At 74.0% G+C, this 55,647-nt stretch carries 55 protein-coding genes and 1 tRNA gene (2 of these 56 running past the window's edge); 36 read left to right on the forward strand and 20 right to left on the reverse strand.

The features are described from left to right. The 19 genes from KMZ30_RS05070 to KMZ30_RS05160 all read left to right on the forward strand — a co-directional run. On the forward strand, positions 1–696 hold the 3' portion of the coding sequence (locus tag KMZ30_RS05070; RefSeq protein ID WP_215512281.1) for a transglycosylase SLT domain-containing protein. Its footprint begins 309 nt before the window's first position; the window shows 696 of its 1,005 coding nt (coding positions 310–1,005); its start codon lies beyond the left edge, outside the window; its stop codon occupies positions 694–696. Continuing rightward, positions 696–2,216: a flagellar hook-length control protein FliK gene (locus tag KMZ30_RS05075; protein WP_215512282.1), complete on the forward strand. Its 1,521-nt coding sequence runs from the start codon at positions 696–698 to the stop codon at positions 2,214–2,216. Before KMZ30_RS05070 ends, KMZ30_RS05075 begins: the two co-directional genes overlap by 1 nt. A gap of 5 nt (positions 2,217–2,221) precedes the next feature. Further along, positions 2,222–2,653: a flagellar hook assembly protein FlgD gene (locus tag KMZ30_RS05080; protein WP_215512283.1), complete on the forward strand. Its 432-nt coding sequence runs from the start codon at positions 2,222–2,224 to the stop codon at positions 2,651–2,653. A gap of 47 nt (positions 2,654–2,700) precedes the next feature. Next, positions 2,701–3,927: a flagellar hook protein FlgE gene (locus tag KMZ30_RS05085; RefSeq protein ID WP_215512284.1), complete on the forward strand. Its 1,227-nt coding sequence runs from the start codon at positions 2,701–2,703 to the stop codon at positions 3,925–3,927. Between the two features lie 14 nt (positions 3,928–3,941). Next, positions 3,942–4,466, forward strand: a complete 525-nt coding sequence (locus KMZ30_RS21475) for a flagellar FlbD family protein (RefSeq protein WP_226902028.1) — start codon at positions 3,942–3,944, stop codon at positions 4,464–4,466. Positions 4,467–4,469: 3 nt separating this feature from the next. Continuing rightward, a complete protein-coding gene (locus KMZ30_RS05095) occupies positions 4,470–5,237 on the forward strand; it encodes a motility protein A (protein WP_215512285.1) in 768 nt (255 codons plus the stop codon). Then, a complete protein-coding gene (locus tag KMZ30_RS22245) occupies positions 5,234–6,118 on the forward strand; it encodes a flagellar motor protein MotB (protein WP_215512286.1) in 885 nt (294 codons plus the stop codon). The genes KMZ30_RS05095 and KMZ30_RS22245 overlap by 4 nt, the downstream gene beginning before the upstream one ends. Beyond that, positions 6,115–6,588: a flagellar basal body-associated FliL family protein gene (locus KMZ30_RS05105; protein ID WP_215512287.1), complete on the forward strand. Its 474-nt coding sequence runs from the start codon at positions 6,115–6,117 to the stop codon at positions 6,586–6,588. Before KMZ30_RS22245 ends, KMZ30_RS05105 begins: the two co-directional genes overlap by 4 nt. Positions 6,589–6,773: 185 nt before the next feature. Next, a complete protein-coding gene (locus KMZ30_RS22250) occupies positions 6,774–7,637 on the forward strand; it encodes a flagellar motor switch protein FliM (protein WP_215519879.1) in 864 nt (287 codons plus the stop codon). Between the two features lie 25 nt (positions 7,638–7,662). After that, entirely contained in the window at positions 7,663–8,064 is a 402-nt protein-coding gene (gene fliN / locus KMZ30_RS05115) for a flagellar motor switch protein FliN (RefSeq protein ID WP_215519880.1), read from the forward strand. Further along, positions 8,064–8,657: a flagellar biosynthetic protein FliO gene (locus KMZ30_RS05120; RefSeq protein ID WP_215512290.1), complete on the forward strand. Its 594-nt coding sequence runs from the start codon at positions 8,064–8,066 to the stop codon at positions 8,655–8,657. Before fliN ends, KMZ30_RS05120 begins: the two co-directional genes overlap by 1 nt. Continuing rightward, a complete protein-coding gene (gene fliP / locus KMZ30_RS05125) occupies positions 8,650–9,444 on the forward strand; it encodes a flagellar type III secretion system pore protein FliP (protein WP_308279643.1) in 795 nt (264 codons plus the stop codon). Before KMZ30_RS05120 ends, fliP begins: the two co-directional genes overlap by 8 nt. Positions 9,445–9,454: 10 nt before the next feature. Next, positions 9,455–9,724, forward strand: a complete 270-nt coding sequence (gene fliQ, locus KMZ30_RS05130) for a flagellar biosynthesis protein FliQ (protein WP_030528550.1) — start codon at positions 9,455–9,457, stop codon at positions 9,722–9,724. Then, complete coding sequence (locus KMZ30_RS05135; protein WP_030528551.1) at positions 9,724–10,503, forward strand: flagellar biosynthetic protein FliR; 780 nt, start codon at positions 9,724–9,726, stop codon at positions 10,501–10,503. The genes fliQ and KMZ30_RS05135 overlap by 1 nt, the downstream gene beginning before the upstream one ends. Positions 10,504–10,507: 4 nt before the next feature. Next, entirely contained in the window at positions 10,508–11,617 is a 1,110-nt protein-coding gene (locus KMZ30_RS05140) for an EscU/YscU/HrcU family type III secretion system export apparatus switch protein (protein WP_215512291.1), read from the forward strand. Between the two features lie 100 nt (positions 11,618–11,717). Next, complete coding sequence (gene flhA, locus KMZ30_RS05145) at positions 11,718–13,790, forward strand: flagellar biosynthesis protein FlhA (RefSeq protein ID WP_215512292.1); 2,073 nt, start codon at positions 11,718–11,720, stop codon at positions 13,788–13,790. A gap of 1 nt (position 13,791) precedes the next feature. Then, positions 13,792–14,139, forward strand: coding sequence for a hypothetical protein (locus tag KMZ30_RS05150; protein ID WP_215512293.1), 348 nt, complete (start codon positions 13,792–13,794; stop codon positions 14,137–14,139). Between the two features lie 158 nt (positions 14,140–14,297). Then, a tRNA-Thr gene (locus KMZ30_RS05155) sits at positions 14,298–14,373 on the forward strand. 391 nt (positions 14,374–14,764) lie between these two features. After that, positions 14,765–15,067, forward strand: coding sequence for a hypothetical protein (locus tag KMZ30_RS05160; protein ID WP_215519881.1), 303 nt, complete (start codon positions 14,765–14,767; stop codon positions 15,065–15,067). Between the two features lie 75 nt (positions 15,068–15,142). On the opposite strand, the gene KMZ30_RS05165 is transcribed toward KMZ30_RS05160, so the two are convergent. After that, on the reverse strand, positions 15,143–15,892 hold the full coding sequence (locus KMZ30_RS05165; protein WP_215512295.1) for a class I SAM-dependent methyltransferase: 750 nt from the start codon (positions 15,890–15,892) through the stop codon (positions 15,143–15,145). An 86-nt stretch (positions 15,893–15,978) separates the two neighbouring features. On the opposite strand from KMZ30_RS05165, the gene KMZ30_RS05170 reads away from it, so the two are divergent. Then, complete coding sequence (locus KMZ30_RS05170; RefSeq protein WP_226905202.1) at positions 15,979–17,241, forward strand: phosphotransferase enzyme family protein; 1,263 nt, start codon at positions 15,979–15,981, stop codon at positions 17,239–17,241. Positions 17,242–17,444: 203 nt separating this feature from the next. Next, positions 17,445–18,071, forward strand: coding sequence for a hypothetical protein (locus KMZ30_RS05175; protein ID WP_215512297.1), 627 nt, complete (start codon positions 17,445–17,447; stop codon positions 18,069–18,071). On the opposite strand, the gene KMZ30_RS05180 is transcribed toward KMZ30_RS05175, so the two are convergent. From KMZ30_RS05180 to KMZ30_RS05200, 5 genes are all read right to left on the reverse strand, one after another. Next, positions 18,059–19,453: a glycosyltransferase gene (locus KMZ30_RS05180; RefSeq protein ID WP_215512298.1), complete on the reverse strand. Its 1,395-nt coding sequence runs from the start codon at positions 19,451–19,453 to the stop codon at positions 18,059–18,061. The two genes, KMZ30_RS05175 and KMZ30_RS05180, sit on opposite strands and share 13 nt — an antisense overlap. Continuing rightward, the gene (locus tag KMZ30_RS05185; protein WP_215512299.1) at positions 19,450–20,490 is read right to left on the reverse strand and encodes a glycosyltransferase family protein; all 1,041 of its coding nucleotides are present in this window, start codon (positions 20,488–20,490) and stop codon (positions 19,450–19,452) included. Before KMZ30_RS05185 ends, KMZ30_RS05180 begins: the two co-directional genes overlap by 4 nt. Further along, the gene (locus tag KMZ30_RS05190; protein WP_308279644.1) at positions 20,487–21,638 is read right to left on the reverse strand and encodes a glycosyltransferase family protein; all 1,152 of its coding nucleotides are present in this window, start codon (positions 21,636–21,638) and stop codon (positions 20,487–20,489) included. The genes KMZ30_RS05185 and KMZ30_RS05190 overlap by 4 nt, the downstream gene beginning before the upstream one ends. 144 nt (positions 21,639–21,782) lie before the next feature. Next, the gene (locus KMZ30_RS05195) at positions 21,783–22,427 is read right to left on the reverse strand and encodes a hypothetical protein (RefSeq protein WP_226902032.1); all 645 of its coding nucleotides are present in this window, start codon (positions 22,425–22,427) and stop codon (positions 21,783–21,785) included. Positions 22,428–22,432: 5 nt separating this feature from the next. Then, the gene (locus tag KMZ30_RS05200; protein WP_215519883.1) at positions 22,433–23,200 is read right to left on the reverse strand and encodes a mechanosensitive ion channel family protein; all 768 of its coding nucleotides are present in this window, start codon (positions 23,198–23,200) and stop codon (positions 22,433–22,435) included. A 180-nt stretch (positions 23,201–23,380) separates the two neighbouring features. Here KMZ30_RS05200 and KMZ30_RS05205 point away from each other — a divergent pair, with 180 nt between their 5' ends. Continuing rightward, complete coding sequence (locus KMZ30_RS05205; protein WP_215512301.1) at positions 23,381–24,109, forward strand: TetR/AcrR family transcriptional regulator; 729 nt, start codon at positions 23,381–23,383, stop codon at positions 24,107–24,109. Positions 24,110–24,689: 580 nt separating this feature from the next. Here KMZ30_RS05205 and KMZ30_RS05210 read toward each other — a convergent pair. Further along, entirely contained in the window at positions 24,690–25,271 is a 582-nt protein-coding gene (locus tag KMZ30_RS05210) for a TetR/AcrR family transcriptional regulator (RefSeq protein WP_215512302.1), read from the reverse strand. A gap of 120 nt (positions 25,272–25,391) precedes the next feature. Next, positions 25,392–26,294 (reverse strand): alpha/beta hydrolase family protein, encoded by a 903-nt coding sequence (locus tag KMZ30_RS05215; RefSeq protein ID WP_308279645.1) that lies wholly within the window; start codon positions 26,292–26,294, stop codon positions 25,392–25,394. A gap of 352 nt (positions 26,295–26,646) precedes the next feature. Between KMZ30_RS05215 and KMZ30_RS05220 the strand changes: the two genes are divergently transcribed. The 5 genes from KMZ30_RS05220 to KMZ30_RS05240 all read left to right on the forward strand — a co-directional run bounded on the left by KMZ30_RS05220 (position 26,647) and on the right by KMZ30_RS05240 (position 33,890). Next, on the forward strand, positions 26,647–28,212 hold the full coding sequence (locus tag KMZ30_RS05220; RefSeq protein ID WP_308279646.1) for a glycosyltransferase: 1,566 nt from the start codon (positions 26,647–26,649) through the stop codon (positions 28,210–28,212). Next, a complete protein-coding gene (locus KMZ30_RS05225; RefSeq protein ID WP_215512303.1) occupies positions 28,212–30,194 on the forward strand; it encodes a glycosyltransferase family protein in 1,983 nt (660 codons plus the stop codon). The genes KMZ30_RS05220 and KMZ30_RS05225 overlap by 1 nt, the downstream gene beginning before the upstream one ends. Before the next feature lie 77 nt (positions 30,195–30,271). Beyond that, positions 30,272–31,249 (forward strand): DUF4397 domain-containing protein, encoded by a 978-nt coding sequence (locus KMZ30_RS05230; RefSeq protein WP_215512304.1) that lies wholly within the window; start codon positions 30,272–30,274, stop codon positions 31,247–31,249. After that, positions 31,249–32,403: a glycosyl hydrolase family 8 gene (locus KMZ30_RS05235; RefSeq protein ID WP_215512305.1), complete on the forward strand. Its 1,155-nt coding sequence runs from the start codon at positions 31,249–31,251 to the stop codon at positions 32,401–32,403. Before KMZ30_RS05230 ends, KMZ30_RS05235 begins: the two co-directional genes overlap by 1 nt. After that, on the forward strand, positions 32,400–33,890 hold the full coding sequence (locus tag KMZ30_RS05240; RefSeq protein WP_215512306.1) for a class F sortase: 1,491 nt from the start codon (positions 32,400–32,402) through the stop codon (positions 33,888–33,890). Before KMZ30_RS05235 ends, KMZ30_RS05240 begins: the two co-directional genes overlap by 4 nt. A gap of 19 nt (positions 33,891–33,909) precedes the next feature. On the opposite strand, the gene KMZ30_RS05245 is transcribed toward KMZ30_RS05240, so the two are convergent. Together KMZ30_RS05245 and KMZ30_RS05250 are read right to left on the reverse strand one after the other, a co-directional pair. Continuing rightward, a complete protein-coding gene (locus tag KMZ30_RS05245; protein WP_215512307.1) occupies positions 33,910–34,539 on the reverse strand; it encodes an alpha-ketoglutarate-dependent dioxygenase AlkB in 630 nt (209 codons plus the stop codon). A gap of 52 nt (positions 34,540–34,591) precedes the next feature. Beyond that, positions 34,592–35,095 carry a MarR family winged helix-turn-helix transcriptional regulator gene (locus tag KMZ30_RS05250; protein ID WP_215512308.1) on the reverse strand — a complete coding sequence of 168 codons (504 nt, stop codon included), beginning with the start codon at positions 35,093–35,095 and terminating at the stop codon, positions 34,592–34,594. 124 nt (positions 35,096–35,219) lie between these two features. Here KMZ30_RS05250 and KMZ30_RS05255 point away from each other — a divergent pair, with 124 nt between their 5' ends. After that, a complete protein-coding gene (locus tag KMZ30_RS05255) occupies positions 35,220–36,011 on the forward strand; it encodes an SDR family NAD(P)-dependent oxidoreductase (protein ID WP_215512309.1) in 792 nt (263 codons plus the stop codon). A 21-nt stretch (positions 36,012–36,032) separates the two neighbouring features. Here KMZ30_RS05255 and KMZ30_RS05260 read toward each other — a convergent pair whose 3' ends face one another. From KMZ30_RS05260 to KMZ30_RS05280, 5 genes are all read right to left on the reverse strand, one after another. Further along, the gene (locus KMZ30_RS05260; RefSeq protein WP_308279647.1) at positions 36,033–36,650 is read right to left on the reverse strand and encodes a TetR/AcrR family transcriptional regulator; all 618 of its coding nucleotides are present in this window, start codon (positions 36,648–36,650) and stop codon (positions 36,033–36,035) included. Positions 36,651–36,711: 61 nt separating this feature from the next. Continuing rightward, positions 36,712–37,653 (reverse strand): SDR family oxidoreductase, encoded by a 942-nt coding sequence (locus KMZ30_RS05265; RefSeq protein WP_215512310.1) that lies wholly within the window; start codon positions 37,651–37,653, stop codon positions 36,712–36,714. Between the two features lie 32 nt (positions 37,654–37,685). Continuing rightward, entirely contained in the window at positions 37,686–38,426 is a 741-nt protein-coding gene (locus KMZ30_RS05270; protein ID WP_215512311.1) for an SDR family oxidoreductase, read from the reverse strand. A 209-nt stretch (positions 38,427–38,635) separates the two neighbouring features. Next, positions 38,636–40,051, reverse strand: coding sequence for a peptide ligase PGM1-related protein (locus KMZ30_RS05275; protein ID WP_215512312.1), 1,416 nt, complete (start codon positions 40,049–40,051; stop codon positions 38,636–38,638). Positions 40,052–40,129: 78 nt separating this feature from the next. Beyond that, positions 40,130–41,296 (reverse strand): M15 family metallopeptidase, encoded by a 1,167-nt coding sequence (locus KMZ30_RS05280; RefSeq protein ID WP_215512313.1) that lies wholly within the window; start codon positions 41,294–41,296, stop codon positions 40,130–40,132. Positions 41,297–41,719: 423 nt separating this feature from the next. Here KMZ30_RS05280 and KMZ30_RS05285 point away from each other — a divergent pair, with 423 nt between their 5' ends. The 4 genes from KMZ30_RS05285 (at position 41,720) to KMZ30_RS05300 (ending at position 45,566) form a co-directional block, all read left to right on the forward strand. Then, on the forward strand, positions 41,720–42,733 hold the full coding sequence (locus KMZ30_RS05285) for a hypothetical protein (protein WP_215519884.1): 1,014 nt from the start codon (positions 41,720–41,722) through the stop codon (positions 42,731–42,733). A gap of 199 nt (positions 42,734–42,932) precedes the next feature. Continuing rightward, positions 42,933–43,628, forward strand: coding sequence for a response regulator (locus KMZ30_RS05290; RefSeq protein WP_215512315.1), 696 nt, complete (start codon positions 42,933–42,935; stop codon positions 43,626–43,628). Between the two features lie 40 nt (positions 43,629–43,668). Then, a complete protein-coding gene (locus KMZ30_RS05295; protein WP_215512316.1) occupies positions 43,669–44,058 on the forward strand; it encodes a response regulator in 390 nt (129 codons plus the stop codon). 104 nt (positions 44,059–44,162) lie between these two features. Further along, positions 44,163–45,566, forward strand: coding sequence for a PAS domain-containing sensor histidine kinase (locus KMZ30_RS05300; RefSeq protein WP_215512317.1), 1,404 nt, complete (start codon positions 44,163–44,165; stop codon positions 45,564–45,566). Positions 45,567–46,873: 1,307 nt separating this feature from the next. Here KMZ30_RS05300 and KMZ30_RS05305 read toward each other — a convergent pair. Together KMZ30_RS05305 and KMZ30_RS05310 are read right to left on the reverse strand one after the other, a co-directional pair. Continuing rightward, a complete protein-coding gene (locus KMZ30_RS05305; protein ID WP_308279648.1) occupies positions 46,874–48,367 on the reverse strand; it encodes an FGGY-family carbohydrate kinase in 1,494 nt (497 codons plus the stop codon). Between the two features lies 1 nt (position 48,368). Beyond that, positions 48,369–49,403, reverse strand: a complete 1,035-nt coding sequence (locus KMZ30_RS05310; RefSeq protein WP_215512318.1) for a LacI family DNA-binding transcriptional regulator — start codon at positions 49,401–49,403, stop codon at positions 48,369–48,371. Between the two features lie 108 nt (positions 49,404–49,511). On the opposite strand from KMZ30_RS05310, the gene KMZ30_RS05315 reads away from it, so the two are divergent. The 4 genes from KMZ30_RS05315 to KMZ30_RS05330 all read left to right on the forward strand — a co-directional run bounded on the left by KMZ30_RS05315 (position 49,512) and on the right by KMZ30_RS05330 (position 53,783). Continuing rightward, the gene (locus KMZ30_RS05315) at positions 49,512–50,606 is read left to right on the forward strand and encodes an ABC transporter substrate-binding protein (protein ID WP_215512319.1); all 1,095 of its coding nucleotides are present in this window, start codon (positions 49,512–49,514) and stop codon (positions 50,604–50,606) included. 65 nt (positions 50,607–50,671) lie between these two features. Continuing rightward, a complete protein-coding gene (locus KMZ30_RS05320) occupies positions 50,672–51,511 on the forward strand; it encodes an ATP-binding cassette domain-containing protein (RefSeq protein ID WP_215512320.1) in 840 nt (279 codons plus the stop codon). After that, complete coding sequence (locus KMZ30_RS05325; protein ID WP_215512321.1) at positions 51,508–52,740, forward strand: sugar ABC transporter permease; 1,233 nt, start codon at positions 51,508–51,510, stop codon at positions 52,738–52,740. The genes KMZ30_RS05320 and KMZ30_RS05325 overlap by 4 nt, the downstream gene beginning before the upstream one ends. Next, positions 52,737–53,783 carry an NAD(P)-dependent alcohol dehydrogenase gene (locus KMZ30_RS05330; protein WP_226902035.1) on the forward strand — a complete coding sequence of 349 codons (1,047 nt, stop codon included), beginning with the start codon at positions 52,737–52,739 and terminating at the stop codon, positions 53,781–53,783. Before KMZ30_RS05325 ends, KMZ30_RS05330 begins: the two co-directional genes overlap by 4 nt. A 68-nt stretch (positions 53,784–53,851) precedes the next feature. Here the strand turns inward: KMZ30_RS05330 and KMZ30_RS05335 are convergent, their stop codons facing one another. The 3 genes in view from KMZ30_RS05335 to KMZ30_RS05345 are tightly spaced (each overlapping or abutting the next) and all read right to left on the reverse strand, a layout consistent with a single transcriptional unit that may run on beyond the window. After that, positions 53,852–54,169 (reverse strand): AtuA-related protein, encoded by a 318-nt coding sequence (locus KMZ30_RS05335; protein ID WP_215512322.1) that lies wholly within the window; start codon positions 54,167–54,169, stop codon positions 53,852–53,854. Further along, positions 54,166–55,506: an acyclic terpene utilization AtuA family protein gene (locus tag KMZ30_RS05340; RefSeq protein WP_308279650.1), complete on the reverse strand. Its 1,341-nt coding sequence runs from the start codon at positions 55,504–55,506 to the stop codon at positions 54,166–54,168. The genes KMZ30_RS05335 and KMZ30_RS05340 overlap by 4 nt, the downstream gene beginning before the upstream one ends. Continuing rightward, a protein-coding gene (locus KMZ30_RS05345; RefSeq protein ID WP_215512323.1) for a CitMHS family transporter crosses the window boundary here: on the reverse strand, positions 55,497–55,647 show its 3' end. It continues 1,298 nt past the right edge of the window; the window shows 151 of its 1,449 coding nt (coding positions 1,299–1,449); its start codon lies off the right edge, out of view — the gene reads right to left on this strand; it ends in the stop codon at positions 55,497–55,499. The genes KMZ30_RS05340 and KMZ30_RS05345 overlap by 10 nt, the downstream gene beginning before the upstream one ends.

Genomic DNA, 55,647 nt, shown 5'->3' on the forward strand with positions numbered 1-55,647 from the left:
CGCGCCTACGGCGACGTCGGCGTGCGCCTCCCGCGCGTCGCCGCCGACCAGGCCCGCGAGGGCACGGCCGTCCCCGACCTCGCCCACGCCCAGCCCGGCGACCTGCTCGCCTTCAACTCCCCGGTCACGCACATCGCCATCTACCTCGGCGACGGCAAGATGATCGCGGCCCCGAAGCGCGGGGACGTCGTGAAGGTCCAGGACGTCTACAAGACCCCGTCGGCCATCCGCCGGATCGGCCCGACGGTCGCCGAGGGCGTCCCCGGTGTCGGCGTCGCCGCCATGACCGGTGGTGTGGGGGCGGTCTCGGGCAGCGGTGCGCCGACCGGTCTGCAGCAGCTGTTCTCGGCCGCCACCGCGCGCTACGGCCTCCCGGCCGGCCTGCTCGACGCGGTCGCCAAGGCCGAGAGCGGGTACAACACCCGGGCGGTCAGCGGCGCGGGCGCGCAAGGCCTCATGCAGCTGATGCCGGCGACCGCGCGCGGCCTCGGGGTCGACCCGTTCGACCCGGCCCAGGCCGTCGACGGCGCGGCCCGGATGCTCAAGCGCGACCTCTCGCGCTTCGGCCGGCTCGACCTCGCGGTCGCGGCCTACAACGCCGGCGCCGGTGCCGTGCAGCGCTACGGCGGCATCCCGCCGTACGCGGAGACCCAGCAGTACGTCCGCCGAGTCCTCGGCACCCTGGGAGTGAGCTGATGTCCCTCGTCGTCACGCCGAGCGTCGCGCCGCAGCCCGGCGCCGCGCGCCCCGGGCGCCCCGCCGCGTCCGAGGACGGCTTCGCGGCCGTCCTCGCGGCCCGGTCGGGCGCCGCCCCCGCGACGGGCGAGCCCTCGCACGCGGGGGAGCGCGTCGATCCGGCCGACCCGCGCGAGCGACGGCCCGTCGAGACCAAGCCGGCCCGCGGCCGGGGCGCCGACCGCGCCGGCGACCTGCCGGCCGCCCGCACGACCCCGGACGACGGGGGAGCCGACCGACCGGTCGCCACCGCCGCCGACACCACGGACACCACCGACACCGCCGCGACCGCTGCGGTCGGCACCACCGCCTCCGAGGCCACGCCGACGGCCGTGCCCGCCCCGGCCACCCCGCCCGCGGTCGTCCTCCCCGTCGTCGCCGGCGCCCCGGTGGCCGTCGCCGCGAACCCCGCACCGGTCGACGCCCCGGCGGTCACCGCCGTCGGCGCGGTCGACGCCGCGACCGTCCCGGCCGGTGCCGCCCCCGCGACGCCGGTCGTTCCCGCCGCCGCCCCGAGCACGGCGCCCACGACGACCACGGTCGCCCCGGACCAGGGCACGACGACCGACGGCACGGCGACCTCCGGCGCGACCGTCCCGGCCACGGACGCCGCGACCACCACGGCCCCGGGGTCCGCCACCACCGCCCCCGACGCGGCGGCCCCGACGAGCGCTCCCGCCACGACGCCCGCGACCCCGGCCCCGGCCGGCGCGCCCGCATCGGCGGGTGCCACCGGCGACGCCGCGCCCGCGCCGACGAGCGCTCCCGCCACGACGCCCGCGACCCCGGCCCCGGCCGGCGCGCCCGCATCGGCGGGTGCCACCGGCGACGCCGCGCCCGCGCCGACGACCGGGGCGACGGCGGCCGACGCGCCCGCCCCGGCCGCGACCGACGTCCCCGCGCCCGTCCACGCCGCGGTGCACGAGGCCCTGACGACGGCCGCCGCGAGCACGCCCGACACCACCCCGACACCGACCGTGGTGGCTCCCGCCCTCGCGGCGCCGTCCCCCGTCACCGGCGCGACGGCCGCGGTGGCCACCCCGGCCGCCGCTCCCGTCCCGCAGCCGGCACACACCCAGGTCCTCACCGCCGTGGGTCCGCTCCTCACGGGCGCCGACGGCAGCCACGAGCTGACCATCCGCCTCGACCCCGACGGCCTCGGCGCCGTGCACGTGCGCCTGTCGGTGAGCGGCGACGAGGTGCGGATGCACCTGACCGCCGCCGAGACCGGCACGCGCGACGCGCTCCGCGACGGCCTCACCGAGCTGAAGGCCCGCCTCGAGGAGTCCGGCCTGCGGGCCACCAGCCTCGACGTCGGCTCCGGCAGCACCCCCGGCCGGAACGGCGCCGACGCGCAGGACCTCCGGCAGCCGCGCACGAGCGGGCACGTGACCGTCCGCCACGGCCCGGCGCCACCGCTCGCGGCTCCGACGCCGGCACCCCTCCAGCACACCGACTCCCGACTCGACCTGAGGATGTGAACCCGATGACCACGATCCCCACCGGCGCCGCCGCCGCGGGGCAGGCGGCCGCCGCCGGCTCGACGGCCGCGACGAACGCCGGCAAGAACTCGATCGACTCCGGCGCCTTCCTCAAGCTGCTCGTCGCCCAGCTGAAGTACCAGGACCCGAGCAAGCCGGTCGACAGCTCGGCCTTCATGGCGCAGACCGCGCAGATGCAGATGGTCGAGAGCATGAACCAGCTCGTGTCCCAGAACGCCGCCATCATCGGCGGCCAGAACAGCCTGAGCGCCCTCGCCCTCGTCGGCAAGGACGTCAGCTGGACCGCCGACGGCGTCACCAAGTCCGGTGTGGTGCAGGCCGTCAAGCTCGACGCCACCGGACCCCTCCTCGTCGTCGGCGACGCCGAGGTACCCCTCTCCGTCGTCTCCCGCGTCAGCCAGTCCGGCACGGCCTGAGCCGCGCCGCCCCGACCTCGCACCACCGACCCCGAAGGACCCCCACCATGCTCCGTTCGCTCTTCTCCGCCGTCACCGGCATGCGCAGCCACCAGACCGCGATGGACGTCATCGGCAACAACATCGCCAACGTCAACACCGCGGGCTTCAAGTCCAGCCAGACCCAGTTCCAGGACACCCTCAGCCAGGCGCTGCGCGCCGGCGGCGGCGGCGTCAACCCGGCGCAGGTCGGCCTCGGCGTCCAGGTCGCGGGTGTCGCGACGAACTTCAGCCAGGGCAGCGCCCAGACGACCAACCGCCCGAGCGACCTGATGATCTCCGGCGACGGGTTCTTCATCGTCCAGCAGGCCGGCTCGCAGGTGTACACGCGCTCCGGCGGCTTCTCGCTCGACGACCAGGGCAACCTCACCTCGCCCAACGGCGGTGTCGTGCAGGGCTGGCTGGCCGTCGACGGCCAGATCAACACCGGCACCTCGATGACCGGCCTGCGCGTGCCGACCGGCCTCATCATGGCGCCGACCCCGACGCAGGCGGTCGACGCGGGCGGCAACCTCTCCGCCGACGCCGCGGTCGGCGCGACCGTCGTCAACGGCATCGACGTCTTCGACCAGACCGGCCGCAGCATCCCGGTCACGCTGACCTACACCAAGACCGGCACGGACACGTGGTCCGCCGTCGCCACGGTGACGAACTCGGCCGGCAGCACCGCGACCGTCGGCTCGGCCAACCTCGCGTGGAACTCCACGACGATGGCCTTCACGCCCGAGACGGTGACGTTGACCAACGGCGCGCTCGCCTCCGCGGGCTTCGTCTTCCCCGGCGACGTCGCGGTCAACCTCGCCGGCGACGGCACGCCGCTCACGCAGTACGCCGGTGCCAGCACGGCGACCCTGCGCGGCCAGGACGGCTCCTCGGCCGGCCAGCTGCAGAGCTGGGGCGTGGGCGCCGACGGCGTCATCACGGGCTCGTTCTCCAACGGGCGCACCCAGTCCCTCGGCATGGTCGCCCTCGCGTACTTCGGCAACCCGGAGGGCCTCGAGAAGGCCGGCGACACCTCGTACCGCGTCTCCGCCGCCTCCGGCCAGCCGGCCATCGGCGTGCCGGGCTCCGGCGGGCGCGGGTCCATCGCGGCCGGCCGGCTCGAGATGAGCAACGTCGACCTCGCGCAGGAGTTCACGAACCTCGTGATGATCCAGCGCGGCTTCCAGGCCAACTCCCGCGTCGTCAGCGCCTCCGACGAGATCCTCCAGGACCTCGTCAACCTCAAGCGCTGAGCCGGAGCCGGTCGATGACCGACGGTCCCACGGCGGGCCCGCCCCCCTCGGGGGCGGGCCCGCTGGCGTGCCCGTCGGCCCGCCCCGCGCACGACCTCCCGCAGGACCTCCCGCACGACCCCTCGCACGACCCAGCGGACGGCCCGGTGGCCCCCGCGATCCCCCTCGTCGGTACCCGCCAGGACCTCAAGTCCTGGGCCCGGCTGCCGATGGGAACCCCGACGCGCCACGGACGGCGCATCCAGCACACCCAGGACGGACCCGGCCCCATGATCATCCTCACCCGCCGCAACGGCACGCGCTTCGGGATCAACCCCGACCTCGTCGAGCGCGTCGACGAGACCCCGGACACCATCGTCCTGCTCGTCACCGGCTCGCGCTACGTCGTGCAGGAGACCCTCGACGAGGTCGTCTCGATCATGCGCGAGTCGCGCGCCTCGGTCCTGCACGCCGCCGAGGAGTCCGGCACCGGCCAGCCCGGGTCCCGTCCCGGCGCCGGCCGTGTGGCCCTTCGTGCCGTCCGCGGCCTGGAGGACTGAGCCATGGAGCTCGCGACCATCGGCGGGATCATCCTCGTCTTCGTGGCGGTCATCGTCTCGCTGATCATGGAGGGCGCCTCGCCCACCTCGATCATCCTCATCCCGCCGATCATCCTCGTCTTCCTCGGCAGCATCGGCGCCGCCGTCGCCGGTGGCTTCCTCTCCGACGTCTCCTCGATCCTCAAGCAGACGGTCAAGGCCTTCACGACCTCCGCCCCGAAGAGCGCCGACGCCGTGACCGAGCTCATCGGCCTCGCCGACATCGCCCGCCGCGAGGGCCTGCTCGCCCTCGAGGAGAAGGCCCGCAGCGCCGAGGACCCGTTCCTGCGCGAGGGCCTGGAGATGACGGTCGACGGCACCGACGCCGACGAGATCTACGACGTCCTCGCCGCGCGCATCAAGACGCGCAAGAAGGCCGACCAGCTCGGCATCAAGTTCTTCGCCGACATGGGCGGCTACGCGCCGACCATCGGCATCATCGGCACCGTCATCGGCCTCATCCACGTCCTGAGCAACCTCGACGCCCCCGAGGAGCTCGGCCACCTCATCGCCGGCGCCTTCGTCGCGACGCTCTGGGGCGTCATGACGGCCAACGTCATGTGGCTGCCGCTCTCGAGCAAGCTCAAGCGGATCAGCGAGGCCGAGGCCCTGCACCTCGAGATGGTGCTCGAGGGCATCATGTCGATCCAGGCCGGCACCAGCCCCCGCGTCGTCGAGAAGCGGCTGCGCGCCGTCATCGCCGGCGACGCCCCGCTGCAGGACGCGGCGTGAGCGGCCCCGGGCCCGGCGGCAAGCGCCGCAAGGGGCACGAGGAGGAGCACGAGGGCGGTCACGAGAACGCCGAGCGCTGGCTCCTCAGCTACGCCGACATGATCACGCTGCTCATGGCCCTGTTCATCGTCCTCTTCGCGATCAGCCAGGTCGACCAGCAGAAGCTCCTCCAGCTCTCCTCGGGCCTCCAGGAGTCGTTCGGCGCCCCGCAGATCACGAACCACACCAACGGCGTCCTCGACGGCACCTCGGTGGACTCGGCCATCCAGGCGATCGCCCCGGTCGCGCCGCAGGTGACGAGTGACATCGCGTCGGCCCCCGGCAAGTCGCAGACCTGCGTGCCGGTGGACGAGAAGGCCAAGCAGGCCTCGCGCGACCAGCTGACCGCGGTCCGGCAGAAGATCACCAAGGCCCTCGCGGCCCAGGGGATGGCCAACGCGGCCCACTTCGAGGTGCGTGACGACGGCCTCGTCGTCGACATCGTCTCCGACCGCGTCCTCTTCGACCCGGGCCAGGCGACGCTGCGCGACGGGGGCCGCAAGGTCCTCACGGCGATGGCCCCGACCCTGCGCCAGCTGTCGAACACGATGACCGTCGAGGGCCACACCGACGACGTGCCGGTCGCGAGCTTCTACCGCTCCAACTGGGAGCTCTCGACCTCCCGCGCGACGACGGTGCTCGAGTACCTCATCGCCTCCGGCGTGCGCAGCAAGCAGCTCTCCGCCGCCGGCTACGCCGACCAGCGCCCGCTCGCGAGCAACACGACCGAGGCCGGCCGCGCCCGCAACCGCCGCGTCGCCGTCGTCGTCCACGCCGCGACGCCGGCCGCCACCTCCTCCACCTCCGCCACCTCCACCGCCACCTCAGGAGGCTCCCGATGAGCACCGCCACCGTCCCCGCCGCCGCGGCCGCCGCGGCCGAGCCGGAGAAGAAGAAGAAGCCGATGATGCTCATCGCCATCGTCGTGGCCCTGCTCATGGGCGGTGGTGGGTACTGGTTCTTCCTCAAGCCGTCGTCGGCCGAGGGCGCCGAGGCGCCGAAGCCCGAGCCGACCCCCGGTGTCGTCGTCGACCTCGACCCGCTGACCCTCAACCTCTCCGACGGCCGCTACCTCAAGATGGGCCTCTCGCTCGAGGTCACCGAGGAGGCCCAGGCCGCCGCCGGCAAGGAGGGCGTCAACGGCGCCAAGGCGCGCGACGCCGCCATCAGCATCCTCGGCCAGCGCACCTACGAGCAGATGCTGCAGCCGAAGACCAAGGAGGCGGCCATCAAGACGCTCGAGAAGGAGATCAAGAAGCGTTACGACGGCGACGTGATGGACGTCTACGTGACGGAGCTGGTCATGCAGTGACCCTGCACTGACCCTCGGCCTTCGGGCCGGCACGGACAGGGAGCCGGCCCGCAGCCCCCCGGTCGGGGGACGCCGCCCACTCGGGCGCTCGTCCCCCACCGGGTCGGCCGAACGGCCCTTGCTGCCCCCGTGCGACACGAAGCGCTCAGGTCCCCCCGGCGGGTGCCGATGGGCAGGCCGTGAGTGTGGAGCCACAGACGTACGACTTCCGGAGCCCGGACCGCCTCTCGCGACAGCGCGAGCAGGCCCTCCAGGTCGTCGTCGAGACCTGGGCGCGGCGCGTCTCCACCGTGCTGTCGACCGCCCTGCACACGATCGTGCCCGCGAAGATGGTCGCGCTCGGCCAGTGCACCTACGGCGAGTACCTCGAGTCGATGGCCCGCCCCAGCGTGCTCGGCGCGCTCGCGGTCGAGAACCTCCCCGGCGGCGGCCACCTCCAGCTCTCGCTCGGCGACGCGATGGGCTTCGTCGACCGCATGCTCGGCGGCTCCGGCACCGGCGGGCAGCCCGAGCGCCCCCTCACCGAGATCGAGTCCGGCGTGGCCGAGCTGCTCCTGGCCCAGATGGTCGGCGAGCTGCCCTTCGCGTTCACCGTCATCGGTGACCTGCCCGTCGCGCTGACCGGGCTGGAGTCGACGGTGCGCTTCCACCAGGTCGCCCGCACCACGGACCCCGTCGTCACGGTCGAGCTCGAGCTGCTCGTCTTCGAGCGGCCGGTCCCGCTGACGGTCGCGATCACGCTCGCCACCCTCACCCCGCTGCTCACCTCCCTCGACAAGATGGCCGACGACGACGGCGCGGGGGAGCGGGCCGCGCAGGTCCGCCGCGTCGTGACCGACCGCCTCGGCCAGGTCGAGGTCGACCTCGCCGTCTCCTTCCGCGAGGTGACGCTGACCTCCGCCGAGGTCTTCGCCCTCTCCGTCGGCGACGTCGTCCCCCTGCGCCACCGCACCGAGGAGCCGCTCCTCGTGTCCGCCGGTGGCACCCGCGTCGCCCGCGCGACGCCCGGCAGCCACGGCCGCCGCCTCGCCGTCCAGATCGTCCCCTGACCCTCGACCCGACCGGAGACCCGCCATGAGCATCGCCGACACCCAGGACCCGTTCGCCGTCACCGGTGAGGAGGCGCCCGTCCCGATGGCCGAGGCCGCGCCCGCGCTGCCGCCGCTCGGTGGTGCCGTGCCCCCCGCCGCGCCGGCCGTGCCCGCCGCGGTCGACCCCCGCCGCCTGCACCTGCTGCGCGAGGTGGAGCTCGGCATCAGCGTCGAGCTCGGTCGCAGCCGGATGACGGTGCGCGAGGTGCTCGGCATGGCCCCCGGCGCCGTCGTCGAGCTCGACCGCCCGGCCGGCAGCCCGGTCGACGTCCTCGTCAACGGCACCCTCATGGCGCGCGGCGAGGTCGTCGTCGTCGACGACGAGTACGCCGTCCGCGTCACCGAGATCATCAGCGCCGACCCGGCCCTGGGGCTCGGCGCCTGATGGACGGATCCGTCGTGCTCGTCGTGCTGCGGCTGCTCGTCTCCCTCGGCGTCGTCCTCACCCTCCTCGTGCTGCTCGCCCGCTGGGCGCGCAAGCGTGGTCTCGGGGGTGCGGTCGGCTCGCGTGCCGGGGTGCAGGTCGAGGTGCTGTCGCGGCGCGCGCTGGGCCGCGGGTCCGCCCTCCACGTCGTGCGCGTCGGCGAGCAGGTGCTCGTCCTCGGCGTCACCGACCAGCACGTCTCCCTCCTGCGCGAGCTCGACCCGCAGGTCCTCGAGGTCGTCGAGCCGGAGCAGGAGGCCCCCGTGGTCGCCGCCCCGACCGTCGCGCTCGCCCCCGCCGCCGCGCCGGACTTCGCCGCCGCGCTGCGGGCGCAGGCCGACGGGACCGGCCTCGACCTCGGCCCGGCGGCCACCGTGCCCGTCGCCGTCGCCCCCGTGGCTCCGGCCACCCGCGGCGGTCGCCACGCGGCGGCGCGCCGCCCCGTCCTGCCCCGGCCCACGGCCCCCGCGGCCGGTGGCGCCCCGGTGCCGACCGGCTGGCCGTGGAACGCCGCGAGCCTCGTCGTCGGCGCGATCAAGGGGAGTCGTGCCTAGTCCCCTCGCCCTCCTGCGGCGGGTGCGCCCGCTGCTCGTGACCGGCCTCGTGCTGTTCACGGCGTTCGGCCCCGGCGCCGCCCTCGCGTCGGCCGCGCCGGGCCCGAGCCCGTCGCCCACCCCCGGTGGGGTGTCGGTGACGCTCGACGGCGGCGCGACGCAGCCGAGCCAGACCGTGACGATCATCGTCCTGCTCACCGTGCTGTCGCTGGCGCCGGCGCTGCTCATCCTCACGACCGCCTTCACCAAGGTGATCGTCGTGCTGTCGCTGACCCGCAACGCGCTCGGCACCCAAACCATCCCGCCGAACCAGGTCCTCGTCGGCCTCGCGCTCTTCCTCAGCCTCTTCATCATGGCGCCGGTCCTGTCGCAGATGAACGACCAGGGCATCCAGCCCTACATGAAGGGCGACATCACCCAGTCGCAGGCGATCGAGCGCACCGTCAAGCCGCTGCGGACGTTCATGGGGGAGCAGACCCGCCCGGCCGAGCTCGCGACGATGGTCAGGCTGAGCGGCGAGGAGAAGCCCGCGACGGTCGACGACGTGCCGCTGACGACGCTGGTCCCGGCCTTCGTCCTCTCGGAGCTGAAGTCGGCGTTCATCATCGGCTTCGTCATCTTCGTGCCGTTCCTCGTCATCGACGTCGTCGTCAGCTCCGTGCTCATGTCGATGGGCATGATGATGCTGCCGCCCGCGCTCATCTCGCTGCCCTTCAAGCTCCTGCTCTTCGTCATGGTCGACGGCTGGGGCCTCATCGTCACCGCCCTCGTCCAGAGCTACCGGTGAGGGGGAGGACGTGACCGACGCCGACATCGTCCACATCGGGGTGCAGGCCATGATCGTCAGCGCGAAGCTGGCGATGCCCGTGCTGCTCACCGCCCTGGCCATCGGCTTCGTCATCTCGCTCTTCCAGGCGGTCACGCAGGTGCAGGAGGTGACGCTCAGCTTCGTGCCGAAGCTCCTCGGCGTCGCGCTCGTGCTCGTCGTCGCCGGCCACTGGATGCTCCAGGAAGCGGTGTCCTTCACCCGCGCCATGTTCGACCTCCTGCCGCAGCTGCTCACCTGATGACCATCGCGTTCGCCGCCGACTCGCTCGTCACGCTGCTGCTCGCGACGACCCGGCTCTCGGTGTTCTTCCTCCTCGCCCCGCCGTTCAGCAGCAAGGCCGTGCCGGCGCGCGTCAAGGCCGGTCTGGCCGTGGCGCTCTCGCTCGCGGTGCTGCCGGCCATCCGCGGCCAGGCGACGCCGGCGCTCGAGCTCTTCCCGCTGCTCGGCGCGGCGCTGTACCAGGCGGTCGTCGGGGCGGCGATGGGCTTCGTCGTCCTGCTGGCCTTCGCGGTCGTGCAGGCCGCCGGCGAGCTGCTCGACCTCGCGAGCGGCTTCACGCTCGCCTCGCTCTACGACCCGATGTCGAACGCGACGAGCAGCATCTTCGGGCGCATCCACCAGCTGCTCGCGATCACGCTGCTCTTCGCGACCGGCGGGCACCTCTTCCTCGTGCGGGGGCTCATCTCGACGTTCACGGTCCTGCCGCTGCACCCGATGGCCCTCGGCGACCTCGCCCGGCTCGTCACCGACGGCATCGGCACCTTCCTCGGCGGCGCGCTCCAGGTGGCGGCGCCGGTGCTCGTCGTGCTCTTCCTCTCGGAGATCGCGCTCGGCCTCGTGTCGCGAGCCGTCCCAACGCTCAACATCTTCGCGATCAGCTTCCCCGTGAAGATCATCCTCGTCATCTCCTTCGCGGGGATGGCCTTCGCGCTGCTGCCCGGGGTCGTCAGCGAGCTGCTCGACCAGACCGGCCGCGACATGACGTCGGTGGCGCGGATGCTCGGGGCGGGTGGGTGAGCCGGTGAGCGACAAGTCGCAGAAGACCGAGAAGCCCACCCCGCAGCGGCTCAAGAAGGCGCGCCGCGACGGGCAGGTCGCCCGCACCGCCGAGCTCAGCGCGTGGGCGGCCGTCATGCTCGCGTCCGTCGTCCTGCCGCACCTCGTCTCCGGGCTGTCCGAGCTGTTCGCCGCCACCCTCCAGGGGCTGCGCGAGGTCATCCTCGACCCGCAGCCCGAGCGCGGCGTGACCGTGCTGCGGCAGACCGGGATCGACGCCGTCAAGGTGCTCGCGCCGTTCCTCGGCGTCATGGTCGTCGCCGCGCTGGCCAGCAGCGCGGCGCAGGGCGGCATCCGGGTCTACCCCGGCAAGTTCAAGCCCAACTTCGGTGTGCTCAACCCGGCCAAGGGGCTGAAGCAGCTCGTCTCCGCGCACGCCGCGTGGACCCTCGGCAAGACCCTGCTGAAGTTCGTCATCTTCGGGTGGGTCGGGTACACCGAGCTGCGCGACGTCGCGATCCTCATGACGACCCACGGCTCGTGGTCCCTTGGGGCGGCGGCCTCCGCCACCGTCGGCGCCGTGACGCACGTCCTGCGGCTCGTCGCCGGCGTCGGGCTCGTGCTCGCCGCGGCGGACTTCGTCATGGAGAAGCGGCGCATCGGGTCGCAGCTGAAGATGAGCCAGGACGAGATCAGGCGCGAGCACAAGCAGTCCGAGGGCGACCCGCTGCTCAAGGGCATGATCCGCGGCAAGCAGCGCGAGATGAGCCGCAACCGGATGCTCTCCAACCTCGCCTCGGCCGACGTCGTGCTCGTCAACCCGACCCACGTCGCGGTCGCGCTCAAGTACGAGATGGGCCTCGGCGCACCGCGAGTCGTCGCGCGCGGCGCCGGCGCGGCGGCGGCCCGCATCCGCGAGGAGGCGGCCGAGCTGCGGCTGCCGATGGTCGAGGACGTGCCGCTCGCGCGCACCGTCTACCGGATGTGCGACGTCGGCGACGAGATCCCGCCGGAGCTGTTCGACGCCGTCGCCGGCGTGTTCGTCTTCGTCCTCGGGCTCAAGCGCCGCGGCGTGACGAGCGGTTTCCACCGCAGCCCGTACGCGGGCACCGACCGGGCGGGGGTCGCCGCGTGAGCACACCGACCGTCCGCACCCCTCAGGTCACGTCCCCGTCTGCCGATGGGAGTCCCGAGATGACTGCCACCACCCGCTCCCGTCGCCACCGCGAGGTCCGATGAAGAACGCACGGCTGAGCCAGATCGGCATCCCGGCGGCCGTCGTCGGCGTCGTCGTCATGATGGTCGTGCCGGTGCCGAGCATGCTGCTCGACCTGCTGCTGGCCCTCAACCTCACGATCTCGGTGCTCGTCCTGCTCGTGGCCCTGCGCGTGACGCGGCCGCTGGACTTCGCGGTCTTCCCGTCGCTGCTGCTCGTCGCGACGCTCTTCCGGCTGGCGCTCAACATCAGCGCGACCCGCCTCGTGCTCGTCGACGGGTTCGCCGGCAAGGTCATCGAGGCGTTCGGTCACTTCGTCGTCGGCAGCTCGCTCGTCGTCGGCCTCGTCATCTTCCTCATCCTCGTCGTCATCCAGTTCGTCGTCATCACCAACGGTGCCGGGCGCGTGGCCGAGGTGGCCGCCCGCTTCACCCTCGACGCGATGCCCGGCAAGCAGATGGCCATCGACGCCGACCTCAACTCGGGCCTCATCGACGAGGACGAGGCGCGGCGCCGCCGCAAGGAGGTCTCGGGGGAGGCGGACTTCTACGGCGCGATGGACGGTGCCTCGAAGTTCGTCAAGGGCGACGCGATCGCCGCCATCGTCATCACGCTCGTCAACCTCATCGGCGGCCTCGTCATCGGCGTCGTCCAGAACGGCCAGGCCGTCGGGGACGCGGTCCAGACCTACAGCCTCCTGTCGGTCGGCGACGGCCTCGTCTCGCAGATCCCCGCCCTGCTGCTGTCGATGTCGACCGGCATCATCGTCACCCGCGCCTCGACCGAGCGCGACATGGGCGGCGACATCATCCACCAGTTCGGCCAGCAGCGCGGGGCCATCCAGATCGCCGGCGTCGTCATCATGGCGCTGGCCCTCGTGCCGGCCCTGCCGAAGCTGCCGTTCATCCTCATCGGCGGGGGCGCGGTGCTCCTGGCCCGCGCGATGCCGAAGCTCGAGGAGCGCGAGGAGGCCCGCCGCGCCGAGGAGGCCGCCGCCGAGCGCGAGGCCCTGCCGTCGCCGGACAGCCCGCAGGTCCTCGCCCACGACATCCGCGTCGAGCCGCTCGAGCTCGAGCTGGCCTTCGACCTCATCGGCCTCGTCGACGCCGACAACGGCGGCGACCTGCTCGGCCGGGTCAAGGCGCTGCGCCGCAAGCTCGCGATGGAGCTCGGCGTCGTCATCCCGCTCGTGCGCACCCGCGACAACCTCGACCTGCCCTCGCACACCTACGCGATCCGGGTCCACGGCGTCGAGGTCGCCCGTGGCGAGGCGCCCGCCGGGCACGTGCTCGTCATCGGCGACGCCATCGCGCACCTCGAGGGCATCCCGACCCGCGAGCCGGTGTTCGGCCTCGAGGCCAAGTGGGTCGCCGCGCACCTGCGCGGCCGCGCCGAGGCCCTCGACGGCACGGTCGTCGACCGCTCGTCGGTCATCACCACGCACCTCGCCGAGACCGTGCGCCGGCACGCCGCCGACCTGCTCGGCCGCGAGGACGTCAAGCTGCTCGTCGACGCCGTCCGCTCGACGCACCCGCAGGTCATCGAGGAGCTCACCCCCAACCCGCTCGCGCTCGGCGAGATCCAGCGCGTCCTCAAGGGGCTGCTCGTCGAGGGCGTCGGCATCCGCGACCTCGTCCGGATCTTCGAGGCGATCTCGCTGCGGGCCCGCGTCACCACCGACCCCGACCAGCTCGTCGAGGCCGCTCGCCTGGCCCTGGGCCCGGCCATCGCCGCGTCGCACGCCTCCAACGGCGACCTGCACGTGCTGACCTTCGAGCCGCGGCTGGAGCAGAAGCTGCTCGAGTCGCTGCGCTCCGGTGACGGCGGCCCTCAGCTGCTGCTCGACCCCTACTTCGCCGACCGGCTCGCCACCGAGGCCGCCCGCGTCTCGCGCACGGTCGAGGAGGGCGGCGTGCAGCCGGTGCTCGTGTGCGCGCAGCCGCTGCGGCGGGCGGTGCGCCGGCTCGTCGAGGGCGCGGCCCCGCAGCTGCCGGTGCTCGCGTACCAGGAGCTTGGTGGCCACCTGCGCCTGACCACGGCCGGCGTCGTCGACGTCGCCGCCGCCGACGCGCTCGGCACGGCGGGGGTCTGACGTGGGCCGCAAGAAGGGTGGGGGAGAGGCGAAGGCCAAGACCGCGAAGCCGCACTCGCCGGAGCGCTTCGCGTTCGGCGCGCTCTTCGGGGTCGCGCTGTTCGTCCCCGCGGGGATGCTCGTCTACGCCGGCAACCTCTCGATCGACCAGGCCGTGTACCGCTTCGGCCTCGCGTGGCTCGTCGCGGTCGTCGGCGTCGGCATCGTCGCCTCGACGCTCCAGAACCCGGTCGTCCGTACGCCTGCTGCGGCTCCTGTGCCCGTGGCGGCGCCCCCGGCGGAGCAGCAGCCGGTCGACGAGACGATGGCCCTCCCCACCACCGACCCCGCGGACCCGCAGGCCGGCTGACCCCGCGCCGGTTCGAGGTGAAACCCGACCACGTCAGGGTCGGTTTTCACCTCCACCGGATGAGCTGCGCGGGGGTCCGTTACGCGCTGCCCTAAAGCCGCGCATCGGGCTGTGGAGCGGCCGATAGAGTGTGGGGCCGTCGGCCTCCGGGTCGGCCCGCTGGCGTGGCGCAATCGGTAGCGCACCTGTCTTGTAAACAGGGGGTTGGGGGTTCGAGTCCCCCCGCCAGCTCCATCTCGGTCTCGCTGCGCCCGGTGGTGTCGTTGATGGCGTCACAGCCGGGGTGATGACCCCAGCTGCGACGCCACGAGCCGCGACAGTGGCTCGCGTGAGGCCTGACATCGCTTCGGCTGATCCTTGACGCTCTTCCATGAGGTACAAGTTTGTGGCTGAGCAGCGGCACAGACCGGCACTGCCGCCACCCCGTCGAGTGGGTAGAACACGCCGTCTGCGGCCCCCCGCAGACGGCGTGTTCTACTCACTCGACTCGGCCGAGCGTCCATCCGCTGCGAGCAGACCGGATCTGCGCCGGCGGACGGGGCCCACCCGTGGCCAGCGAAGGCGCGCTGCCCGGCGACCTGTGCCTCTTGCATCGCCTCGCCGGGTGGGCGTATTGATCTCTGTCATGAACTGGGACGCTCTCGGCAAGGCCATCGGATGGCTTCCCGGCGCCGCGGTCGGAAGCCTGGTCGGCGGAGTGTTCGCGGCAGTCACGTTCGGTTCCTTCGCGACGTCATGCCCCATCGGTGGCCCGTTCACCGGCATCGGAGGAGCCGTGACGCAGCTGAGCCAGGAGTGCGTCCGGTCCCCGTTCGGCGACATGGGGTTGGTCGCCTACCTGACCGCGATGGCCTTCCTCGGGGCCGCGGTGGGCGTCGTGCTCCACGCTGCCCTTCATCGCGACGAGGGCCACGAGTCTCCGCGCTGAGCCCACGATGCGGACCGCGAACTGGTTGCGGCGCAGCGCTGGCCGGAGACTGCTGCCCGCCCTCAGCGGTGGCGCCTATCGCCTCGCGGCGATGAGGTGGCGGGTGGAGTGCGCCACGAAGGGTCGACCGGCCCGCATCCCCGCATCGAGCTCGCGCAGCTGACGCTCGTACCGGTCGACGCCGAAGTCCGGGACCCACCAGACGCACTTGCGCAGGATCCAGACGACGGCGCCGACGTCGTGGAACTCCATCCGGCACCTGGCCGTCCGGAGGGTCTCGACGGTCAACCCGGCGGCCTCGGCGTCGCTCGCCTCGCGACGGGGGTCACGTCCCAGGCGCTGCTCGGGGAGCGGCCCGAGCAGGTGCTCGATCAGCTCGAACGCCGAGGCCGGGCCGACGTGCTGGGCGAGGTAGAGCCCGTTCGGCCGCAGCACCCGGTGGATCTCCGGCCAGTCGGGCCGGACCGGGTGACGGGCCGTGACCAGGTCGAAGGACCGGTCCGGGAACGGCAGCGGTGCCCCGTCCGTCGTCTCGACGACCCGGACGCCGCGCGGTCCCAACGTCTCCCGCGCCCGCTCGGCGTTCGGCGGCCAGGACTCCGTGACCACCATCGTCGCGGGAAGCACCGGTGCCTCATCGACGACCTCGCCGCCCCCGGTGTCGAGGTCCAGCGCGCGACCGACCGTCGCGAGCCGCTCCGCGAGGAGGCGGGCGAAACCCCACGGAGGGCGCTCCTCGACGGCCCGGCCCTGCAGCCATCCGAAGCCCCACCCGGTGACGTCCGCCGCCTCGGCCTCGGCCACCAGCTCGTCGAACGTGCGCACGGGACTACACCCTCCCAGATAGCCCGGCGCCAGGTGGTCGGGTGATCCGGGAGGATGGCTCGGTGGTGACCACGGCTCGTTCGTCGATGGATGCGGCCGTGCGGCAGGTGTGTGGACGAGCCGTCGACCGGCTGGTCGGCCTGACCGGTGGGGGCATGAACGAGACCTACCTCGCCGGGCTGTCCGGCGGGAGCGAGGTGGTCGTGCGGGTGGCCAAGCATCCGGTGCCGTGGTTCGCCGACGAGCCACGCCTGATGGAGCAGGCGCGCGCAGCGGGTGTGCCAGCGCCGGCGCCGCTGGGGGTCCAGCACGTCGAGGACGAGACGAGCGTGCTGTCCTTCTGCGTGCTCGATTTCATCCCCGGCCGGTCCCTGGACACGCTGGGCGCCGAGCTGCCGACCCGCGACCTCGAGCGGTTGACGGCCGATGCGGGCGAGCTCCTCGCGCGGATCCACACGCTGGCTCCAGCGGGTGGGACCCGTCACGAGCTCCGGCCCCCGGACGACGCCGCGACGGCGCGGGCGCTGGTCACCGTGGGGCGGGAGGTCGGCGATGCCGGGGTCACGATCGTCGAACGGGGCGTCGAGCTCGCGCGCCGGGTGGCGCACCGCCCTCTCGGCCCACTGCCCTTGGCGCACGGGGACTTCATGCCCAAGAACCTCGTGGTCGACGACCGCAGGATCGTCGGCGTCATCGACTGGGAGTTCGCCGGGCCGGCGCCACCGGCCTTCGACCTGGCGCGGTGGGAGGTCTCCGCCGGCGACCCGTGGCACGACTGGTCGGAGGTGCTGTGCCGCGGTTACGCGCGCGTCGCGGATCCGACGTCGGCGGCCGCGGGGCTGGTCCCGGCCTTCGCCGTCGGCTGGGCGCTGGAGAAGCTGGGCTGGAGGAACCCCGCGGGCGCCGTCCAGGTCCGGCGATGCCTCGAGGTGATCGACAGGTACGCGAACGCCGGATGGCGCGGCCCGGTCGGTCCTGGGGTCGGTGACGCCGCATCCGGCGTGCGATCACCGTCGCTGGAGCCGCCACGCAGCCTCGAGCGCGTCCTCGATGGCACCCGCATCACCGTTGGCGAGGTCCGCCACGACCATCATGTGCGTGGCGAAGCGGGGCGGGATGCTGAACGTCGCGGGGAACTGCGTGACGATCTGGTCCCGGTAGTCGAGGTCCGCCCGGAGCACGACGTGGGAGTCGTCGAGCTGACGAGCGACCAACCGGCCGTCGTACCGCCAGTGGGTCCGGCCGTCCGACCGGGTGGCCCGCACCCCCGCGAGCCCGGCCGCCAGCTCGTCCAGCTCCGACATCTCCACGGGTCGCACCTTCCCTCGGGCTCTGCCGTCGCACCCTAGCGAGAGCCGACCGGTGTGGGGCCGCTCGTGCTCCCCCCGACCGGTCCACGAACACGTGGAGGATCGGCCCCCTCGTCGGTGCTCGGCGTCGTCCGTGGTCCCGATCCCCCTGCACCGATCGCTCGAGGTGACGGCGCCGTCACCGAGACTCGACCCATGACACCTGCCTCCTGCGCCATGCCCCTCGCCGACGTGGTCCGCTGATGGCGTTGCTCGACGCGGGGTCGGGGCTGCTGTTCACGGCGGCACCCGGCACGGCCAGCACGGCGCTGCGCGAGGCCCTGTTCGCGCGGGGCGGTGTCGTCGAGGTGCCCGCCGCCGACGCAGTGCGGGTCGAGGGCATCGACGTCAAGCACGCGACCGCCGCCCAGCTCGTCAGTGCCGGGTTCCTGGCACCGGACCACGGGCTGCGCGTGGTCACGACGACCCGCAACCCGTTCGACTTCTACGTCGCGGAGTACGAACGCAGCCGCCGTCGCTGGGTGCACGAGCTGCGGCAGCCGGACTCCTGGGTGTACGCCACCCCCGGCGCGGTCGGGCGCATCGTGGATGCCGTGACGCTCGAGTTCGGCGAGTGGCTTGCGCTGGCCATCGATGGCCCCGGCGAGCGGCGCGTCAACCGTGGCCACGTCGAGGAAGCCGACGTCGTCCTGCGGATGGAGCACCTGGAGGAGGACCTCCACAACCTGCTCGGCCTCGAGCTCGCCGTCGCGCCCACCAACGTCACCGACCGCGAGCGGGCCTACTGGCGTGCGTACGACGCCGCCAGCCGCGCCCTCGTGCAGACCGCCCACGCCGCCGACCTCGAGCGGTTCTCCTACGCGTTCTGACCGCGCGACCGACCCGACCCCCCCGGTCCTGCGAGCCCGGCCTTCAGCAGACGACCCGCCACGCCGGAACCGGTCGGCGTGACGTCCACGGCTGCGGCGGAAAGCGGCTGCGAGGCAACGAGGTCCGGCCGGTCCCAGAGCGCGGCCCGACGTAGCGCTCGCAGCGACCGGACCTCGAGGAGCGGCCGGCGGTCGTGCTCGACGGTGACCGATGCCGGAGCGTCGGCCCGGTCCACGTCGGAGAGCAGCCGGTGCCAGGTCGCGGGGGAGGCGTGGGCGGGCGCGTGCACGTGGACGTGGCGCCGGTAGCGCCCGACCGTGTCCAGCAGCGCCACGTCGGGGACGCCGTCGACGTCCCCGTCGGGGCGAGGACGCACCCGGTGCTCCTGCGGCAGCAGCGCCGCGTGGGCGTCGCCGAGAAGCAGTCGTGCGGTCGGAACGGCCTGGAGGAGGGGGTCGAGCGTGATGACGAGGGCGGCGAGGTCGACGCCGGGTGGCACCGTCACGACCACGTCGTCCGCGCCCAGGTCGAGGGCCCGGGTGGTGACCCCGGGGACGCCGACGCGAGTGGCGACGGCGAGCGACTCGAGGTCCTTCGCGTGGACGGCGCCCTCGCGTCCCCAGTCCCGGGGCTCCTCGCCCGCGTCGGGGCCGTCGTGCCAGACGGTCGCGTCGGCGGCGTGGGCGAGCAGGCCACCGGCCTCCCAGGCGCGCGCGGCCCACTCCCAGTCCTCGCCGCCGTAGGTGGTGAACCCCTCGTCGAAGCCACCGACGTGGTCGAACCACCAGCGGCTGCACGCCACCGCCGCCGAGATCACGTGCCGGAACGAGAGCGCGTCGGCGTGGAGCAGGTCGGCCGAGCCGGCGTACGCCTCCCGCAGCCACGCCGGCTCGGGCAGCTCGTGCGCGGGTCCGTTGGTCTCGACGGGCGCATCGAGCGGGACGGTCGCGAGGTCGGCGTGCCGTCGCCGACCGACGACGACGGCCTCCGGCAGCAGCCGCGGCAGCCGTGTGACGGCGCGGAGGAACGACGGCTCGGGCGTGGAGTCGGCGTCGAGGAAGACGAGCACGTCGGCCCGGGTCCGCCGAGCACCGGCGTTGCGGGCGGCGGCCGCCCGGAAGCCGCGGTCCTCCTGCGTCACCAGGCCCACGCCGTCGGGGACGCGCGGCAGCGGGTCGCTGCCGTCGTCGGTGACGACCACCTCGACCGCGTCCGCGGGGTAGTCCTGGCGAGCGAGTGCGTGGAGGGTGCGGTCGAGCTCACGCTGCTGGCGGTAGTGGAGCACCACGACACCGACGCTGCGGACCGGCGCGTCCTGCCCCTCGACGAGGTCCCAGCGGTTGCCCGGTACGGCTGCGCCCCACGGGGGTTGCGGACTCACCGCGCCCACCAGGACCGGTAGGTGCGCACCACGTCGTCCAGCGTGTGGGGCGGCCGGTAGTCGGGGGGCAGCCAGGTCCGCGCGGGGTCGTCCAGTGCCAGGGCGGCCTCGGCCGGCCAGGCGTCGAGACCGCGGACGAGGTGGGCACCCGGACGCAGCTCGTCGAGCTCGACCGTGGAGGGGTGCTCCCGCAGGAGGGGTCGCCGGCCTGCGGCCACCCAGCTGTTGACCGACCCGGACGCCGACGGATGCCGGTGTGCGGCAACCGGCACCGTGGTCTCGTGCATCGCCCGGACCAGGGCGTCGTCGTCGAGGTACCCGGTGACGTGCCACGCCACCCCGAGGCGGTCGGCGAGGCGCGCCAGGTCGTCCGCGAGCTCGTCGTGGCCGGCGACCACACCCCCGAGGGCGGCGACACCGAGGGCGCGGCCGGTCGAGCGCAGGGCCGCCGCGAGCTCGATGGCCTCCTCGTGGCCCTTGTCGGGGTAGACCCAGCCGACCAGCCCGATCCACCCGTCCCGGGCCTGCGGTACGGCGGTCGGCAGGACGGCCGAGCCCGCGCCCACGGCTCGCGTCGGGCCGGTCGACCGGGGCTCCAGCACGATGGGGAGAGGGATGACCTCCGGGCCGCGGGGCGCCTGTGGCAGGGCTGCCGCGGCGAGGGTCGCCTCCCAGCGGCTGTTGACCGCCCACGCGGACGAGCGCGCCACCAGGTGGGAGTAGACCGCCGCGCGCCGCCCCCATCGCGACCCCTCGGCCGGCTGCGGGACGTCGTGGAGGGTGAGGCTCAGCCGGGTCCGGGATGCCCACGCGACCACGACCTCGCGGGCCGCCTCCGGGGAGCCGAACAGGCCGGTGGAGAAGTGCAGATGGACCGGGCGGCCGTGGAGCCGGGCGGGTACCTCGTGGCCCCGGACGACCGGGGCGCCGGCCGCGTCGGCCACCTGGCGGGCGAGCAGCGTGACCCCGTGCCGGTCGGGACCCGGGAGCCAGTGCACCGGCAGGTCGTCGACCTGCGGGGCCGTCGCCTCGCTCATCCTGCGGACCCCCGGGCGAGGAGCGCGGCGTACACCTGCGCGTGCACGGCGCGCACCTCGGTGACCTGCCGCGCGCGGGCGTCGGCATCGGCACCCGGGAGACCTGCGGCGCGCAGCCGGAGCGCACCCTCGACGGCGCCGAGCAGCGACGCCTCGTCGGCGCCGTCCAGCCGCCACCGGTAGACGCCCTCCGGCCGCTGGTCGACGAGGTGGCCGACGTCCGGCGCGACGACGCTCGTGCCGAGGTCGTGGCACGCCTCCAGCCATCCCGAGTGCGTCCCGTGCCGGTAGGGCAGGACGGCGACGTCGAGCGAGGCCAGGTGCGACCACAGGGTGTCGTCGTTCATGGGCTGATGCACGACGAGCCGGACGCCGTCGGCGGTGGCCTCGGCCAGCGCGCGGCACGCCTGACGGGCCCGGTCGTCCGGCGGTGCGTCCCAGGTCCGTTCGTGCACCCACACGCAGACGTCGGCCTCGGGCATTTCCCGGGCCAGGTGGCGCAGCGCGGGCAGCAGGCCGACGGCGTCCGTGCCGGCCCGCAGGTCCTTCAGCGTCGTCCCGACGACTGGGCGTCTCGCCGGCGCGGCGGCCATCCGCGCGTCACGCGCCGCGCGCATACTGGACAGCGGGACGAGGTGGGGGTGCGGCACGACGATTGCCGTTCGGTGCCAACGTCGTTCGATCTCGGCCGCGGCCCCGGGGGTCAGCGTCAGCACCGCGTCGGCGGCCTCGACGAGGACGGAGAGCCGCTCCTCGTGGCCGGCCTGGTCGTGCAGGTGGGGGTTCTCCAGGTCGTGGACGGTCTGGACGAGCGGTCGGCCCGTCTCCCGCAGGGTGCGGATGGTCTGGTCGAGCGTGGACAGCGGCACCTGCTCCACGCCGAAGTGGACGTGCATGAGGTCGAAGTCGGAGCGTGCGACCCACTCGGGGGTCAGCATCCGCGGCGGCCACCAGCGAGCCCCGGCCACCTCACCCTCCAGGTCGGGATGGGGGTCCGGCAACGCGGCGAACCCGGCCTCGACGGGCATGACCGTCCGCGAGTACGCGTGCCCACCGGGCACCACAGCCACCGTGCGGACCCGTCCCGGCTGGTCGACGAGCACGCGGGCGCCTGCATCAGGCTGGACGGCGAGGGGCACGGACGTCACTCCCGGGATGGTGGGGACGAGGCCGCTGCCTCGCCGGTCGGTATCCCACCGGCTCTACCCACCGGCGGCGCGGGCCACGCATCCTGCCTCCGCCGGCCGGTGACGGGGCGCCCTCCGCGCGAGGGCGCCCCGTCCGGTCACACGTCAGGCCCCGAGGCCGGCGCGGTCGACCTTGCGGTGGAAGCGCATCCCGGCGAGGCCGCCGAGGACGGCCCCGAGCAGGCTGACGACGGCGACACCGACGAGCGCGAGGATGCCGGCGGTGCCGACGTCGCCCTCGCCGACGGGGAGCCGGGGGAAGCTGTTGAGCTGGCCGAGCACGTTGTACCGGTCACCGGCGACGAGGCCGAGGACGGCGACGACGAGCGCGATGACGAGGGCCCAGAGCCAGACGGCGAGGCCCTGCTTGGCGCCGTTGAACCGGGCCATCCGGCCGGCCACGTACCCGCCGCAGTAGTACGCGACGAAGAGGACGACGAGCAGTGCGATGCCGCCGGCGAGCCCCACGGTGGTGGGGTCGCTGGTGGCGCGATCGGCGGCGTCCTGGACGTCGGTGCCGGTCGCGATGCCGACGCCGGTGCCGGCGGCGGCCACGAGCGCGGTGAGGAGCACGGCGGAGCCGGTGGCGGTCAGCCAGCCGAAGAAGGCGGAGCCGACCTTGATGCCGCCGTATCGCTCCTTCTCGGCGTCGAGCACCTCGTGACGCGTGGGTGCGGCGTCGCGCGGCACGGTGTCGCGGGGGGTCTCGGTGTGGTCCACGGTGGTCCTGTCCTCGTGCGGGGTGGCCATGGCGGTCAGCGGGGGGTGCTGGCGTCGTACGCCGAGGTGGGCTGGGTCGCGGCGCGCGTCTGGCGCGCGGCGTCGCGGGCCTGGTCCTCGACGCTCGGAGCGCCGGCGACGTGGGCGCGCACCTTGGGAGCCTCCTCCTCGACCGTGCCGAGGTAGCGCTCCCAGCGCGACTGCATCGGCTTGACCAGGCCGCCGCCGACACCGACGACGAGGATGCCGCCGATGGTCGCGAGGACCGCGACGAGCACGGGCGTGGTGACGGTCGTGGCGATGCCGACCTGGTTGAGCGCGGCGATGACGCCGAGACCGAGGATGAAGACGCCGGCGATGTTCGCCAGGACCTTGCCGTACGAGAGACCGCCCAGCGTGTTCTGGATCAGGCCCTTGACCGCGGCCGAGACGGCGGCGGCCACGACGACGATGACGATGGCGACGAAGACGCGCGGCAGGAAGGCGATGACGCCGGTCAGCAGCTCGCTGATGGGGTTGGGCCCGAAGGCGCTGAAGGCCAGCTGCAGGGTGAAGAGCAGGATCGCGTAGTAGACGATCTTCGCGAGGATGTCGGAGGCGTCGTACGACGAGGACTCGAGCATCCGGCCGATGCCGCCACGCTCGATGGCGCGGTCGAACCCGACGCGCGTGAGGACGGCCGAGACCGCCTTGGCCAGGGCCTTCGCGACGACGAAGCCGATCAGCAGGATGACGAGGAACAGGAGCAACCTGGGGACGAAGGTGGCGACCGCCGCCAGGGCGTCGCGCAGTGCGTCGTTCATGGAAAGCCTTTCGGAGGGGCCGCTGGGGCGGCTCACGGAGCGCGCCGAGAGCGGCGCCCACGTGGCGTACCCCGGGTGTTTACGACGTAAACATCGGACCGTCCCGGCCGGCCGCGTCCTGCCCCGGTCCTGCTGTCGCGCCCCCGTGGCAGGGTGGGGTGACACCCGCGAGGAGGTCGCATGCCACCGACGGACGAGCTGTCGCCGCAGGACAGGGCCGAGCCGCGCCGCCCGCTCGACCGTGAGGTGGTGGTCGCGGAGGCCATCGCGATGATCGACGCCGAGGGGCTCGAGGCGCTGACCATGCGCTCGCTGGGAGCGCGGCTCGGGGTCGAGGCGATGGCGCTCTACCGCCACGTCAACGGGCGCGAGGACCTGCTCGAGGCGATCGTCGACTCGCTCGTCGACTCCATCGCCGTCGACCCCGGCGACCTCTTCGAGCCGGCCGACGGGTGGCAGGCGTTCCTCCAGTGGATGGCGCACTCGGTGCGCTCGCTCGCCGTCGCCCACCCGGCGGTCTTCCCGCTGGTCGCGACCCGCCACCCGGCGGCGCCGTGGCTGCGACCCCCGCTGCGCAGCCTGCGCGTCGTCGAGGGGTTCCTCGACGGGCTGACCCGCCGTGGCTTCACCGACGCCCAGGCCGTCGAGGCCTACCGCGTCTTCACGAGCTTCCTGCTCGGCCACCTGCTGCTCGAGGTCGCGACGCTCGGCGCGACGACCTCGCCGGTGGAGGAGCCGCTCGACGAGGGCGGGGCCGCCGTCCGCCCGCCGGGGGAGGAGGTGTCGGTCGAGGACTTCCCGACGATCCTGCGGACCGCGCCGCTCCTCGCCGAGGACCACACGGTCGAGGAGTTCGAGCGGTCGCTCGAGGCGCTGCTCGACCGGCTGGACCTCGTCCTCTCGCAGTGACGTCCCAGCCGACGCACGAGGTGAACGGGCGTCATCGGACGCATTTGTTCTCAGCATCCAAGAGCCGCGCGGCGCTCTTCGCGGTCGGGCCCATGACGACGATTCCGCTGCATCCGTGGCGGTTTCGTCACAATGCTTCGGAATGAGTGCACGGTCGTGGAGATTTCTGACTCATCCGTTCGGCCGATCTTCAGGGCGGAACCCATCCATTCCGAGCGCCGAGGGTAAAGGCCCGGTAAAGTCATCGTCAGCAGAAGGGCAGGACAGAGGGTCGCAGGGGCCCGACGAAATCCGGTCTGCGACAGCCCACAGGGCTTGGCAGGGAAGCCACCCGAGAAGTCTTCGGGACGACAAGTGAATCCAGCAGTTCGGGTCAGTACTCACCCACTCCGTGCAGGGCGGAACCGGTGAGGAAGGACGAACCACCAAGGGCGCAGGGGCTCGCGGTGGACCGGACTCACGGCCAGGCGGCCTGGCCGGCTCCGCAGGGGGAGCTGACGCCACAGCCGCCGAACCGACACCACGGCGCCCCGTCCGACCACCAGGTCGGGCGGGGCGCCGCGCGTGTGCACAGCGACGGTCAGCCGGGCTCCCGCAGGCCGGCGAGCATCATCTCGACCGCCGAACGCGGGGCGTACCGGGGGTCCTGCTCTCCGCCGATGCACAGGTTCCCGATGCTCCGCAGGAGCTGGTAGGCGCCGACGTCGCGACGGAGCTCACCGGCGGCGGAGGCCGCGGAGAGGAGGTCGCCACACACCGGGACAAGTCGCTCGACGAAGAACTCGTGGAGTGGCGCGAGCGCGGCGTCGTCGGAGTTGAGCGCCTCGGCCAGGCCGCGCTTGGTCACGAGGAAGTCGACGAAGAGATCGAGCCACCGCGTGAGTGCGACGACCGGTGAGCCGCACTCCTGCAGCAGAGCGGGACCGGCCGCTGCACAGGCCTCCACCTGGTGTCGATAGACCGCGACGATGAGGTCGGCGCGGGTGGGGAAGTGGCGGTAGATCGTCCCGAGGCCCACCCCGGCGCGAGCCGCGATGTCCCGCACGGGAACGTCCACCCCCGAGTCGACGAAGGCTCGGGCTGCCGCCTCGAGCAGGTTCTCCTGGTTGCGGCGCGCGTCGGCACGCTGGGCCGGTCGCTCTGGAGAGGGCGGCGCAGCCATGAGGTTCCGTTCGGTCGGAGGCGGTCGAGCAGGGGTCCGCACGTTAGGGGAACGGCGTTCCGCCGACAAGTCCCGCAGGCGTCGCGGGGCTGTGCTCGCGCGACGGCTCCGGGCCGGGGGTCAGTTCTTCCGCTCCAGCCTCGCGCCGTGCCGATCCTGCAGGTCCCGGGAGAGCGAGTCCCACGCGCCGTCCGTCGTGCCGAGCAGGTCTCGCAGGTACGCGCTCACCGCGTCGGCGACGAGCTCGACGCGCGCGGGGTCCGGGTCGGTCGTCTCGCTGACGGCCTCACCGGCGATGCCGCCCAGCGTGTGCTCACCGCCTGGCACGACGAGGAGGTTCTTGGGCGAGGGGCTCAGCTCGTAGGCGTCGAGGAACCAGTCGGGTCCGCGCGTGGACATCTTCGACTGGTCCTTCTCTCCCGCGATGACGAGGGCGGGCGCCGTCATCGTGCTGTAGTCGGGCCTCATGAAGGGCAGGTGCTCCTCCGCGAACGGGACGAGCGAGTCACCGGTGCCGGTGGCCGCGATGAGGACGCCGCCGCGGATGCCCGGTCGCGCGAAGTCCTCTCCGGGTGTCCCGGCGGCGTCGAGGACGCGGGCGCCCAGCAGGGTCCCCACCGTCTGCGCGCCCCACGAGTGACCGACGAGGGCCACGCGGTCGAGGTCGACGCGACCCGCGAGCCCCGCGTCGACGACGATCTCGACCAGGTGATCGAGGACGGCGTCGAGATCGGCGATCCGGGTCCGCCAGATGGACGGGTGGCGAGGGTCACCGAACCCGATCCCGAGTCGGCGGCTGTCGAGGTGGGTCGGCTGGATCACGACGAAACCGGCTGCCGCCCAGCGGTCCACGAGTGGCTCGTAGCCGTCCATCGACCATGCGTTGCCGTGGGAGAAGACGATCACGGGCAGGTCGTGCCCACCGTGCGGCGACGTCACCTTGACGTGCAGCTCGACCTCGCGGCCGGGCGACGGCACGACGAGAGGCTTGATGGCGATGATGCGTGGGGTGATGTCGGGCACGGTGTTCCTTCTTCCGGGGCGTCACGTCCCGCGGTCGCGGAACGCTGTTCCGCAACCTTAACGGAACATTGCTCCGCTTCAACGTGCGTGCCCTCGGAAGGGCGGGTCCGGACACCCCCATGGCGGGCCAGGGCTTCGCGGCTTCGTGCCCGCCGTCGCCGCGGCGGGTGGCCGCAGTGACCGACGGCCGGCCAGATGCCCCTCCTCCGTCCGTGCCTTTTCTCGCGATCGACCAATCCGTCGGGACGAGCACCCCGAAGCACCCATGACCGGTCGCGTTCTGTAGCAGGGGCGTGACGCCGCCCGGCACCGGCGCCGGACGTCACCCGCAACCGATCAGCAGGGGCCCTTCGTGCGTCATCGCATCGCTCTCGTCTGCCTGTCCTCCGTCGCCCTCCTCCTCCCGACCTCCACGGCCCTGGCCGCCGAGTCGCCGCGCCCGGCGGTGTCGAGCACCGTCTCGGACGCCGGCCCGAGCCCGGTGCTGCCCGAGCAGGGCGGCTCGCTCGCCGACCCGCTGGGCGGAGGCATCCCGGCGGTGTCGGACCCGTCGACGAGCCAGGCACCCGTCGAGGTGCCGCCGCAGCAGGCGTCGGTGTCCGAGAACCCGTCCAGCGTGCTCGGGTGGGCGAGCATCCTCCTGCTCGTGCTGGTGTCCTTGGTCCTCTCGGGGGTCGCGTTCACGACGCTCGCGTGGATGCTCCACGCCTGGCGCACGCCGGAGGGCCTGCGCGCCACCCGGTTCGGCGGACGCTCCAGCCGCGAGACGCCGCTGCGCTTCAGCCTGCTGGTCCCGGCACGCCACGAGGAGCAGGTCCTGGGGGACACCCTCGACACGCTGAGCGCGCTCGACTACGGCGACCTGGAGATCATCGCGATCGTCGGTGACGACGACGAGGGCACGGCCGCCGTCGCGCACGCGGCCGCGAAGCGCCACCCCGGCCGCGTCCGGGTCGTCGTCGACTCCAGCGTCCCGAAGAACAAGCCGAAGGCGCTCAACACGGCGCTGCGCGAGGTGACCGGCGACGTCGTCGGCGTGTTCGACGCGGAGGACGAGGTGCACGAGGACCTCCTCGCCCACATCGACGCGCGCTTCCACGAGACGAAGGCCGACATCGTCCAGGGCGGTGTGCAGCTGATGAACGTGCACACGACGTGGTGGTCGATGCGCAACTGCCTCGAGTACTACTTCTGGTTCCGCAGCCGGCTGCACTTCCACGCCGGGCAGAGGTTCATCCCGCTCGGCGGCAACACCGTCTTCATGCGCACCGACCTGCTGCGCGAGGTCGACGGCTGGGACCCCGAGTGCCTCGCCGAGGACTGCGAGATCGGCGTGCGCGTCTCGACCCGCGGCGCCACCGTCGCCGTCGCCTACGACCCCGAGCTCGTGACCCGCGAGGAGACCCCGGGCGCCCTCCCGTCGCTCATCAAGCAGCGCACGCGCTGGAACCAGGGCTTCCTCCAGGTGCTGGCCAAGGGCGTCTGGCGCGAGCTGCCGACCGCCCGCCAGCGCCTGCTGGCCCGGTACACGCTCTCGATGCCGTTCCTCCAGGCCTTCACCGGGCTGATGATCCCCGTCTCGATCGCCCTCGTCGTCTTCGCCAAGGTGCCGACCTGGGTCAGCCTCGTCACCTTCCTCCCGCTCGTCCCGACCCTCGTCACCCTCGCCGTCGAGGCCGCCGGCCTCCACGAGTTCGGCCGCGCCTACGACGTGAAGGTCCGCCTGCGCGACTACGTGGTCCTCGTGCTCGGGGCCTTCCCCTACCAGGTGCTCCTCGCCGGCGCCGCCGTGCGCGCCGTCTGGCGCGAGAAGAAGGGCCAGCGCGGCTGGGAGAAGACGGAGCACAGCAACCTGCACCGCACCCCGGCCCCGGCCCTCGCCCCGGTCGTCGAGCTCGCCGAGCGGAAGGCCTCCTGATGACCGTCATCGACCGCCCCACCACGACCACCGAGTCCACGCCCGAGGCGGCGACGCCCGAGGCCTCCCGCCTGCGGCGCGCCTGGCGACGCGCGACCGACCGGCGCGGCGACCTGGTCGTCCTCGGGCCGCTGCTCGTCCTCGCCGGCGTCGTCATGCGCATCGGGCTGTACAGCGCCCCGCAGCGCATCGACGACGAGGGCACCTACGTCGCCCAGGCGTGGGCCGTCTTCCACCTCGGCGAGCTGACCCACTACACGTACTGGTACGACCACCCGCCGCTGGGCTGGCTGCAGATCGCCCTCTACACCGAGCTGACCGGCGCCTTCGGCCGCGCCCCGAACGCCGTCGGCGCCGGCCGCGAGCTGATGGTGCTGCTCGCGCTGGTCAGCGCCGCGTTGCTCTGGGTGCTGGCGCGCCGCCTGCGGATGCCCCGCTGGGGCGCCGGGCTGGCCGTGGCCCTCTTCACGCTCTCGCCGCTGGCGGTGCAGTTCCACCGCACGGTCTACCTCGACAACGTCGCGACCCCGTGGCTCCTCGGGGCGTTCGTCCTCGCGCTCAGCCCGCGGCGCCGGCTCGGTGCCTTCGCGGCGGCCGCGGTCTGCTTCGCCGTCGCGGTGCTTTCGAAGGAGACGACCTTCCTCCTCTTCCCGGTGCTGGCCTACCTCCTGTGGCGCCGCAGCCGGGGTGGCACCCGCCGCTACGCCGTCGCGGTCTCCGCGACCCTCTTCGTCCTCATGGGGACCTTCTACGTCCTCTTCGCCGCGCTCAAGGGCGAGGTCGTGCCCGGCCAGGGGCGCACGAGCCTCCTCGGCGGCGTCTTCTACCAGCTGTCCGGCCGCGAGAGCAGCGGCAGCATCTTCGACCCCGAGTCGCTCGGCCACCGGACCGTCGCCATCTGGCTGCAGCTCGACACCGTCCTCCCGGTCGTCGCGGTCCTCGCCACGCTGCTGGCACTCGCCGTCCGGCGGCTGCGCCCCTTCGCCGTCGCGATGATCGTCCTCCTCGCGATGCTCGTGCGCCCGGGGTACCTCCCCGTGCCGTTCGTCGTCGCGCTGCTCCCGCTCGGGGCGCTGCTCGTCGCGGGCGTCGCGACCACGCTCTGGGAGAGCCGGCCGACCCGCCTCGCGGGCCGTCGGGTCGGCCGACTGGGCGCCGGCGTGCTCGTCGCCGTCGGGCTCGGGCTCACCGCCGTCGCCACGCCCGCCTGGGCCGGCCAGCTGCGCGGCCTGATGATCGCGCCGCTCGACCAGCCGATGACCGACGCGACCGTGTGGATCGCGCAGAACGTGCCGTCGGACGAGCGCATCCTCACCGACGACGCGCTCTGGGTCGACCTCGTCGAGCAGGGTCGTGACCGCAGCGACGTCGTGTGGTTCTACAAGCCCGACACCGACCCGGCGGTCCCGAAGGGCGCCGACGCCTACCAGTGGGTCGTCTCGACCGACTCCGTCCGCAGCGACCCGCGCTCCTTCCCGACCCTCGCGGAGGCGCTGGAGCGCAGCGTCCCGGTCGCGGCCTTCGGGACCGGAGAGCGTCGCGTCGAGATCCTGCGGGTGCAGCGCGCCGGCACCGACCCGGCCGTCCTCGAGCAGCAGCGTGCCGCGGCGGCCGCGGCCGGCCAGCAGCTCGTCGCCAACCCGGCCATCACGACCTCGACGGCCGCGCGCGACGCGCTCCTGTCGGGCCGGGTCGACCCGCGGCTGCTCACCGTCCTCGCCTCTCTCGGAGCGCAGCACGCGCTGACCCTCGAGGCGCTGCCGCAGCCCGCCCCGGAGGAGGCCGCCGGTGCCGCGCGCCGCACGGTGACCATCACCGAGGTCGACGGCGGCGCCGCCGTGCCGGACTCGGCGGCGGCCGCCGAGGTCGCGCGGGTGTCCGCGGAGCGACCTGCCCCCTACCGCGCCGACGTGCGCTTCACCGAGGCCGGGGCCGACACCCCGCCCGCCCTCGTCCTGTCCTGGCCCCGGGCGACCCGATGACCCGCCAGGCCACCACCCCGACCCGTTCCACCAGGTCCGCGACGCGCGACCTGTCCGCCCCCGGAGAGAGGAACATCATGCACGCCACCACGCCACACCGGACGCCCCGCGTCCTCGCGGTCCTCGCGGCCGCGGTGGCCCTCGCCGTGGGCGCCTTCGCGCCGTCGGCGTCCGCCGCCCCGTCCGCCGCCCCCGCCGCCGATGGCATGGCCACGGCCTGGGTCCGTGCCGCGCACCTCGTCCCCGGCATGGGGGAGATGACCATCAGCCTCGTGCCGTTCGCCGGTGCGGCGGCCGGCGACGTCACCAAGCCCGGTGTGCCGGAGGCCGACCAGCAGGACGGTGCCCGCGTCGTCGAGCCCGCGGCCGGTTACGGCACGGCGGGTGACTACCGCCAGATCCCGCAGGGCCTCTACACCGTCACCGTCCGTCCCGCGGGCGCCGCGGCCGACGCCCCGCCGGTCCTCACCGGCACCGTCGACGCCAAGGCCGACCAGGCGTACACGCTGGCCGCGCTGGGCAGCAAGACCTCGCCGCGCATCCAGGTCCTCTCCGACGACCTGCGGCCGCCCAAGCCGGGGACCGCGAGCGTGCGGCTGCTCCCGGCGGCCACGCGGGCCTCGGCCGTCACCGTCGCCGCGCAGAACGGGCCGACGGTCGCCGACGGCGCGAAGTTCGGCACGCCCACCGGGTACGCCGCGGTGCCCGACGGCCCGTGGACCCTCGACGTCAGCACCACGACGACGAGCGGCGGACGCGCCATGCAGGGCAGCAGCACCACCGGCAAGGTCGACCTCGCGAGCGGCGGCGTCTACACGCTCCTCGTCCTCGACTCCACGAGCGGCGAGGGCGTCACCCTCGAGCCGGTCGTCGACGCCCAGGGCGTCGCGACCGCCCCGAAGGACGGGGTCCAGACCGGGGGCGGCGGCATGGCCACGCGCCCGGCCGACCCGCGACTGCTCGGCGGGCTCGGCCTCGCCGCGGCCGGCGCCTCCGTCCTCCTCGTCCTGGCCGCGCGTCGGCGCTCCGCCGTCCCGTCGACGCGCCGCGCCTGATGCGCTCCGTCCGGGGCCCGCTCGTGCTCGTCGGGGTCCTCTCCGTGGCGGTCGCCACGGTGCTGGCCCTCGTCGTGACCGGGTGGTCCCCCGGCGGGGACACCCCACGGGCCGCCGCCCCGACCGCCGACCCGTCGGCCTCGGGGTCGGCGCTGCCCGCCGGACCCGACCTCGCCGCCCGCTTCGTCGACGCCTACGTCGACGCCGACGGGCGGGTGGTCCGCCGCGACCAGGGTGGTGACACCGTGAGCGAGGGGCAGGCGTACGCCCTGCTGCTCGCGGCCGCGGACGGCGACGAGCGGACCTTCGACCGGGTCTGGGGCTGGACGCGCGCGAACCTCCTGCGCCCGGACGGCCTGCTGTCGTGGACGTGGGCTCGGGGCGCCGTCGTCGACGCCAACTCGGCCGCCGACGCCGACGTCGACGCGGCGCACGCCCTCGTCGTCGCCGGCGAGCGCTTCGAGCGGTCCGACCTCACGGCGGCCGGGCGGACGCTCGCGACGGCCGTGCTCGACCACGAGACGGCGCAGACCTCGCTCGGGCGGGTGCTGCTCGCCGGGCAGTGGGCCGACACCGAGCCCTACCGGGTCAACCCCAGCTACTCGGCCCCGGCGGCGTACGCGGTGCTGGGCCGGGCCACCGGGGACGCGCGCTGGGCGGAGGTCGCCGACGGCGACCGGGCCGTGCTCGCCGCCCTGCTCGACGAGGCGCCCCTCCCGCCGGACTGGGCGCAGGTGGGCCCGGACGGCGCGGTCGACGCGATGCCCCCGCCCGGAGGAGGCGACGTCGCCTACGGCCTCGACGCCCAGCGCGTCGCCGTCCGCTACGCGGTGTCGTGCGACGCCGACGACCTCGCCCTCGTCAAGCGGCTCGGGGCTGCCCTTCCGCGGGCGAGCGCCGACGTCCGCGGGGTCTACGACCTCGGCGGCACCGCGACGGTCGACTGGCAGCACCCCGTGGCGCTCGTGTCGGCGGCCGCGGTCAGCGACGCCGAGGGCAACGCCGGCCCGGCCGGCGAGCTGCTCCGGGCGGCCGCCGACCTCGACACCCGCGCGAGCACCTACTACGGCGCGGCCTGGGCCGCCCTCGGGGAGGACCTCCTCGAGGACCCGACGACGCTCGGCATCACGTGCCGGCAGCAGGAGACCCGATGACCCCCGACACCACGCCCGTGACGTCCGCGCTCGTCGTCGTCCCGACCTACGACGAGCGGGAGTCCGTCGAGCGCGCGGTCACCCGGGTCCTCGCCGCCGACGCGCGCACCGAGGTGCTCGTCGTCGACGACGGGAGCCCCGACGGGACCGCCGACCTCGTCGCGGCGCTCGCCATCGACGAGCCCCGGCTGCACCTGCTGCGCCGCAGCGGCAAGGGCGGGCTCGGCAGCGCTTACCGTGCGGGCTTCGCCTGGGCGCTCGAGCGCGGGTACGACGCCGTCGTCGAGATGGACGCCGACCTGTCCCACCCGGCCGACCGGCTCCCGGCCCTGCTCGACGCCCTCGGGGACGCCGACCTCTCCATCGGCTCCCGCTGGGTGAAGGGCGGTGCGACAGAGGGCTGGCCGCTGTCCCGGCGACTGCTCTCCCGTGGCGGGAACCTCTACGTCCGCCTGATGCTGGGGCTCGGCGTCGGTGACGCGACCGCGGGGTTCCGCGCGTTCCGGCGATCCGCGCTCGAGACGATCGACCCCGCGAGCCTGGCCAGCGAGGGCTACGCCTTCCAGATCGAGTCGACGTACGTCGCCCGCCGTCTCGGGTTGCGGCTCACCGAGGTCCCGATCACGTTCACCGAGCGCGCCGAGGGCACCTCGAAGATGAGTGGCCACATCGTCCTCGAGGCGCTGCTGCGGGTCACCGGCTGGGCGTTCGGGGTCGGTCGGCCCCCGGCCTCCCGGCGCCGGGCGGTGCTGGCCCGCAGCGGGTCGGCCCCGGCGGTGGGGCCGCTCGCACGCGTCGCCGCGGTGCTCGCCGCGCTCCTGCTCGTCGGCGGGGTCGCGCTCGCGGCGCAGGCGGCGACGCACCCCGAGCCGGCGAGCCTGGCCCCGCTCCCCGCTCGCACCGCGGTGCCGTCGCCGAGCGCGTCGGCCTCGGCTGCCCCGGCGTCCGGCGGGGCGGGCGGGGTGGACGCGTCGGAGGGCGCCCAGGCCCGCGACCCCGGCTCGAACGACGCGTCCATCCCGGTGCCCGCCGCCGGCTCGGACACGCCGGCGGCACAGCAGCCGGTCGCCATCCGCATCCCGTCCATCGGGGTCGAGTCGCGGCTCATCGACCTCGGGATCGCCGAGGACGGGACGATGCAGGTGCCCACCGACCCGGCGCTCGCCGGCTGGCTGACCGGGGCCCCGGCGCCCGGCGAGCGCGGCCCGGCGGTCATCGCCGGCCACGTCGACACCCACGAGGGGCCGGCGGTGTTCTACCGGCTGCGCGAGCTCGAGCCCGGCGACGCCATCGAGGTCGAGCGGCGCGACGGCACGACGCTGACGTTCACGGTCCGTCGGCTGGAGAGCTTCGCGAAGGACGACTTCCCGACCGCCCGCGTCTACGGCCCCGCCCCGGGGCCGGTGCTGCGCCTCATCACGTGCAGCGGCGACATCGACCCGGTGAGCGGGCACTACGTCGACAACACCGTGGTGTTCGCCTCCTGACCGGCCGGTGGCGCCCGCCTCATCGGTCGGGGACGGCCTGGCTCGAGGCGGCGAAGTTGACGCTGATGCGGGGGCCCGACGCCGCGCCCTGCTTGGGGACGCAGTGCCGCCAGTCGGTCTGGCAGCGGCCGCCCATGACGACGAGGTCGCCGCCCGCCGGGCGCAGCCGCCGGCTCGGGCCGCCCTCGGTCGGCCGGAGGAGGAAGTGCCTCGGCGCCCCGAGGCTGAGCACCGGGACGACGCACTCGCGCCGACGGGCCGAGGCGCCGTCGCCGTGCCAGCCGGTGCTGTCGCGGTGGTCGCGGTAGAGGTTGAGCCAGAGCCGGTCGTAGGCGATCCCGTAGTGCTCGCCCAGCTCGCCGGCCAGCTCGCGCAACCTCGACGGAGCCGCGCGCACGTCGGGGTACTCGGCGGTCAGCCGCGGCTCGGTGACGACCTCGTCGTACATCCGGCGCCGCCGCTGCTCCCACCCGGGCAGGGCGAGCAGCTCGACGAACAGGTCGTCGGCGCCGGCGAGCCAGCCCGGCACGTGCTCGACCCACGAGTGCTCGTCCAGACGCAGCCGCTGCGCCGACGCGAACGACACCCCGGAGCCCGTCCTGCCGGTCCCGTCCTCGTCCTCGAAGAGGGGCAGGGGCACGTCGGTCATGCCCCACGACTACCAGCGGGCACCGACAACAGCCTGTCGGGTGGCGACGCGGTCAGCCCCGGGGGGTCTCCGGTGGGACGGCCCAGCCGCCGTCGTCGCGGATGGCCCGGACGATGCGCCGGCTGGCCTCGCGCAGCCCGCGGGCCTGCGCCGCCGTGAGCCGGTCGAGCACCAGGTCGTGCACGAGCCGGACGTGGCCGGGCGTGGCCTGCTCGACCTTGTCGCGCCCGGCGGCCGTCAGGGTGGCGAGGGTGTAGCGACCGTCCCCGGGGTCCGGTGACCGGCGCAGCCATCCGCGGGACTCCAGCCGGGTCGCGGCCCGGGACAGCCGCGAGAGCGTGCTGTTGGCGTACCCGGCGAGGACGCTCAGTCGCAGCTCGCCACCCTCGGCCTCGGCGAGGGCGTAGAGGACGCCGTACTCGAAGTGCGTGAGGTCGGCGTCGCGCTGGAGCTGCGCGTCGAGCGCCGCCGGCAGCCACTCCAGGACGGTGGCCAGCGAGGCCCAGGTCTCGAGCGCCTCGCCCGTGAGGCGCTGCGGGGCGGGGGAGTCCGGCATGCCCGCAGCCTACGCATCCGTAGCCGGTCCACGATGCTCGGTGACTTGCTTGGGCAAGTCATCCGACCTACAGTGACTTGCTCAAGCAAGTAATGTCGGCCGTGGGCCGAGGACGGAGAAGAGCGTGGACCTGCACCTGGCCGGCAAGCGGGCGTTCGTCAGCGGCGCGACCCGGGGGATCGGGTACGCCGTCGCGCGAGGGCTGCTCGACGAGGGCGCGGAGGTGGTCGTCAACGGCCGTGACGAGCGGCGGGTGGCCGAGGCCGTCGAGCGGCTGCGGGCGCACCGTCCGGACGGGCGCGTCAGCGGGATCGCCGCGGACCTCGCGGACGCCGCGCAGGCGGAGGGGCTGCTCGCCTCCCTCGGGCCGGTCGACGTCCTCGTCAACAACGTCGGGGTGTTCGAGGTCGCGCCCCTCGAGGACCTGCGTGACGAGGACTGGCTGCGGTACGTCGAGATCAACGTCATGAGCGCGGTTCGGCTGTCGCGCAGCCTCATCCGGCCGATGCTCGATCGCGGATGGGGGCGCATCGTCTTCGTCAACACCGAGTCCGCGGTCGACGTCCCCGCCGACATGCTGCCCTACGGCGTCAGCAAGGCCGGGGCGCTCGCGCTCGCCAACGGCCTGGCCAAGCTGACCCGGGGGAGCCGCGTGACGGTCAACACCGTCCTCGGCGGGCCGACGTGGTCCGACGGCGTCGCCGACGCGGTGGCGGAGGTGGGCCGGGCACAGGGCGTGGCGGTCGACGACCTGCGCGCCGCGATCGTCGGTCCCGACCACCGCGGTCTCCTCCAGCGGTTCATCGAGCCCGACGAGATCGCCTCGCTCGTGCTCTACCTCGCGAGCCCGCGCTCCTCGGCGACGAACGGCGCGGCGCTGCGGGCCGACGGCGGGGCGCTGCCCACCATCGTCTGACGTCGCGCCGCCGCCCGGGCGTCAGCCGGAGGTCGAGCGGCGGCCACCGGCCCGGCGGGACGTAGGGGCGGCGACCAGGCCGGGGGCGAGGTGGTCGAGCAGCCGGTCGGCGAAGGCGTGGTCGAGGGGCCGGTCGGGGATGAGGAGCCGGTGGTAGCAGGCGCCCCACAGCTGGTCCACGACCGTCTCGGGGTCGACCCCCTCGCGCAGGCCGCCCTGCCGGCGCGCTGCCTCCATCCGGTCGACGGCGAGGGCCCGGCGCGGGCCGGCGTACGTCGACAGGTAGGCCTCCTGGAGGACCGGGTCGCGCTGCCCCTCGGCGATGAGGCCGCGCAGCACGTCACCGGCCGGGGTCGTCGTCAGCAGGTCGACGAAGGCGTGCAGCTGGGCGCGCAGGTCCGCCACGAGGTCACCGGTGTCGGGGAAGGCGAGCACGGGCTCGACGGTCGTGAAGTAGCCCTCGAGCGCGAGCGCGCCCTTGGAGGGCCAGAGCTTGTAGATCGTGACCTTGCTGGCGCCGCTCTCGGCCGCCACCCGTTCGATGGTGAAGCCGCCCATCCCCTCGTCGAGGAGGAGGCGGCCTGCCGCCGCGAGCACGTCGCGGCGGACCTCCTCGGTCGGACGGCGGCCTCGGGGCACGGACCCTCCTTCGGGGGGCGGCGGTCGGTTCGGGGACGAACGTACACAACGGCCGGTGCGGTCACCGGGCGGGGGAGAGCAGGTCCTCGAGGCCGATCCGGCGGTAGAACTCGGTGCGGACGCGGTCGCCCACGGCGTTGACGACCTCGGCGCCGTCGTCGGCCGGGTCGACGTGCACCCGGAACGGGCGCGAGCCCTTCGGCGTCGCGACCAGACCAACGATCGCCTCGGCGACCGCGTGCGGGTCCTGGTCGTCGGGGGCGAGGGCTGCCAGCCGCTCGCCGACCTGGTCCATCAGGCCGGCGTACTCCGCCTCGTAGGCAGCGGCGACCGCGGCGTCCTCGGCGTGGCCGGCGTTCGCGAAGTGGTTGGTGCCGACGGTGAAGGACCCCGGCGCGACCATGGAGGTGTCGACGCCGAAACGCGCGAGCTCGGCGGCGTAGCTGACGGCGAGCGCGTCCATCCCGGCCTTGGCCGCGAAGTACGGCGCGAGGTAGGGCGGGGTGCCGCCGCGGGTGCTCGAGGACCCGACCCAGACGACCAGCCCGTCGCGCTGCGCGCGCAGGTGCGGCAGGACGGCCCGGTTGACCCGCTGCGTGGACAGGACGTTGACGTCGTAGGCGGCCGCGAGCTGGTCCGGGGTGAAGGCCTCTGTCGGGCCGAGCACCATGTGGCCTGCGTTGTGGACGAGGACGTCGATGCGTCCGGAGTCCTCGACGACCCGCTGGACGGCGGCGTCGACAGAGGCCTGGTCGACGACGTCGAGCTCGACGGGTCGCAGGTCGACGACGTGCTCGGCGGCGTAGGCGGTGGCGTCGGATGCCGCTTGCCGGTTGCGGCCGGCGAGGTCGCGCATCCCGGCGTGGACGGTGTGGCCGGCGTCGGCCAGGGCGCGGACGGTCATCGCGCCGAAGCCGCTCGACGCGCCGGTGACGAGGACGACGCGAGGTGTCGTCCCGCCGCCCGGGGTGCTGCCGAGGGTGGTGTCGTGGGTTGTGCTCATCGGGTGCTCCTCCTGTCGTGGGGTGGTGTGTCTCAGGCGATCCCGCCGTTGACGTAGATGACCTGGCCGTTGACCCAGCGGGCCGGGCCCGCGAGGTGCGCGACGGTCTCGGCGATGTCCTCCGGTCGGCCGAGCCGCTCGAGGGGCGCCATCGCGGCGAGCCCGTCGACGGCCTCCTGGGGCTTGCCCTCGAGGAAGAGCGGGGTCGCCGTGGGGCCGGGAGCGACGGCGTTGACCGTGATGTCCCGGCCGCGCAGCTCCTTGGCGAGGACCATCGTCACTGCGTCGACCGCGCCCTTCGTGGCGGCGTAGGCGGCGTAGGTCGGCAGGGCCAGCCGCACGACGCTGCTCGAGAAGGTGATGATCGCGCCGCCGTCGCGGACCCGGCGGGCCGCCTCGCGCGCCACGACGAAGGTGCCGCGCACGTTGGTGCGGTGCATCGCGTCGAGGTCGTCGAGGTCGAGCTCCGCGAGCGGGGCCAGGCGCATGACGCCGGCGGTGTGGACGAGGACGTCGACCCCGCCGAGCGTGCGCTCGACCTCGTCGAACATCGCGGCCACCGCGGACTCGTCGGCCACGTCGGCCCCGACGACGAGGGTCGGGACGTCGTGGCGGCGGGCGAGGTCCGCGACCTCCTCGGCGCGCTCACGGTTGCCGGCGTAGTGCACGGCCACGGCGAACCCGTCGGCTGCCAGGCGCTCGACGACAGCGGTGCCGATGCCGCCCGAGGCGCCGGTGACGAGAGCGGTGCGGTGGGTGGTGGGGGCGCTCATGGTGACCTCCTGTGAAATGAACGATTGGTTCATTAAAGCACAAGTGAACGCAGCGTTCAATTACTTCGCGCTCGACAACCCCGCACGTGCGGGGTTGTCGCTATCCGAACCGAGGCCGGAGCGCGGATAGCCCGCACGTGCGGAGTTGGCGCCGTCCGGAGTCGTCGCAGACCGCGAAAAGCCCGCACGTGCGGGGTTGGTGGAAGGGGCTAGGCCCTGCGGAGGGTGGCCGACGCGGCGTCGAAGAGACGCTCCGCCTCGTCCGCGGTCCGCCCGATCGCCGTCGCCCCCACGGTTCCCCGATCCTCCAGCGAGGGGAACATGTGCAGGACCACGCCGGTCCGCGCGGCCGGGTCGAACGCGAGCCCGGCCGTCTCAAGCGCGTCGATGACCCGGCCGGCCGCGACACCCCGCCCGACCTCGACGTCATCACTCGAGCGGTAGTGCCGCTCTCCGCCGTCGACGGCCCGCCACCGGCCGGCCCCGGCGTCGTACCGGCCGGGCGCGAGGTGGCGCAGCGCGGCGTGCGAGTGGCTCGTCCCGCCCTTGCGCAGGTTGAGGTCGACGGCCACGAGCCTCCGCCCGAAGGATCCGCGGGCCGCGGCGACGTCGACCGAGAGCCATCCGACGGCGCCGCGCTCGGCGAGGCGGCGCGCCACGGCCGCCGCGTGCCCGGCAACCTCCGCCGCGTCCTCGGCGTCGGCGGGGAATCGGCTGCCGACGAAGACCTGCCCGTCCAGCCCGCCGAGGAGCTGCTCGTGCGTGGAGCGGACGACCACCTCCCCGTGGCGGGTGATCTCGACCTGGGCGCTCGGGCTGGACACGACCTCGCCGGTCACCATCTCCTCGACCACGCCGCCGAGCGACAGGTCCCGCAGGAAGGTGGCCGGGGCGAGCCGCGTGAGAGCGGCCACGAGGGCGTCGTCGGGCATCGGGCGGCCCTCGTCGTCCCGCACCGTCAGGACCAGGTTGCCCTCTCCCGCACCGGAGTTGTCGAGCTTGACGACCACCCGCTCGAGCTGCGGCGCCTCCCTCAGGATGGCCCGCACCGCCGCCGCCACCTCGTCGAGGCCCCGGACGTCCTCGACCCCCACCGGGACGGGGACCCCGGCCTCCCGGAACAGGCGGCGCGAGGCGCTCTTGAAGCCCAGCGGCCACAGCTCGGCGGGCCCGCCGTTGAGCGGGACGCCGAGGGCCTGCGCGACCGCGACCTCGTCGACCGTGACGTTCCACGGCTCGATGACGGCCGGGGTGGCGCCCACCTGCCGGCGCAGCCGGTCGAGGAGGTCCGGCCGGTCGAGCAGCTTGGCGGCGATGCCGCGCGGGCCGTCGTCGGGCACGACGAGGCACGTGACCCGGCGGCGTGCGTCGTCGGGGTCGTCGGGACGCGCGAGGCGCGCGTAGTGGTCGAGGACCTCCGGCGCCGGCTCGCTGCTCGTGACGACGACCACCCGCGCCGCGGGGTCGTGCGCCGTGAGAAGGCCGTCGAGGAGGGCGCGGTGCTCCAGGGCCGGCAGGTGCGACGCGTGCCGCTCGAGCAGCCGGGCCGGCATGCTGTGCGAGGGCAGCGAGACGACGACGTGCTCACCGGACGGCGGGCCGTCGGGCCGCGCGGGGACGCTCATCCCGACCACCCTAGGGGCGGGACGGCACAGGGCCGGTCGCGGTGGCGACCGGCCCTGCGGCGTGCTGAGAGGCGCGGGTCAGCGCTTCTTCGTCACGGCGATCTCGTCGCCGACGTCACCGACGTAGCCGGTCGCCCCGGGGTAGGTGAAGCGGTACGTCGACGACTGCTCGCGCTCGGCCTCGGACCACACGTAGCCGTCCTCGTCGGTGCGCAGCGACTCGACGGGCGTCCACGTCGTCGAGCCGGCGAGCCGCCGCTCGAGCGTCACCATCTGGTCGGCGACGGCGTCCCGGCCCGGCGTCGTCAGGCGTCCGACGACGAGCGGGTGCCGACGGTCCCGGACGTAGCGACCGGACAGCTCGGTCACGGTCGACAGCAGCCGGACGCCGTAGGTCGGCTTCGCCGTGGTGGAGCCGGCGAAGGTGAAGCGGACGTAGACCGGCGACTCGGGGGTGTCGGTGTAGGAGACCCGACCCTGCGAGTCGGTCGTCGCGGTGCGCACGGTGGTGTACGTCGAGGAGTCGGCGGCGCGCGTGGCGATGCTGACGCGGGCGCCCGGCACGGCCTTGCCGGTGCTCTTGACGCGCAGGGCGAAGGTCGCGGTCCGCGGCCAGGTCCCGGTGACCGACAGGGACGCCGCGGTCACGGCCTTGCTCTTGACGGGCGCGGGCGGCGGCGGGGGCGGCGGCGGAGGCGTGGGGGTCGGCGTGGGAGGCGTCGTGGGGACGTAGGTCCCGAAGTACTGCCAGTGCCACGGCTCGGGGTTGGAGCCCTTGGCGACGGCCCAGCTCGGCTGGGCCCAGCCGTACTTCTTGCCGGCGGTCGTCAGCCACTTGTACCGGGTGCCGGTGTACGTGCCGATGCTGCAGCCGAAGTCGACGGCCAGACCCCATCCGTGGGTGGAGGTGCCCGGCTTCGCCGCCCGGGGCGAGCCGTACTTCTTGAACAGCGAGACCTGCTTCGTGTACGAGCGGTAGCCGTCGTTGATGCAGAGGTTCGCGCCGAAGCGGGCCTTGTAGGCGGCGTTGAGCGAGGTCAGCTTGCGCGTCGCGTCGCAGCGCAGGCTGTCCTGGGTGCTCCAGGGGATGGCGCAGAGCGCGGTCGAGGGGATCTTGCCGTTGCTGTACCCGCCCCAGGCGAGGGAGGATCCGGCGGCGGAGGCGGTCGGCGCGGCGGCGGTCGCGAGGCCGAGAGCCAGGAGTGGTGCGGCGAGCAGGGTGGTGGTTCGTCTCAGGGCGGACATTTCGGGCACGTTCCTTCCGGGTGGGCCGCCTACGGAACGTGACCTGTCGGGTTGGGACGCCGGTGCGCCCCGTCCTCGTGGGAGGACTTCACCCCGAGGAGCGACTCCACGTACCTGGGCGCCCCGCCCCCACCATCACAGGGATGTCGAGGACCCCGGATGCTGGTGGGGTTCGGCGACACCCGGGCCGGTCGGAGCAGGGGTTCCGACCGACGGTGGTCCTCTCCCGACGACGCTACGAGCGGCGTCCGGCGCACGGGCGTCACCCGGAGGCGGGTGGGCCGAACGGCTCTGCGGTTCGGCCGTTCAGCCGTCCCCGACACGCCGACGGGCTACGCCTCGCGACGTCGACGCGGTGGTACACGCCGGTGACGCCGCGTCGTCGGGCCGCCGGCCGGCCCGGTGGCGGCGTAGGGTCGCCGGATGCCGCGCGACCTCCCGGTGGAGCCCGACCCCCACGGCGACGTCGTGCCGGACGCGCTCGCGTGGCACTACACCGACGGCCCCGGGCTGCTGGCCGTCCTCGCCTCGGACACCCTGTGGGCCACCGCCGCGCCGTTCCTCAACGACCGCGAGGAGGTCGCCCTCGGCGGCCGGATGGTCGTCGAGCGGATGCTCGAGGCGGGCGCGGCCCACGGGGGAGTCGCCGCCGAGCTCGCCGACCGGGTGCGGGAGGCGACCGCCCACGGTGAGGGGCCGGGCGCGGGCAGCGCGTTCATCCTCAGTGCGAGCAGCTCACCCGACTCGCTGGCGATGTGGCGCCTCTACGGCGGGACGAAGGAGTCCTACGCGATCGGGCTCGACCCCGCGGAGCCGCTGGTCCCGCTCGCCCGCCACGACGTCGACCTCCCGCCGGGACGCGACGGGGAGGTCCACCTGCGCCGGCACGGGTGGCAGCCCGTCCGCTACCGGCGTGAGGAGCAGCTCGAGCTGGTCGACGCGGCGCTCGCGCTGCTCGGCGACCTCGCCGGCGGTCCGGCCGCGCCCTTCGCGCAGCGGCCGCCCGACGACGGTGTCGAGCCGGAGCTGACCCCGGCCCTGCGCGAGCACCTGGCCCGCCACCTCGAACCCTTCCTCGACGCGCTCCAGGAGGCGCTGCTCCTCGTCAAGCACGAAGGGTTCGCGGACGAGCGCGAGCTGCGCTTCGCCGTCATGCTGCTCAGCCGCCCCGGCGAGGCGAGCAGGCTCGTCGAGGCGTCGCTCCTGTCCTACCGGGCGTCCGCGTACGGCATCGCGCCCTACCTCCGCCTCACCGGCGCGGACCCGCCCCGTCCGGACGCCCCCGTGGCCACGCGCCCGTCCCGACTCCCGATCAGGGCGGTGGCCGTCTCGCCGTCGCCGAACGGCAGCGAGGCCACGGCATCGGTGCGCACGCTCCTCCTCTCGCACGGCCACGACGTGCCGGTCCGCCGCTCGGCCATCCCCTTCCGGTCCTGACGGCTCCGCCGGGTCCGTGCCCGCCGGAACCGTCGACGTGACGCGCCCCCGCCGGTAGCGTTCGAGGTCTCGGTGACCGCGACGTCGCCGTCATCGGGGGAGGAACACCGGCGCGGCCGTGGGTCGGACTGGTGCAAATGCATCACGTCGGGTGGTGCACGGGGTTCTGGCGGGGCGACTCGGGGAGCGGGACGATGACATGACCGATGACAGGGAGCAGGACATGACACCGACGGCCGCGGCCGAGCCGCGCACGGGCACGGTCTCGGTGGTCGTCGTCGACGACCACCTGCTGTTGGCCGACGCCGTCGCCTCCGGTCTGCGGACCCGGGGGCGGGTCACCGTCCTCGACGTGGCCGCCTCCTGCGCCGAGGGGCTGGCCGCCGTCGAGCGGCACCGACCGGACGTGTGCCTGCTCGACCAGCGGCTGCCCGACGGCTTCGGCACCGACCTCGTCCCCCGCCTCCTCGCGGCGAGCCCGGACACCAAGGTCCTCCTCGTGACCGCCGACGACAGCGTCGACGTCCTCCACCAGGCGCTCGCCGCCGGCGCCGTGGGCATCGTCAACAAGGGCCAGCGGGCGGACGCCCTGCACGAGGCGGTGATGCGCGCGGCCGAGGGCATCACCATCCTCAGCGCCCGCGACGTGCAGCGGCTGCTGCCCTCGTCCGAGCGCGGGGGCCAGCAGCTCGGCGACGACCTGACGCCCCGTGAGCGCGACGTGCTGCGCCTGCTCGTCCAGGGCGTGTCGACGCGCGACATCGCGGCCCGGCTCTTCATCTCGTACGCGACGGCCCGCAACCACATCCAGTCGGTCATCGGCAAGCTCGGCGCCCACAACAAGCTCGAGGCCGTGACCATCGCCCTGCGCGAGAACATCGTGAGCGGGCCGTGAGCGCGCTGCGTGCCCACCGCCCCCTGCAGCGGGGTGTGCCGTGACGTCCACCGAGGTCGGGGTGCGGCGGGTGTTCCTCTGCGACGACCAGTTCGAGATGCGGCAGGCGCTGACCGCGGTGATCACGGCGATCCCCGGCTTCGCCGTGGTCGGCGTGGGGGAGGACGGCGACGAGTGCCGCGAGGGGCTGCGGGCCGAGGATGTCGACGTGCTCGTCGTCGACGTCAGCATGCCCGGCGGTGGGGCCGAGCTCGTGGCGGCCGTGCGGGCGGAGCACCCCGACCTCGCGATCATCTCGTTCTCGGCGCACTCCGAGCCCGAGGTGCGCGAGGCGATGCTCGCCGCCGGGGCCGACGACTTCGTGCTCAAGACCGGCCGCCTCGCCCCGTTGCGCGAGGCGCTCCTGCGCCATTCGCCTGTCGTGGAATGAGATTCGACGGGCCTGACGCCTCGACATGACGTCGCGCGCGTCCGCGCGGACCCCTAGCATGGGCCGCGACGGGGGCGTCGAGACCGCCTCCGAGGGGAGGGACGGTGCTGACGGGGCCGGAGCAGCGGCAGAGAACGGACGACGAGGCGTCGCGCACGCTCGAGCGCATCAGCGGAGGTGTCTTCGCGGTGGCGCCGGACGGGACGCTGCTCTACGTCAACGGCTCGCTCCTCACGATGCTCGGCGAGGAGCCGTCGGCGGTCATCGGGAAGAACGTCTACGAGCTCTACCCGGAAGCCCGCGACGCCGACTTCCTCCACTACCTCGAGCGGGCGCTCGCGTCCGGGGAGGTCGAGGAGTTCGAGGCGTTCGCACCGCGCCTCGGCCGGTGGCTGCGTCGCCGGCTGTACCCCACCCCCGACGGCGTGACCGTCATCGTCGACGAGGGGCGCCCGGGCGACAGCGAGGACGTACCCGACCCGCTGCGCGAGGCGCTCGGTCGGGCCCGCGGCGCCGAGCAGCGCTACCGCGACCTCCTGGACTCGATGGCCGACGGGTGGAAGGAGACCACCCCGGCCGGCGACATCCTCGCCGTCAACGAGGCGCTCGCGGCGATGCTCGGCTACGACAGCGCGGAGGACCTCCTCACCCGAGTCGGGAGCGCCAACGAGCTGTACGTCGATCCCGAGGACCGGGTGCGGGGGCTGCGGAGCGAGTCGGGGGGCAAGCCGCGGATGATCGAGGCGCAGATGCGCCGCCGTGACGGGGGGACGGTGTGGGTCCGCTCGACCCTCACCCCCCGGTACGGACCGGACGGCGAGGTCGCGAGCTACCGCGGCTTCGTCGAGGACATCACCGAGCACCGCGACGCCGAGCGCCGACGGCGCGAGGCCGAGGAACGGATCGAGTCCCGTGAGCGGACGCTGCTCGCCGAGGCGGTGCACGACGAGCCGCTGCAGCTCGTCGTCGCCGCCATCCTGCGGCTGGACGGCCTCCAGGCGCAGCTGCCGCCCGAGCTCGCGGAGCCCGTCGAGCACGTCGCCTCCCTGCTCGAGCAGACCATCGAGCGGCTGCGCAACCTCGTCGTCGCGCTCAGCCCGCCGGACCTGCGCGACGGCCTCGTCGCATCCGTCCGGGGCCTGACCGACGGGCTCTTCATGGGCACGGCCACCGAGGTGGAGGTCGAGGGTCCCGTCCTCCTGCCGCTCGAGCCCGAGATCGAGACCGGCGCCTTCCGGGTCCTGCGCGAGGCGCTCGTCAACGTCCGCAAGCACGCCCGGGCCGACCGGGTGCTCGTCCGCCTCACCGAGTCGGGTGACACCGTGGTGCTCGAGGTCGTCGACGACGGGGTCGGCGGAGCCAAGGCCAGCACCGAGCCCGGGCACCTCGGCATGACCTCGATGTTCGCCCGCGCCGAGAGCCTGGGCGGCAGCCTCACGGTCGACAGCCCGGTCGGGGGCGGGACCCGGGTCTCGCTCGTCGTGCCCCTCGGCGACCGCGCCTCGTAGTACGACTGCATCATCGAGGACTGGACGTCCGCCCGTGTCGGCCCCCCGGGGGCGCTCGTCATACTTGAGTCAGACCTCGGGGCCACGGCCTCCTTCCCCTGCAGGGGGCAGGGCTCCGGGACACGTGCACCAGGGCGTCCGGCCCCCTTTCCCTTGCATCGGGGCCGGCCTCCCGACCCGCACACCGCGAGAGCCCGGCCTCCCTCCCCCTGCACGGAGGCCGGGCTCTCCGCTGTTTGCGGCCGTCCGCGGTTGGAGATGTGCCTGGGGCGCTGGGGTCTGGCGCCGATGCATCAGGCAGGTCCGGCCGTCCGACCCTGTCGACCCCCGGGGGTCGCTCGCCATACTTGAGTCAGACCTCGGGGCCACGGCCTCCTTCCCCTGCAGGGGGCAGGGCCCCGGGACACGTGCACCAGGGCGTCCGGCCCCCTTCCCCCTGCATCGGGGCCGGCCTCCCGACCCGCACACCGCGAGAGCCCGGCCTCCTTCCCCTGCACGGAGGCCGGGCTCTTCGCTGTCCGCCCCGTCCGTGGCCCTGGGCCTGGCGCCGATGCATCAGGCAGGTCAGGCCGTCCGCCCCTGTCGAACAAGGCTGCACCGCAAGATGATTGTGGACATGCCTCGGGGCTCCGGCCCCACCTCCTCCCCCGTTCCGGGGTCGGGGCCCCCGGGGCGGGCCGCGGGTGGTGCCACGAGTCGACCCTCCGCGACGAGGGCACGAGGTGGTGACGCCGGCCGCCCGGCCGGGGGTGACGAGCCAAACCCTCCGGCCGGAGCACCGGTCGGGCTGCAGCGGAGGCGTCACCACCTCCCACCCCTCACCTGCGGCCCCCGGGGCCCGGCCTGCGGGTCGGGCCCCGGCCGCGCGGGAGCATCACCCCGGACCGCCGGCCGGGTCGAGGTGAAACCCGACCCTCGGACGGTCCCCTTTCACCTCGAACCACGCCTGAACCAGCGGGTCGAGGTGATATCCGACCCTCAGACGGTCCCCTTTCACCTCGAACCGCCGTCCACGCAGCCAGTCGAGGTATCCGGCCTCTCTCCCCAGGTAGCCGGATACCTCGACCAGTTCAGGCGGTGGGCACCGGCTCGCCTCGATCCTTCCCTCGCACCCCCTGTCGGTCGCCCCAGCACCCGGACCAACCGGGATGAGCGGCCACCCACGACCGCTCGTCCCGGTTGCGTCAGATGCGGGGGCGAACGACAGCGGCGCCGCCGACCGCTCGTCCCGGTTGCGTCAGATGCGGGGGCGAACGACAGCGGCCGGACGGCCCCTGCCGACCGGCTGGGCCACCTCGTGACCGAGGTCAGGAGTCGGGGCCCGCTTGGAGGTCGGCCAGCAGGTGCTGGTGCTCGCGCGTCGCCGGGTGCAGCGACATGTACGCGGCGTAGAGCTCGTCGTAGAGCTCCCGGTGCGTGGCGTCCGGCTCGACGACGCGGTCGAGGCTCGCCCAGTCGGCGTCCGGCGCCACGAGGCCGGCGCCCTGCGCGGCCATCAGCGCGTCGCCGTAGGCCGCCCCGATGGTCTGCCGGGGCAGGTGCTGCGGGCGGCCGGTCACGTCGCTGACGACCTGCGTCCACAGGCCGCCCTGCGTCCCGCCGCCGACGGCCACGAGGCGCTCGACCGGGTTCTCGGGGGAGTCGAGCAGCTCGAGGATCTGCCGGATGCCGAAGGCGATGCCCTCGTACGCCGCGCGGAACAGGTGGCCGCGGCGGTGGCGCAGCGTGAGCCCGACGAGGACGCCGCGGGCGCGGGTGTCGAAGATCGGGGTTCGCTCGCCCGCGAGGTAGGGCAGGAGCAGGAGCCCGTCGCTGCCCGGCGGGACGGCACTCGCTTCGCGCACGAGGTCCTCGAAGGGCGGTCCCCCGACGAGGTCGCGCACCCAGGTCGTCAGGCTGCCGGAGGTCGACATCCCCGCCGCGAGCGAGAAGCCCGCGGGCGTGACGCCGCGGGTGTTCCACAGCTGCGGGTGCGGGGCGGGGGAGCGCAGCTCCTGGACGAAGAACATCGTCGAGCCGTACATCAACATGAGGTCGCCGGGTGCCCGGACGCCGGCGCCGTAGGCCTCGGCCCACGCGTCGACCGTGCCCGCGCAGACGGGCGTGCCGAGGGGGAGCCCGGTCTCGGCGGCCGCGGCGGCGGTGACGGCGCCGACGACCTCGCCGGACCACGCGAGGGCGGGCGCGGACAGGCCCGCCATCACCTCGTCGTACCAGTCGTGGGCCCAGTCGGCGGCGTGCAGGTCATAGAGCGGCACCGACTGGCTGGCCGTGTGGTGGTCGAGGACGTACTCGCCGCTCAGCCGGAACGCGGCGTACGAGCCGGCGCTGAACCAGCGCTCGGCCCGCGCCCACGCCTCGGGCTCGTGCCGCTGCACCCAGAGCGCCTTGGGGCCGACGGCCTGCGTCGTCAGCGGTGTGCCGCACCGCCGGAGGACCGCGTCCGCGCCGAGCCGCTCGTCGAGCTCGGCGATCTCGGCGGTCGCGCGGCCGTCGATGCCGTAGAGGATCGCGGGCCGGACCGGCGTGCCGTCGGCGGTCGTCAGGAGCAGGCACGGGCCGAGCCCGCTGACGCAGACCGCGGAGACCGGCCGCGCGGGGTCGACGAGCTCGCGGCAGATGGCGACGACGTCGGCCCACCAGACCGCCTCGGCGTCCATCTCGGCGCGGTCCGGCCGCGGCATGACCATCGTGCCCTCGTGGGCGCGCACGGCGGTGGCGACGACTGTGCCGTCGGGGGTGGCGAGCACGCCCTTGGTGCTGCCCGTGCCGATGTCGATGCCCAGGACCAGCTCGTCCACGTCAGGTGCTCCCGTCGGTCGTGGTCGGCGCGGCCGGCCCGCTCGAGCCCCGCACGACGAGCGTGGGGGCGAAGAGGCGGTGCGGCTCGTGGGGGGTCTCGCCGCGGACGACCGCGAGGAGGAGGGTGAAGGCCGCGACACCCATCGCGTGGTGCGGGCGGGCGACCGTGGTCAGCGGCACGGCGAGCTGCGCGGCGAGCGGGATGTCGTCGTAGCCGACGACGGAGACGTCCTCGGGGACGCGGATGCCGTGCCGCTGAAGCTCTTGGAGGATGCCGACCGCGACGACGTCGACGGCGCACGCGACGGCGCCGGGGCGCTGCCCGGCGGGCATCGCCGCGATGGCCGCCCCGACCTCGCGGCCGCCCTCGACCGAGAGCGCGCACGGGAGGTCGACGAGGGTCGCGCCGGCGTCGGCGACGACAGCGCTGACACCGTCGTGCCGGTCACGGACCGGGATGGCGAGCGCGGGGTCGCCGGCGAAGGCGACCGCCCGGTGGCCGAGCCCGAGGAGGTGCTCGGCGGCGAGCCGGCCACCGAGGGTGTCGTCGACCCCGACGCTGACGGCCCCCTCGCGCGGGTCCATCCGGTCGAGGACGACGAGGGGGACTCCGCCGGCCCGCACGCGGTGCAGCTCGGCCGAGAGCGGGTCGTGCGGGACGACGATGGCGCCGGCGACCCGGTGCTCGGAGAAGACCGTGAGAGAGGCCTTCTCGCGATCCAGGCTGCGGGCGCTGTTGGCCATGAGGAGTGTCATCCCGGCCTCCGCGGCGGCGTCCTCGACGCCCCGGGCCATCTCGGCGAAGGCGGGGTTCCAGGCGTCGAGAAGCAGGAGTCCGACGGTGCTGGAGTAGCCGGCGCGCAGCTGGCGGGCGGACTCGTCGCGGACGAAGCCGAGCCGCTCGATGGCCCGCTGCACCGCCTCGCGCCGGGGCTCGCTGACCCGCTCGGGGTGGTTGAGGACGTGCGAGACCGTGCCGACCGACACCCCGGCCGCGCGGGCCACGTCCTTGAGACCCACTCGTCGCGTCGTCACCCTCGACAGCTCCTGACCGTGATCCTTGACACGTTTCAGAAACGGACCCTACCATCATCGACACCTGCTTGAAACGATTCAAGCAGCCTCAGCGAAGAGGAGAACGCAATGGCGCGTGGTCGGATCATCCGAGGCGTGGTGCTGGCCGGGGCCGGCCTGTCGACCCTGCTCGTGGCGGCCTGTGGGTCTGGTGACAGCGGGGCGGGGTCGTCGTCCGGGAGCGGCGGTGGGGGCGGGGCGAAGGTCGCCTTCCTCATGCCCGACACCGGCTCCACCCGGTACGAGCTGCACGACCGTCCCGGGTTCGAGAAGCGGCTCAAGGAGCTCTGCCCCTCGTGCCAGCCGCTGTACAACAACGCCGACGGCAGCGCGGACAAGCAGCAGCAGCAGTTCAACTCGGCCCTGGCCCAGGGCGCCAAGGTGATCGTGCTCGACCCCGTCGACTCGGCGGCCGCGGCCTCGCTCGTCAACGCCGCGCACTCCAAGGGCGTCAAGGTCATCGCCTACGACCGCCCGATCCCGGACATCAAGGTCGACTTCTACGTCTCGTTCGACAACGAGAAGATCGGCAACGCGATCGCGACCTCCCTCCTCGAGAAGATCAAGCAGGACCCGGTCCCCTCCGGCTCGGGCCTGCTCGTCGTCAACGGATCCCCGACCGACGCGGCCGCCGGCCTCATCAAGAAGGGCGTGCACTCGGCCGTCGACAGCAGCGGCATCCCGATCCTCGCCGAGTACGACACCATCGAGTGGAAGCCCGAGAACGCGCAGAAGTTCGTCAGCGGCCAGATCTCGCGCTTCGGCGACAAGATCATCGGCGTCGTCGCGGCCAACGACGGCACCGCGGGCGGCTCGATCGCCGCGTTCAAGGCGGCCGGGGTCAACCCCAACCCGCCGGTCAGCGGCAACGACGCGACCGTCGCGGGCCTGCAGCTCATCATCGCGGGCGACCAGTACAACACCATCAGCAAGCCGAGCGAGATCGTCGGCGGCGCCGCCGCCGAGGTGGCCGTCAAGCTGCTGAACGACGAGTCGCCCGAGACGACCGGGGACCTCTTCGGCTCCCCGTCCAAGCTCTACGACCCGACGCTCGTCACGGCCGAGAACCTCAAGGCCGAGATCGTCGACAAGCAGATCACCCCGGCCTCGGAGCTGTGCACCTCCGAGTACGCCGCCGCCTGCCAGAAGCTCGGCATCTCCTGAGCCCGGACCGCCGCCGGGGCGCACCCCGCCCCGGCGGCCGCCCGGCCGACCATCGGAGGACCTCGATGACCACGACCACCACCGCACCGCCGCTGCTCAGCCTGCGCGGCGTCACCAAGACCTTCGGCGCGGTCAACGCGCTGACCGACATCGACCTCGACGTCGCGCGCGGCGAGGTCGTCGCGCTCGTCGGCGACAACGGCGCCGGCAAGTCCACCCTCGTCAAGGTGCTCTCCGGCGTGCACGCGCCCGACGCCGGGACGATCTCGTTCGACGGCCGACCCGTCACCGTCGCCGACCCCTCCGCCGCGATCGCCCTCGGCATCGCGACGGTCTTCCAGGACCTCGCCCTCTGCGAGAACCTCGACGTCGTCGGCAACCTCTTCCTCGGGCAGGAGCGCGGTCGGATGCGCCTCGACGAGGTATCGATGGAGGTCCGTTCCTGGGAGCTGCTCCAGCAGCTGTCGGCGAAGATCCCGACCGTCCGCATCCCCATCGCGTCGCTCTCGGGCGGCCAGCGCCAGACCGTCGCCATCGCGCGCTCGCTGCTCGGCGACCCGCAGGTCATCATCCTCGACGAGCCGACCGCGGCCCTCGGGGTCGCGCAGACCGCCGAGGTCCTCGACCTCATCGAGCGGCTCCGGCAGAGAGGGCTCGGCGTCATCATGATCAGCCACAACATGGAGGACGTCCGCGCCGTCGCCGACCGCGTCGTCGTCCTGCGGCTCGGCCGCAACAACGGCAGCTTCGACGCGCGGTCGGTCTCGTCCGAGACGATCATCGCCGCCATCACCGGGGCCACCGACAACGTCGTCACGCGGCGTCGCGAGCGGGTCGGCGGCGGGTCCGCCGGAGCGTCCGCGGCGGCCGTCGACGCCCCCGCCGACGAGGAGGCCACCCGATGAGCACCGTTCAGCTCGACCGCGCCGACGAGCGCATCACCCACGACGCGACGACGGCCGGGCGCGCGCGAGCCGCCCTGCGCAACATCCGGTCCGGCGACCTCGGGGCACTGCCCGTCGTCATCGGGCTCGTCATCATCGCGGTCATCTTCCAGAGCCTGAACTCGGTCTTCCTCTCGAGCGGCAACCTCGTCAACCTCATGCTCGACTCGGCCGCGGTCGGGGTCATCTCGCTCGGCATCGTCTGCGTGCTGCTCGTCGGCGAGATCGACCTGTCCGTCGGCTCGGTCAGCGGCTTCACGGCCGCGATCGTGGCCGTCCTCTTCGTCCGCCACGACTGGAACTGGGTGCTCGCGGTCGTCGTCGCGCTCGGCATCGCGGCCCTCATCGGGCTGGCGTACGGCCTGGCGCTCACCCGGTTCGGGATGCCCAGCTTCGTCGCCTCGCTCGCCGGGCTGCTCGCGTTCCTCGGCCTCCAGCTGGCGATCCTGGGCGACCAGGGCTCGGTCAACCTGCCCTTCGACTCCTTCCTCGTCACCTTCGCGCAGGTCGCGTTCGTGCCGCCGTGGCTCGCGTACGTGCTCGCCGCCCTCGGCCCCGTCGCCGTCCTCGCCAGCGGCTACGAGACGATGGTCCGCCGCCGGCGCGCCAACCTCTCGGCAACCTCGGTGCAGGTCCTCGTGGTGCGGGCGGTGGCCCTGCTCGTCGCACTCGAGTTCGTCGTCTGGTACCTCAACCGCGAGCGGGGCGTGGGCTGGATGGTCGTCTTCTTCGTCGCGCTCGTGCTCCTGCTCAACTACGCGATCACGCGCACCGGCTGGGGCCGGTCGCTGCTCGCCGTCGGCGGCAACGTCGAGGCCGCGCGGCGCTCGGGCATCCCCGTCCGGCGGGTCTACCTCAGCGCGTTCGCGGTCTGCTCCTTCCTCGCCGCGCTCGGGGGCATCCTCGCCGCGGGCCGGCTCGCCTCGGCGAACCTCAGCAGCGGCACCGGCGACGTCAACCTCAACGCCATCGCGGCGGCGGTCATCGGTGGCACGAGCCTCTTCGGCGGCCGCGGCAGCGCGTGGTCGGCGCTGCTCGGTACGGTCGTCATCGCGGCCATCGCCAACGGCCTGACCCTGCTCAACCTCGACTCGTCCTACCGGTTCGTCATCACCGGCCTCGTCCTGGCCGTCGCGGTGGCGATCGACTCCCTCGCCCGGCGCTCCCGCGCCTCGCACGGCCGCGCATGAGCACCGCCGTGACCCCCGACGTCCCGTCCCAGGAGGACACCATGATGATCCGCGCGGCCGTGATGACCGAGCTCGGCCGGATCGAGGTGCAGGAGCGGCCCCAGCAGGAGCCCGGCCCGCACGAGGCGCTCGTCCGGCTGCGGGCTGTCGGGGTCTGCGGCTCGGACACCGCCTACTTCACGGTCGGCCGGATCGGCGACTGGGTCGTCGACGGCCCGATCGTCCTCGGCCACGAGGCTGCCGGCCAGGTACTCGCCGTGGGGGAGGAAGTGACCGGCGTCGACGTCGGCGACCGCGTCGCCATCGAGCCGGGCACCCCCTGCCGCCAGTGCGGCGAATGCATGGCCGGGCGCTACCACCTCTGCCCGGACCTCGTCTTCCTCGCGACGCCGCCGTACGACGGGGCGCTCATGGAGACGATGGTCATCGACGCCCGCAACCTCCACCGCATCCCCGCGTCGATGTCCTACGAGGAGGGGGCGCTCGTCGAGCCGCTCTCGGTCGGCATCTGGGGGTGCAAGCGGGCCGGGCTCGAGCCCGGGGACGACGTACTCGTCACCGGTGCCGGTCCGGTCGGGCTGTTGGCGGGAGCCGTCGCGCTCGCCTTCGGGGCGCGGTCGGTGGCTGTGACCGACCCGAGCGAGTTCCGGCAGGGCATGGCGCGCGACCTCGGCCTCGTGGTCGACGACGGCACCGGCGGGCAGGACTTCGACGTCCTGCTCGAGTGCTCCGGCGCGAAGGGTGTTCTCGCGCAAGGGCTCCGGCGACTGCGCCCGGCCGGGCGGGCCGCGATGATCGGGATGCCCAAGGAGGAGCTCGTCGGGCTGCCGCTCTCGCAGCTCAACGTCAACGAGCTCTCGCTCAGCCTCGTCAACCGCTACAACCACACGTGGCCGCTGGCCATCGCCCTGGTCGCCTCGGGCCGGGTCAAGGTGGACTCCCTGGTGACGCACCACTTCTCGCTCGCCGAGACCGCCGACGCCCTGACGCTCGGCAGCCGCGTCACCGACTCGGTCAAGGCGGTCATCCACCCGGACCGCTGACCCACGGACGGCGGCGGCGTCCTGCCGGTGAGGGGAGGGCGCCGTCGTCGTGCCGGCGGGCGCGTCCGTCAGCCGTCGCTGTCGGGCAGGTGCAGGTCGAGCAGGTGGTAGCCGAGCGTCTTGCCGTGACCGTCGAGCACCGTCGAGCCGGTCACGCCGCCCCCCAGCACCCCCGGCAGGACGAACACGAGGGCCGGCAGGTTCGGCATCACGGTGCGGCGTACGGCGCCGGCCTCGGTCATCCCGAAGTGCTCGCCCACGAGGACCGTCGTGAGGTCGCCCACGAGGCGCTCGTGGGCGTCCGCGTCGCGGGGCACCACCGCGAGGATGAGGGTGTCGCCCTTGTCGCCGGCGCGGACGTCGGCCAGGTCGTCGACGGTGGTCACTGCGTCACCTCCACGCGCGTCCGCACCCGGTCGCGGGGGACGAGGCACGAGCGGATGGTCACCATGGGCTTCGCCTCGCGCCGCGCCCCACCCCCGCCGGCCGGACCGTTGGTGTACAGCGACTCGACCTCCCGGCCGACCGCGTGCGCGGACCGGGCGTCGGGCACGTGGCCGGAGACCCGGAGCCGCACCTCGGAGCCGGCGTGCGGCGCGGACAGGCCGCGGAAGGCGGCGCCGGCCCCCACGAGCTCGACCGTGAGGTCGTCCTCCACGAGGTCGTGGACGGCGGTGAGCCGCTCGAGCACGACGTCGGCCGCGAGGCGGGCCCGCTCGAGCGCGCGGGGGCCCGCGTAGGAGATCTGCCCCTCGCCGAGCCACCCGTCGCGGAAGCCGAGCGTCACCTTGAGGTCGCCCGGGCGGGCGCGGCCGCCGGCACCGGTCAGGGTGACGGCGTCGGCGCCGACCTCGGCGAACGAGACCCCCGAGAAGTCGGCGACGACGTCCGGGGTGACGTAGGCGGTGGGGTCGCCCACCTCGTAGAGCAGCTGCTCGGTGCACGTCCGCCGGTCGAGGCGGCCGCCGCTCCCCGCGGGCTTGCCGAAGCGGGCGTCACCGTCGGCCGTGACGTCGGCGAACGGGAACCCGAGCCGCGCGAGCCCCGGCACCGGCTTGGTCACGGGGTCGGCGAAGTACCCCCCGGTCAGCTGGCCGGCGCACTCGAGCAGGTGGCCGACCGCGGTCCCGGCGCCCAGTCGCTCCCAGTCATCGGCGGCCCAGCCGAAGTGGTGCACGAGCGGGCCGACGTAGAGGGACGGGTCGGCCAGCCGCCCGGTGACGACGACGTCGGCTCCCGTCCCCAGCGCCTCCACCACCCCTTCGTGACCGAGGTAGGCGTTGGCCGAGATGAGCTCGGCACCCGTGCGCGACAGGGGTTCTCCGGTCTCCCAGAGCACCGGGTCGAGCTCGCGGACGAGCTCGAGCACGTCGTCGCCCAGCACGGCGGCCACCCGTGGGCGCAGGCCGAGGCGGTGCGCCGTGCGGGCCGCGACCTCGGCCGCCGCCGGTGCGTTGGCGGCACCCGAGTTGGTGATGATCGTCGTGCCGGCCGCCGCTGCGGGAGCCAGCGTGGCCTCCAGCCGCTCCTCCCACAGGGGGTCGTGGCCGGTCGAGGGGTCCTCGAGCCGTCGGGCCTGGGCCGCCGCCACCGTGCGCTCGCCGAGGCACTCGAACACGATGACGTCGAGGTCGGCCTGCCGCACCAGCTCGACCGCGGGGTCGATCCGGTCGCCCGCGAAGCCGGCGCCGGCGCCGAGGCGCAGGGTGGGGGTCAGGCCCACAGGGGCACCGCCCCGGTGACGACGGCGACGGCGAGCATGACGAGGCTGACGAGCCAGGCCCACTTGAGGAGGTGGCGGATGTGGCTGCCGATCTGCACCCCGCCGAGGCCGACGAGGAGGAAGAAGGAGCCGGTGAGCGGG

This window comes from Phycicoccus mangrovi (assembly GCF_018729305.1).
Classification (GTDB): domain Bacteria; phylum Actinomycetota; class Actinomycetes; order Actinomycetales; family Dermatophilaceae; genus Phycicoccus; species Phycicoccus jejuensis.

Bases quoted from the DNA above. Each gene is read 5' to 3' on its own strand.
- KMZ30_RS05075 (WP_215512282.1), top strand. From the start codon at position 696: ATGTCCCTCGTCGTCACGCCGAGCGTCGCGCCGCAGCCCGGCGCCGCG.
- KMZ30_RS05080 (WP_215512283.1), top strand. From the start codon at position 2,222: ATGACCACGATCCCCACCGGCGCCGCCGCCGCGGGGCAGGCGGCCGCC.
- KMZ30_RS05085 (WP_215512284.1), top strand. From the start codon at position 2,701: ATGCTCCGTTCGCTCTTCTCCGCCGTCACCGGCATGCGCAGCCACCAG.
- KMZ30_RS21475 (WP_226902028.1), top strand. From the start codon at position 3,942: ATGACCGACGGTCCCACGGCGGGCCCGCCCCCCTCGGGGGCGGGCCCG.
- KMZ30_RS05095 (WP_215512285.1), top strand. From the start codon at position 4,470: ATGGAGCTCGCGACCATCGGCGGGATCATCCTCGTCTTCGTGGCGGTC.
- KMZ30_RS05105 (WP_215512287.1), top strand. From the start codon at position 6,115: ATGAGCACCGCCACCGTCCCCGCCGCCGCGGCCGCCGCGGCCGAGCCG.
- fliN (WP_215519880.1), top strand. From the start codon at position 7,663: ATGAGCATCGCCGACACCCAGGACCCGTTCGCCGTCACCGGTGAGGAG.
- KMZ30_RS05120 (WP_215512290.1), top strand. From the start codon at position 8,064: ATGGACGGATCCGTCGTGCTCGTCGTGCTGCGGCTGCTCGTCTCCCTC.
- KMZ30_RS05135 (WP_030528551.1), top strand. From the start codon at position 9,724: ATGACCATCGCGTTCGCCGCCGACTCGCTCGTCACGCTGCTGCTCGCG.
- flhA (WP_215512292.1), top strand. From the start codon at position 11,718: ATGAAGAACGCACGGCTGAGCCAGATCGGCATCCCGGCGGCCGTCGTC.
- KMZ30_RS05160 (WP_215519881.1), top strand. From the start codon at position 14,765: ATGAACTGGGACGCTCTCGGCAAGGCCATCGGATGGCTTCCCGGCGCC.
- KMZ30_RS05170 (WP_226905202.1), top strand. From the start codon at position 15,979: ATGGATGCGGCCGTGCGGCAGGTGTGTGGACGAGCCGTCGACCGGCTG.
- KMZ30_RS05175 (WP_215512297.1), top strand. From the start codon at position 17,445: ATGGCGTTGCTCGACGCGGGGTCGGGGCTGCTGTTCACGGCGGCACCC.
- KMZ30_RS05185 (WP_215512299.1), bottom strand. From the start codon at position 20,490: ATGAGCGAGGCGACGGCCCCGCAGGTCGACGACCTGCCGGTGCACTGG.
- KMZ30_RS05195 (WP_226902032.1), bottom strand. From the start codon at position 22,427: ATGGCCACCCCGCACGAGGACAGGACCACCGTGGACCACACCGAGACC.
- KMZ30_RS05200 (WP_215519883.1), bottom strand. From the start codon at position 23,200: ATGAACGACGCACTGCGCGACGCCCTGGCGGCGGTCGCCACCTTCGTC.
- KMZ30_RS05205 (WP_215512301.1), top strand. From the start codon at position 23,381: ATGCCACCGACGGACGAGCTGTCGCCGCAGGACAGGGCCGAGCCGCGC.
- KMZ30_RS05210 (WP_215512302.1), bottom strand. From the start codon at position 25,271: ATGGCTGCGCCGCCCTCTCCAGAGCGACCGGCCCAGCGTGCCGACGCG.
- KMZ30_RS05225 (WP_215512303.1), top strand. From the start codon at position 28,212: ATGACCGTCATCGACCGCCCCACCACGACCACCGAGTCCACGCCCGAG.
- KMZ30_RS05230 (WP_215512304.1), top strand. From the start codon at position 30,272: ATGCACGCCACCACGCCACACCGGACGCCCCGCGTCCTCGCGGTCCTC.
- KMZ30_RS05235 (WP_215512305.1), top strand. From the start codon at position 31,249: ATGCGCTCCGTCCGGGGCCCGCTCGTGCTCGTCGGGGTCCTCTCCGTG.
- KMZ30_RS05240 (WP_215512306.1), top strand. From the start codon at position 32,400: ATGACCCCCGACACCACGCCCGTGACGTCCGCGCTCGTCGTCGTCCCG.
- KMZ30_RS05245 (WP_215512307.1), bottom strand. From the start codon at position 34,539: ATGACCGACGTGCCCCTGCCCCTCTTCGAGGACGAGGACGGGACCGGC.
- KMZ30_RS05250 (WP_215512308.1), bottom strand. From the start codon at position 35,095: ATGCCGGACTCCCCCGCCCCGCAGCGCCTCACGGGCGAGGCGCTCGAG.
- KMZ30_RS05265 (WP_215512310.1), bottom strand. From the start codon at position 37,653: ATGAGCACAACCCACGACACCACCCTCGGCAGCACCCCGGGCGGCGGG.
- KMZ30_RS05270 (WP_215512311.1), bottom strand. From the start codon at position 38,426: ATGAGCGCCCCCACCACCCACCGCACCGCTCTCGTCACCGGCGCCTCG.
- KMZ30_RS05275 (WP_215512312.1), bottom strand. From the start codon at position 40,051: ATGAGCGTCCCCGCGCGGCCCGACGGCCCGCCGTCCGGTGAGCACGTC.
- KMZ30_RS05280 (WP_215512313.1), bottom strand. From the start codon at position 41,296: ATGTCCGCCCTGAGACGAACCACCACCCTGCTCGCCGCACCACTCCTG.
- KMZ30_RS05285 (WP_215519884.1), top strand. From the start codon at position 41,720: ATGCCGCGCGACCTCCCGGTGGAGCCCGACCCCCACGGCGACGTCGTG.
- KMZ30_RS05290 (WP_215512315.1), top strand. From the start codon at position 42,933: ATGACCGATGACAGGGAGCAGGACATGACACCGACGGCCGCGGCCGAG.
- KMZ30_RS05315 (WP_215512319.1), top strand. From the start codon at position 49,512: ATGGCGCGTGGTCGGATCATCCGAGGCGTGGTGCTGGCCGGGGCCGGC.
- KMZ30_RS05320 (WP_215512320.1), top strand. From the start codon at position 50,672: ATGACCACGACCACCACCGCACCGCCGCTGCTCAGCCTGCGCGGCGTC.
- KMZ30_RS05325 (WP_215512321.1), top strand. From the start codon at position 51,508: ATGAGCACCGTTCAGCTCGACCGCGCCGACGAGCGCATCACCCACGAC.
- KMZ30_RS05330 (WP_226902035.1), top strand. From the start codon at position 52,737: ATGAGCACCGCCGTGACCCCCGACGTCCCGTCCCAGGAGGACACCATG.